This is a genomic window from Burkholderia sp. Bp9142 (assembly GCF_003853415.1).
Classification (GTDB): Bacteria; Pseudomonadota; Gammaproteobacteria; order Burkholderiales; family Burkholderiaceae; genus Burkholderia.
In genome coordinates this window covers 1-43,085 of sequence record NZ_QTPP01000056.1, presented here as the reverse complement: position 1 = coordinate 43,085, position 43,085 = coordinate 1, and the positions used below count along the sequence as shown (strand labels likewise).

The following is a 43,085-nucleotide window of genomic DNA, read 5'->3' as shown; positions in this document are numbered from 1 at the left end:
AGCCCGCGCCGACCACGAGTGCCAGGGCGAACAGCCAGTCGATGACCGACAGGCGTGCGAGGAACGGACGGTCGTCGAACAACGCCACCGGATTCGGGGCCTGGGCCGGCCCCGCACGGGAAGAGGAAACTTGAGTGAGATCCATGATGTTACCGGGTGGAATTCTCGGAGTCGGAACCGCCGCCGGCGGGCGGACGGGCAGTCGCTGCCGCACCAGCAGGCGCGGCAGCGCGCGGAGTGGCGCGCAAGGCGGCGCCGGCCGCGTCGCGCGTCTGCACGAATTCTTTCTCGAAATCGAAGGTCTTGCGGGCCGTGGACATCGCCATCACCACATCGACGCCCGAACCGGCATCCTTGAGCCAGAACCAGAGGCGCCGCTCGCGCACGTAGAACATCGAGAAGATGCCGGCGACCAACAGCAGGCTGCCAAGATACACCAGATTCTTGCCGGGTGCGCGCGTCAACTGAAATACCGAAGCTTGCACCTGCTTGAAGGAGTCAAGCTGCAAATAGACCGGCGATCCATACAAGAAACTGTCGGATAGCGCATTGATCGCGTTCTGCACGAAGCGGATCGTGTCCGTGCCCTGCTGGGCAGCCGGCTCGCCGGCGCGCTCGCGTGCGATCTGCCAGACCTCCCACATCGAACCCTCGAGCATGCGCAGCAGCAGGCTGGCCGCCTTCTCCTGCTCGGCCTTCGGCACCGAACGGTCGATGAAGGTGGCCACCGCCTGGAACCCGCCGATCGGCTGGCCGTCGGCGCCGCGGCCGACGCTGTCGTCGCCCGCCGCAAAGAGGGTCAGCACCTTGAACGCGCTGTCCTGCAGGCGGCCGCGCAGCGACGCTTCGGTCGTCGGCAGGGAACGCTGCGCGAAGCGCGCGGCGGCGTCGGCACGCACGGCGGGATCCTCGAGCGCGGCGCGCAGGCGCATCCATTCGGCGATCGAATCCTGGCTGTCGGCCGGGATCCGCATGTAGCGGAACGGATCGTTCGGGCTCGCGCGCACGCCGGCGAGGAACACGCGCGTGCCGCCCATGTCGACGGGCAGCATGTAGTTGTTGAATTCGCGCGCCTGGCCGTCCTTGCCGCGAATCTTGTACTGCACCGACGGGCCGATGTTGTGGAGCTGCATCGGCTTCGACGTCTTCGCGCCCGAACCGAGGCGCTCGTCGAACACCTCCTTCAGCGACTCCGTCTTCGCGACGCCGCGCACGTCCGGCTTGCCGTTCGCGTCGGCCATGTTCTCGACGTTGATCGCGCGGAAGTCGGAGAACTCGATCGTGTCGCCGTCGCTACCCGGCATCTGCAGCGGCGCCGTACTGCCGATCGTGCCCTTCACCGCGAAGGTCTTCGCGTTGCCGCCCGTCATCGGGTAGGCCGTCATCTGCATCTGCGAGCCGCCGTCCTGGAAGCTCGACTGGTAGATCGACACGCCCTTGTACGTGAACGGCTTGTTCACCTCGACGCGCGCGGGAATCTTCTGGCCCGTCTCGCGATCGATCACGACGATGTCGCTCGCGAACAGCTTCGGCATCCCCGTCGTGTAGTAGTCGACGATGAACTTGTCGAGCTGGATCGAGAACGGCAGGTCCTGGATCAGCGAGCCGCTCGGCTGGTTCAGGATCGCGGTCGACACGAACTGGCCTTCCGGTACCCACGCGTAGCCGCGGAACGTCGGGTTCGACGCGGACAGCCGGTGCTCGGGCGAGATCTCGCTGATCGTCGCGCTGGTGTTGACCGGGCTCTTGCCGAACATCCGCATCTGGAATTTGATCGGCAGGTTGCTGTCGAGCAGGCCGCCGATACAGATCACGACGATCGCAAGGTGGGCGGAGATATAGCCCCACTTCGTCAGCGCGCCGCGCTTCGCGGAGATCAGCGTCGCGCCGTCGGTCTCGCGCACGACGTGCTTGTAGCCAGCCTTGGTGACGAACGTGGCGAGCGTGGCCGCAGCGGTCGCGCGCGTGCCGGACGCCGTGTATTCGGCCTTGTGGTGGAACGCGCGCAGGCTGCCTTCGCGGACCTTGTCCTTCCAGCTCTTCGCATCGGCGAGCATCTTCGGCGCGTTGCGGATCACGCACAGCGAGACCGACACGACGAGGAAGATCAGGATCAGCATGAACCACCACGCGCTGTACACGTTGTACAGGCCCAGCGAGCGGAAGATGTCCGCCCAGAACGGCCCGAACTGGTTCACGTAGTTCGGATACGGGTCGTCCTGGGTCAGGACCGTGCCGATGATGCTCGCGATCGACAGCACCACCAGCAGCGCGATCGCGAAGCGCATCGAGCTCAGCAACTCGATCGCGCGCCTGGACGCACTTTGACCCGACTTCGACTGCAACCCCGACGTGGTAACGCTCATTCAAACTCCGACTAAGGGGATACAGCCCCCACGCTCACTATGTTCGCTGCCCCCGAGGGGGCGGTCAGCACGCTTGGGACGGCCCGGCGAGTGCTGACAAAAAAGGGCGAGGCAACCGCAATCACACGGTGCCCCACCCTTTTCTTGTTCTGACTCCGGCCGCCCTTCGGGCGCCCGGTCATTCCGTTCGCGACCGTCCGTTCAACGCAGGCCCGCGATGTAGTCCGCGACGGCCTTGATCTCGTTGTCCGACAGACGCGATGCGATCTGATGCATCGCCTCGTTGTTGTTGCGCGCGCCGACACCCTGCTGGAACGCGGTCAATTGGGCAACCGTGTAATCGGCCCACTGCCCCGACAGACGCGGGTACTGGACCGGCATCCCCTGCCCCGCCGGCCCGTGACAACTTGCGCAGGCCGGTACACCCTTTTCCGCGATGCCGCCGCGATAGATCTTCTGGCCGACCGGCACGGTCGCCGCATCGCGTGCAGTGCCGAGCTTCGTCGCCTGCGATCCGTAATACGCGGCGACGTTGCGCATGTCGTCCGCACTCAACGCGCTCGCGAACCCGACCATCACCGGATTGGTCCGCGCCGGCCCCTTCGCGCCCGGCTGGGCCTTGAAGTCGTTCAACTGCTTGACCAGATATTCGGGATGCTGGCCGGCGAGCTTCGGGAAACTGCCCGACGCGCTGTTGCCGTCGGCGCCGTGACACGACGCGCAGACCTGCCCGGCAATCGCCTTGCCGCGGTCCAGATCCGGCTTTGCCGCATCCGCCGCGTTTGCCTCCGCTACGAAACCTACGAACCCTGCTGCAACCTGAAGCACCATCAGAGACTTGCACAGTCGATTCATTCGCACACCCTGTTTCGTCTTGTGGGAATTTGAGGTTCTGCAAAAAACGACGTCGACCAGTCTACCGCAGAAGCTGCATAAAAGCGCGAGGCAGGCGCCCGCAGCCCTTCGGCAAAACCGGCATATTGTACAATATCGCGCTGAAAGCTCCCGCGCCTATCGGGGCTACCCCGCCTCCACCAAGCGGCTCGCGCCGCCCCGTCCCACCGGTTTCCCATGGCCTTTTTGCTCCATCAAGCCCGCTTCTACACGACCGTCAACCATCTGCGCGACCTGCCGCCGACGGTGCAGCCGGAGATCGCGTTCGCGGGCCGCTCGAATGCCGGCAAATCGACGGCGATCAACGTGCTGTGCAACCAGAAGCGGCTCGCCTTCGCGTCGAAGACGCCCGGCCGCACGCAGCACATCAACTACTTCTCCGTCGGCCCGGCCGCCGAGCCCGTCGCGAACCTCGTCGACCTGCCCGGCTACGGCTATGCGGAAGTGCCGGGGGCCGCGAAGGCCCACTGGGAAATGCTGCTGTCGTCCTACCTCGCGACGCGCTCGCAGCTGTGCGGCCTGATCCTGATGATGGATTCGCGCCGCCCGCTGACCGACCTCGACCGCCGGATGATCGAGTGGTTCGTGCCGACCGGCAAGCCGATCCACACGCTGCTGACGAAGTGCGACAAATTGACGCGGCAGGAAAGCATCAACGCGCTGCGTAACACGCAAAAGGGACTCGACGCGTACCGCGACCAGGGCGTGAAGGGCAAGCTGACCGTCCAGCTGTTCTCGGCGCTGAAGCGCACGGGGCTCGACGAGGCGCACGAACTGATCGAGAGCTGGGTGCGGCCGTCCGTCGCCGACGAAAAAAGCGAGCCTGTAGCACAATGAGCGGGCAACGCGCGGCCGGGATCGGCTGCGCGCCCCTGACGGCACCTGCGGATTCGGCCGGCTCATAAAAAAACCCGCCGTTGAACGGCGGGTCAAACAGCCTAATCGAATAACGACAGGCACCCGCTCAGGGAGGAGAAGCGGGGAGCAGCACGCGACGCGTGCCGCTCGATCGCTATCATATACCAACGATCTCGAAAATGACCTAAGGGTTCCGTAAGGTCCTTCTTGCCCTGATTTTTTGCCCAATCGCCATGAGCTTCCATCCGCTTCACCGTCCGCGCCGGATGCGCCGCGACGACTTCTCCCGGCGCCTGATGCGCGAAAACCGCCTGACCACCGACGACCTGATCTATCCGGTGTTCGTCGTCGAAGGCGCCAACGAACGCCAGGCCGTGCCGTCGATGCCCGGCGTCGAACGCGTGTCGGTCGATCTGCTGATGCATGTCGCCGAGCAGTGTGTCGAACTCGGCGTGCCCGTGCTGTCGCTGTTCCCGGCCATCGAGCCGTCGCTGAAAACGCCTGACGGCCGCGAAGCGGCCAATCCGGAAGGCCTGATCCCGCGCGCGGTGCGCGAGCTGAAGAAGCGCTTCCCCGAGCTCGGCGTGCTGACCGACGTCGCGCTCGATCCGTACACGAGCCACGGCCAGGACGGCGTGCTCGACGAGAACGGCTACGTGATCAACGACAACACGATCGAGATCCTGGTCGACCAGGCGCGCGCGCAGGCGGAAGCCGGCGTCGACATCGTCGCGCCGTCGGACATGATGGACGGCCGCATCGGCGCGGTCCGCGAAATGCTGGAAAGCGACGGCCATATCCACACGCGCATCATGGCCTATTCGGCCAAGTTCGCATCCGCGTTCTACGGCCCGTTCCGCGATGCGGTCGGTTCGGCCTCCAATCTGGGCAAGGGCAACAAGATGACCTACCAGATGGATCCGGCGAACAGTGACGAAGCGCTGCGCGAAGTGCGCCTCGACATCGACGAAGGCGCCGACATGGTGATGGTCAAGCCCGGCATGCCGTATCTCGACATCGTGCGCCGCGTGAAGGACGAGTTCCGCTTCCCGACCTACGTGTATCAGGTGAGCGGAGAATACGCGATGCTGAAGGCTGCCGCGATGAACGGCTGGCTCGACCACGACAAGGTCGTGCTCGAATCGCTGCTCGCATTCAAGCGGGCGGGCGCCGATGGCGTGCTCACGTACTTCGCGCTCGATGCCGCGCGCCTGCTGAAAGCGCAGCGCTGAGCCGAGCGCCGGCAGACATCAAGAAAAACGGCGCTCGGGCGCCGTTTTTCATTTGCAGTCCAGTCGACGCAGAGGCCGCCCATGCACGCCAACGAGCGTGCGTTACACCGTCGGTACCGCCGCGCGATCGAGGCTGCGCAGGAACGTCTCGGCTGACTGATAGCCGACCACGCGGCCGATTTCATTGCCGCTGCGATCGAAGAAGATGATGCCCGGCGGCCCGAACAGGTTGAAGCGCTTGAGCAACGCCTGATCGTCCGGATTGTTCGCGGTGACGTCCGCACGCACGAGGTGAAGCTGCGCGAGCCGCGCCCGCACGCGTGGATCGGTGAACGTCAGATGCTCCATCTCCTTGCAGCTCACGCACCAGTCGGCGTAGAAGTCGAGCATCACGGGCCGGGCCGACGTCTTCAGCAGCGCGTCGAGTTCGCCGCTGGAGCGCACGGATGCGAATGCAGGCCCCGCCTGTCCCGACGCGGCACCGGCAGCCGACGCATCCCCCGACGCAACCGTGCGCGCCGCGAGTACGGCCAGCGGCTTCACGGGGTCGTTGGATCCTGCTGCGAGACCGACGAGCAGCGTCGCAGCCCAGATCGCAAGCGCTGCGCCGAGGCCTCGGCCAAGGCGGCGCCAGATCGACGCGGCGCCTGCATGCGGCGTGAACAGGCCGAGCGCCGCGGCCGCGACAAGCAACCACAGCGCGGCGAGCACCATCTTCAAGCCGCCCGCCAGCACCGGCCATACAATCCACAGCGCCGCGGCGAGCAGCACGATGCCGAAGAACACCTTCACGGCATCCATCCACGCGCCCGCGCGCGGCAGCACCGTGCCGGCACCGATGCCGACCACGAGGAGCGGCACGCCGAGCCCCAGCCCCATCGCGAACAGCGCGGCGCCGCCGAGCAGCGCATTGCCGGTATGCGCAATGAACGCGAGCACCGCAAACAGTGGCGCGGTCATGCATGCACCGACGACCAGCGCCGACAACGCGCCCATCGCGGCAACCGCGACGAAATGGCCGCCCTGGCGCGCGCTCGATGCCTGGGCGGCGCCGTTCTGCCAGCGCTCGGGCAGCGCGATGTCCTTGCCCGAAATCAGCGATACCGCGAACGCAGTGAGCAGCACACCGAACGCACCGAGCACCCACGGGTTCTGCAGCCACGCGCCAAGGCTCTGTCCGACGAGCGCGGCAGCGATGCCGAGCACCGTATAAACCAGCGCCATGCCGACCACGTAGGTGAGCGACAGCGCAAAGCCGCGCGCATGCGTCGCGCGCGTACCCTGACCGATGATGATCGCGGACACGATCGGGATCATCGGATACGAACAAGGCAGGAGACTCAGCACGACGCCCGCGACGAAATACAGCGCGATGATCGTGAAGAAGCCGTGCCCCTCCAGCAGCGACTGCGCGAAATCCGCGCTCGTGACCTTGTCGAACCAGTTGCCGGCAGCCACCGCGCCATCGGCCGGCGCGGCCGCGCCCAGCGCTGCGCCGTCGACCTTCACGACGTGCTCGGCGGGCGGATAGCAGATCCCTTCGTCGGCGCACCCCTGCGACGTTACCGCGAGCTCGAACGGCCCCGCTGCCTGCTTGACCGGCACGTGAATCACGACCTCGTCGCGATAGGTTTCGACTTCCTTCTGGAACGTCTGGTCGAACTTCACATGGCCGGCCGGCAATTGCGGGGCCCCGAGCGCCGCCTGCCCGCTCTTCACCGAGAACGCGAACCGCTCGCGGTACAGGTAGTAGCCGTTGGCAACCTTGAAGCGGACGTCCACCTGCCCCGGCGATTCGCTCGCGCTGAACTTGAACGCCACCGACGGATCGAGAAAATCGTCGGCCGCGCGCGCGACCGACAGGCCGCCCAGCAGGAACATGAACGACAACAGGACTGCGAGGAACCGCAGCGCGCGCATGCGCACGGAAAGCGCCATACCGTTAAACATGAAATAGACGTTGAGTTTCGCTGGTCACCCACTGGCCGTAGGCGGCCGAGGCCGTCGCCTGCCACGAGACGATTTCCGGCGTCTCGTACGGATGATGCGCGAGAATAAATCGCTCCAGTTCGAGCGAGCGCACGGGGCTCGTCTTGAACAGCAACTGGATCTCGTCGGCCGCTTCGACCTTGCCCTGCCAGTGATAGCGCGACTTGATCGCACCGAGCTCCGACACGCACGCGGCAAGCCGTGCATCGAGCGCACCGTCGGCGAGCGCTGCGGCCGTCGCCGCATCCGGCACCGTCGTCAGCATCAAGACCACCACCATACGCGCCCTCCTGGCTCGCTTACCGGATTTCGCCGCCACGGATCGCCCATCGAGGGCCCGTGTCGACAATCCTGTATCGTAGCGCAGCGCGCGCGACGCTGCCGGCACCGGCCTGCGACAATCGATCGCAGCCCGCAGACCGCCAAAAACAAAAAGGGCCAAGCATTTGCTCGGCCCCTTTCAGATACTGCTGCGTACCGGAAGCTTACTCAGCTTCTTGCACGTTTTCCGTTTCGTCGACTTCCGGACGATCGAGCAGCTCGACCAGTGCCATCGGTGCGTTGTCGCCGACGCGGAAGCCGAACTTCAGCACGCGCAGGTAGCCGCCCGGACGGTTCGCGAAACGCGGACCGAGCACGTCGAACAGCTTCGCCACCGAGTCACGATCGCGCAGGCGGTTGAACGCCAGGCGACGGTTTGCCAGCGACGGCTTCTTGCCGAGCGTGATCAGCGGCTCGACGACTTTACGGAGTTCCTTCGCCTTCGGCAGCGTCGTCTTGATGACTTCGTGCTCGATCAGCGAGTTGGACATGTTACGGAGCATAGCCAGACGGTGGCTGCTCGTGCGGTTCAGTTTCCGCAGACCATGACGATGGCGCATTTCAGTTTCCTTGATTCAAAGTTTTGATCCAGCTCTTCTATCGCACCGCTGGGGTGCACGGGCCGGTAACGAAAAAAGCAAGATGCGGATTTTAAAGGAAAATCCGCATCCTTGCCAACTGCAGCAACAAACGGGCTTACTTGTCGAGACCAGCCGGCGGCCAGTTTTCGAGCTTCATGCCCAGCGTGAGACCGCGCGAAGCGAGCACTTCCTTGATCTCGTTGAGCGACTTGCGACCGAGGTTCGGCGTCTTCAGCAGCTCGTTTTCCGTGCGCTGGATCAGGTCGCCGATGTAGTAGATGTTCTCGGCCTTCAGGCAGTTCGCCGAACGAACCGTCAGCTCGAGATCGTCCACCGGACGCAGCAGGATCGGATCGATCTGCGGTGCACGCGACGGTGCTTCGGCAGCCGTTTCCGTGCCTTCCAGTGCCGCGAACACGGACAGCTGGTCAACCAGGATGCGGGCCGATTGACGGATCGCCTCTTCCGGGGTGATCACGCCGCTCGTCTCGATGTTCATCACGAGCTTGTCGAGGTCGGTACGCTGCTCGACACGTGCGCTTTCAACGGCATAGCTCACGCGGCGAACCGGCGAGAACGATGCGTCGAGGACGATGCGGCCGATGATCTTGGCCGTGTCTTCGCCGTAGCGACGGACGTTGCCGGGCACATAGCCGCGACCCTTCTCGATCTTGATCTGAACGTCGAGCTTGCCGCCCTTCGACAGGTGCGCGATCACGTGATTCGGGTTGATGACTTCGCAATCGTGAGCCAGCTCGATATCGCCGGCCGTGACGACGCCTTCGCCTTCCTTGCGCAGGGTCACCGTCACTTCGTCACGGTTGTGCAGCTTGAACACCACACCCTTCAGGTTCAGCAGCAGGTTGACGACGTCCTCTTGCACGCCATCAAGCGTCGAGTACTCGTGCACCACGCCTGCGATCGTGACTTCGGTCGGCGCGTAGCCAACCATCGACGACAGCAGCACGCGGCGAAGCGCATTGCCCAAGGTGTGGCCGTAACCGCGTTCGAACGGTTCCATGACCACCCTCGCGTGGTTCTCGCCAAGCGATTCCACGGCGATGATCTTGGGTTTCAGCAAACTGGTTTGCATGGGCTTTCCTTTTCAATACCCTCGGCTCGTTACACCGATAAGGCTGACCGGTAACAACCAGAAAATAAACAGCCGAGGCCCCTCCTTGCGAAACGCAATCGGGGTACCTCGGCCGTCAATCGGATTAACGCGAATACAATTCGACGATCAGGCTTTCGTTGATGTCGCCTGCGATGTCAACGCGTTCCGGCATTTGCTTGAACGTGCCTTCGAACTTCTTCGCATCGACTGCAACCCAGCTCGGCATGCCGCCTTGCTCGGCCAGCGACAGCGCTTCGACGATACGCGCCTGCTTCTTCGCCTTTTCGCGGATCGCGACGACGTCACCCGCCTTCACTTGCTGCGACGGCACGTTTGCGACGACGCCGTTCACGGTGATCGACTTGTGGCTCACCAGCTGACGCGCTTCAGCGCGGGTCGAGCCGAAGCCCATGCGATACACGACGTTGTCGAGACGCGACTCGAGCAGTTGCAGCAGGTTTTCACCCGTGTTGCCCTTGCGGCGGTCGGCTTCAGCGAAGTAGCGGCGGAACTGACGTTCCAGGACGCCGTAAATACGCTTGACCTTCTGCTTTTCGCGCAGCTGCGTACCGTAGTCGGACGTACGTGCGCCCGAGGTACGGCCGTGCTGACCCGGCTTGCTGTCGAGCTTGCACTTGTCGGCGAGCGAGCGGCGTGCGCTCTTCAGGAACAGGTCGGTGCCTTCACGGCGGGACAGCTTGGCCTTGGGGCCGATATAACGTGCCACTTTGCATTCCTTTATCAATCAGTCACGCGGATCGGAATCCGCGCTAGTTCGCGCCCTTTGGGGCGAACGGTGGGCTTAGTCAATCAAAAAAGCAACGCCCGTCGACGCTACGCGGCGACAGGCAAATGTGCCAGCACGAACGTGCCAGCAACATTCTTAGATACGACGGCGCTTCGGCGGACGGCAGCCGTTGTGCGGAATCGGGGTGACGTCCGAAATCGCGGTGATCTTGATGCCGAGGCCATGCAGTGCGCGCACTGCCGACTCGCGACCCGGGCCCGGGCCCTTGATCCGCACTTCCAGATTCTTCACGCCGTATTCCATCGCCACGCGACCGGCCGACTCAGCAGCAACCTGAGCAGCGAACGGCGTCGACTTGCGCGAGCCCTTGAAGCCCTGGCCGCCCGACGTCGCCCATGCCAGTGCATTGCCCTGGCGATCGGTGATCGTGATGATCGTGTTGTTGAACGACGCGTGAACGTGAACCACGCCTTCAGCGACGTTCTTCTTAACCTTCTTGCGAACGCGTTGCGCCGCGGTGTTCGAAGCCTTAGCCATTACGTTTTCCTGTAACTGTCAGTTCCGCTTACTTCTTCAGCGCTTGCGCTGCACGACGCGGACCCTTGCGGGTACGTGCGTTCGTACGCGTACGCTGACCGCGCATCGGCAGGCCCTTGCGATGACGAACACCACGGTAGCAACCGAGGTCCATCAGGCGCTTGATGTTCATCGTCACTTCACGGCGCAGATCGCCTTCGACGATGAACTTGCCCACTTCCTCACGCAGCTTTTCGAGGTCTGCGTCGGTCAGGTCCTTGACCTTCTTCGAGAATTCCACGCCAGACGCCACGCAGATGCTGCGCGAGCGCGTGCGGCCGATACCGAAGATTGCCGTCAGGCCGATCTCGGTATGCTGGTGATTCGGGATGTTAACCCCTGCGATACGAGCCATTGTTTTTCCTCAAACAAAAAGCGCAAACAAACGCGCGGTCAGCCTTGGCGCTGCTTGTGGCGCGGATCCGAGCTGCAGATCACGCGAACGACGCCTTTGCGCTTGATGATCTTGCAATTGCGGCAAATGCGCTTAACCGATGCCATCACTTTCATGATAATACCCTTTTTTCAAATCACTTCGCCCGGAACACGATCCGCGCACGAGACAGATCGTAAGGCGTCAATTCAACCGTCACCTTGTCGCCCGGCAGGATGCGGATGTAGTGCATCCGCATTTTCCCGGAGATATGCCCCAACACGACATGGCCGTTTTCCAGCTTCACACGGAAGGTCGCATTCGGGAGGTTTTCGATCACCTCACCCTGCATCTGGATTACATCGTCTTTGGCCATAGTCCTGAATTAACGCATTGGGATGTTGCCGCCCTTGAAGTTTGCCTTCTTGAGCAGCGACTCATACTGTTGCGACATAACGTACGACTGCACCTGCGCCATGAAGTCCATCGTGACGACGACAATGATCAGCAGCGACGTTCCACCAAAATAAAACGGCACGTTCCAGCGCAGCACCAGGAATTCCGGCAGCAGACACACGAAGACGATGTAGATCGCACCGGCCAGCGTCAGACGCGTGAGGATGCGGTCGATATACCGTGCGGTTTGATCGCCCGGACGAATGCCCGGAACAAACGCGCCGCTCTTCTTCAGGTTGTCGGCGGTTTCCCTGCTGTTGAACACCAGTGCGGTGTAGAAGAAGCAGAAAAACACGATTGCCAGCGTGTACAGCAGCACATAGACCGGCTGGCCCGGCTTGAGCGCCTCCGCGACGTTATGCAACGTGTTGGAGATCCAGCTTCCCGACGGCTGACCCGTGCTGAACCAGCCGAGAATCGTGGCCGGGAACAGGATGATCGACGACGCGAAGATCGGCGGAATCACGCCCGACATGTTCAGCTTCAACGGCAAGTGCGACGACTGGCCACCGTAGATCTTGTTGCCGACCTGGCGCTTCGCATAGTTCACGAGGATCTTGCGCTGACCGCGTTCGATGAACACGACCAGGTAAGTCACCGCGGCAATCAGAACGACGATGATGATCGCCGAAATGATGCTCATCGAACCCGTACGCACCAGCTCGAACAGCCCACCGACGGCATTCGGGAACCCTGCTGCGATCCCGCCGAAGATGATGATCGAGATGCCGTTGCCCAGACCACGCTCGGTGATCTGCTCACCCAGCCACATCAGGAACATCGTGCCGGTAACCAGCGTCACGACCGTCGTCAGTCGGAACAGCATGCCGGGGTCGATCACGAGGCCCGGCTGGTTTTCCAGCGCAGCCGCGATACCGAACGCCTGGAAGGTCGCGAGCACCACGGTGAAATACCGCGTGTACTGCGTGATCTTCCGTTGCCCTGCCTGCCCTTCCTTCTTCAGCGCCTCGAGCTGCGGCGAGACGATCGCCAGCAACTGCATGATGATCGACGCCGAGATGTACGGCATGATCCCCAGCGCAAAGATCGTGAAGCGGGAAAGCGCGCCACCCGAGAACATGTTGAACATGCCCAGGATGCCGCCCGCCTGGCTCTGGAACAGCTTTGCCAGTTGATCCGGATCGATGCCCGGCACGGGGATGTGCGCGCCGATGCGATAGACGATCAGCGCCAGGAGCAGGAACATCGCTCGCCGACGCAGATCGCCGAATTTCGCCGTGCTTCGACCGGGTTTTGCAAGACTCGGGCTGTTAGCCAAGTACCTTCTCCGATGAATGCAAGTAACGACGCGCTACGCGTGTCACTCGGCGAACGAACCGCCAGCCGCTTCGATCGCAGCGCGCGCACCCTTGGTGGCACCGAGACCCTTCACGACGATCTTGCGCTTCAGTTCGCCCGTCGCGATGATCTTTGCGCTCTTCGTCAGCTCGCCGACCAGGCCGGCTTGCTTCAGTGCGAGCAGATCGATTTCATCGACCGGCAGCTTCTCGAGGTCGCCCAGACGCACTTCACCGACGAATTCCTTCGTCAGCGACGTGAAACCGCGCTTCGGCAGACGACGTTGCAGCGGCATCTGACCGCCTTCGAAACCGACTTTGTGGAAGCCGCCCGAACGCGATTTCTGACCCTTGTGACCACGGCCAGCCGTCTTGCCGAGGCCCGAACCGATGCCGCGGCCGACGCGACGCTTGGCGTGCTTGGCACCAGCGGCCGGCTTCAGGTTATTCAATTCCATATCAACTCCTTGATCCGTAGGGCCGCTTACGCGATGACCTTAACGAGGTACGAGACCTTGTTGATCATGCCGCGGACCGCCGGCGTGTCCTGCAGCTCGCTAACCGAGTTGAGTCGGCGCAGGCCCAGGCCACGCACGGTCGCGCGGTGCGATTCGCGGGTCCCGATCAGGCTCTTCACGAGCTGAACCTTGACAGTTTTTTCAGACATGGTGACCACCCGGGCTTAGCCCAAAATATCTTCGACGGACTTGCCGCGCTTCGCCGCGATGTCTGCCGGGGTCGACTGCTTGCGCAGACCGTCCAGCGTGGCGCGAACGAGGTTGTACGGGTTCGTCGAACCGTGGCTCTTTGCCACGACGTTCTGAACGCCCATCACGTCGAACACTGCGCGCATCGGGCCGCCGGCGATCACGCCCGTACCTGCCTTCGCCGGAGCGAGGAGGACAGCGGATGCGCCATGCTTGCCGTGCACTTCGTGCTGCAGCGTGCCGTTCTTGAGCGGCACCTTGAACATGTTGCGGCGAGCTTGTTCCATTGCCTTCTGGACAGCGACCGGCACTTCCTTCGCCTTGCCCTTGCCCATACCGATGCGGCCATCACCGTCGCCAACCACGGTCAGTGCGGCGAAGCCGAGAATACGGCCACCCTTCACGACCTTGGTCACGCGATTGACCGAAATCATCTTTTCACGAAGGCCGTCGTCGCGCTCGTCAGCCTGAACTTTCGCTTGCATCTTTGCCATGACGAATTCCTTCCTTAGAACTTGAGCCCAGCTTCGCGAGCTGCCTCAGCCAGCGCCTTGACGCGGCCGTGGTAGCGGAAGCCCGAGCGGTCGAAGGCGACGGATTCGATGCCGGCAGCCTTTGCCTTCTCGGCAATACGCTTGCCGATCAGCGTCGCGGCATTAACGTTGCCGCCCTTGCCCGACTTGTCGGCCAGTTCGGCGCGCACTTCTGCTTCGAGCGTCGACGCGCTGGCGAGCACCTTGGTGCCGCAGGGCGAGAACACTTGAGCGTAGATGTGCGTGTTCGTGCGATGCACGGCGAGACGCGCGACCTGCAGCTCAGCGATCTTGATACGCGTCTGGCGAGCGCGGCGCAGGCGAGATTGAGTCTTATCCATGATTGCGCACCCTTACTTCTTCTTCGTTTCTTTGAGGATCACAACCTCGTCGGAATAGCGCACGCCCTTGCCCTTGTAGGGCTCCGGCGGACGGTAACCGCGGACTTCCGCAGCTACTTGACCGACTTGTTGCTTGTTGATCCCCTTGATCACGATTTCGGTTTGCGTCGGGGTTTCAGCCTTGACGCCTTCCGGCATCTGGTGCACCACCGGGTGCGAGAAACCCAGCGACAGGTTCAGCTTGTCGCCTTGCGCTTGCGCACGATAACCGACGCCAACCAGCGTCAGCTTGCGCTCGAAACCCTTGGTCACGCCGTGCACGGCATTCGCGATGATCGCGCGCATCGTGCCCGACAGTGCGTTTGCTTCGCGGCTTTCGTCGACCGGCGACAGATTCAGCGTGCCGTCGTTGTTCGCCACGTTCACGAGCGGATTGATCGCTTGCGTGATGGTGCCCAGCGGGCCCTTGACGGTGATCGCACCGTCGGCCAGCTTGACTTCCGCGCCTTGCAGCGCGATCGGGCTCTTACCTACTCGAGACATGTTTCTCTCTCCTCGGCTTTAAGCAACGTAGCAGATGACTTCGCCGCCGACGCCGGTAGCGCGCGCCTTGCGGTCGGTCATCACGCCCTTCGGCGTCGACACGATTGCCACACCCAGGCCGTTCATGACCTGCGGAATGTCGTTACGGCCGCGGTACACGCGCAGACCAGGCTTCGACACGCGCTCGAGGCGTTCGATGACCGGGCGGCCTGCGTAGTACTTCAGCGCGATATTCAGTTCGGACTTCGCACCTTCCGCCTTGACGGCGAAATCGTCGATATAACCTTCGTCCTTCAGGACTTGCGCGATTGCAACCTTGACCTTCGACGAGGGCATCGCGACCGATACCTTCTCGACCATCTGCGCGTTGCGGATGCGAGTCAGCATATCGGCGATAGGATCACTCATGCTCATTTACGTTTCTCCTATTACCAGCTCGCCTTGGTCAGGCCAGGAATCTCGCCACGGAATGCGATTTCACGAATCTTGTTACGCGCGAGGCCGAATTTACGGAACGTGCCACGCGGACGGCCCGTGATCGCGCAGCGGTTACGCTGGCGGGTCGGGTTTGCGTTGCGGGGCAGTTGCTGCAGCTCCAGGCGTGCTTCGTAGCGCTCTTCTTCCGACTTGCTTTGGTCTTCGACGATCGCCTTCAGCGCTTCGCGCTTTGCTGCGAACTTCGCGACCAGGCGGGCGCGCTTCTTTTCACGTTCGATCAGTGCCAGTTTAGCCACGGTAACCTCAGTTTCTGAACGGGAACTTGAAGCTGGCGAGCAGAGCCTTTGCTTCGTCGTCGGTCTTCGCAGTCGTCGTGATGCTGATGTTCAGCCCACGCAGTGCGTCGATCTTGTCGTAGTCGATTTCGGGGAAAATGATCTGCTCTTTCACACCGATGTTGTAATTGCCGCGGCCATCGAAGGCACGACCCGACACGCCGCGGAAGTCACGCACGCGGGGCAGGGCAACGGTCACGAAACGGTCGAGGAATTCGTACATCGCTTGACCACGCAGCGTCACCATCGCGCCGATCGGGTAACCCTGGCGGATCTTGAAGCCTGCGATTGCCTTGCGTGCCTTCGTGACGACCGGCTTCTGACCAGCGATCTTCGTGAGGTCGCCAACGGCGTTCTCGATGATCTTCTTGTCAGCGATCGCTTCGCCAAGACCCATGTTCAGCGTGATCTTGGTGATGCGCGGCACTTCCATGACCGACTTGTAACCGAACTTCTCGATCAGGCCGGGCACAACCTTTTCTTTGTAAAACTCTTGAAAACGAGCCATTTTTTACTCCGCTGCGTCAGGCGCTCAGTACGGCACCGGTCGTCTTCAGGAAGCGAACCTTCTTGCCTTCCTCGACCTTGATGCCAACACGCGACGCCTTGCCATTCGCGTCGACCAGTGCGACGTTCGAAATATGCAGGGGCATCGTCTTCGCTTCCACGCCGCCCGTCGTACCCTTCATCGGGTTCGGCTTCACATGCTTCTTGACGAGGTTGATACCCTCAACCGTCACATGTTCTGCACCGACAGCCAGCACGACGCCGCGCTTGCCCTTGTCTTTGCCAGTGACGACGATGACTTCGTCACCTTTGCGAATCTTGTTCATCGCGACTCCTTACAGCACTTCCGGCGCCAGCGAAACGATCTTCATGAATCGTTCGCTACGCAGCTCACGCGTCACCGGCCCGAAGATACGGGTGCCGATCGGCTCAAGCTTGTTATTCAAAAGCACAGCGGCGTTGCCGTCGAACTTGATCAGCGAGCCGTCTTGACGGCGAACACCCTTGGCGGTGCGGACCACCACGGCGTTGTAGATTTCGCCTTTCTTCACGCGCCCGCGCGGCGTTGCTTCTTTGACGGTCACCTTGATGATGTCGCCAATGCCGGCATAACGACGCTTCGAGCCGCCGAGCACCTTGATGCACATGACTTCACGCGCACCCGTGTTGTCGGCTACTTCGAGCCGAGATTCGGTCTGGATCATGGTTTGTCTTTCCCAACTTAATCCGGATGCACCACCATGATGCATTCGGTCAGTCTTGGTCCCGTCAGCCAATCGGCTGCTTGGGTTGGAACAGCAGCGACGGCAAACGAAACCCGCCATCGCAATTCGGTGAATCTTTCAGACAGGCTGGCGCCAGTCCGCTTCCCCCACCAATTTCGCCCGCGACGGGGCTCCCATAAAGAGGGAAGACCAGGATTATAACAAATAACCCTGGTCACGCAAGCAAAAACTTTGCGATTTCAAGCACTTCGTGCCGAAGTGCCTGTTACTGCCTACTGCGCTGCCCGCTTAGATGACGCGAGCTGCTTCGACGAGGCGCGACACCGCCCAGGCCTTCGTCTTCGAAACAGGACGAGTTTCCTGGATTTCGACGAGATCGCCTTCGTTGCAGGTGTTCGCTTCATCATGCGCGTGGTACTTCTTCGAGCGCACGACATACTTGCCGTAGATCGGGTGCTTGACGCGGTGCTCGATCAGCACGGTGACGGTCTTGTCCATCTTGTTGCTGACGACCCGACCGACCAGCGTCCGCTTCAGCGAGGTTTTCACGCTATCGTTCATTTCTGGTTCGCCTTCTGAGTCATGACGGTCCGCACACGTGCGATGTCGCGACGAACCTTCTTCAGCTGGCTCGTGTTCGTGAGCTGCTGGGTCGCGAGTTGCATGCGCAGGCCGAATTGCGCCTTCAGCAGGTCCGCCAGCTCCTTGTTGAGCGCGGCCTGGTCTTTCTGGAGAAGTTCGGAAGCCTTCATGTTTTCTCCTTAGGCGCCGAGCTGGCGCACGATGAATGCCGTCTTCAGCGGCAGCTTGGCTGCAGCCAGACGGAACGCTTCGCGTGCCAGTTCTTCGGTTACGCCGTCCATTTCATAGAGCATCTTGCCCGGCTGGATCTCGGCGACGTAGTACTCCGGGTTACCCTTACCGTTACCCATACGCACTTCTGCCGGCTTTTGCGAAATCGGCTTGTCCGGGAAGATCCGGATCCAGATGCGGCCGCCACGCTTGATGTGACGCGTCATTGCACGACGCGCCGCTTCAATTTGACGTGCGGTCAAACGACCGCGACCGATCGCCTTCAGGCCGAAGTCACCGAACGACACTGCGTTGCCGCGCGTCGCCTTGCCGGTGTTACGCCCCTTCTGCTCTTTACGATACTTCCTGCGTTTCGGTTGCAGCATCGTTATTCTCCAGTCTTGCCGTCTTCGGGCTTGCCGGCGCCACGGCGCGGTGCGCCACGACGAGCACCCGGAGCGCCGCCTTCGCCGTCACGGCGCGGACGACGGTCGCCCGGACGCGCATTGCGACGCGGACGCTTGTCTTCGGCTACTTCTTCGACCACCGGCGCGTCGTTGCGGCCGAGCGTGTCGCCCTTGTACACCCACACCTTGACGCCGATGATCCCGTAGGTCGTCTTCGCTTCCGAAGTCGCGTAGTCGATGTCGGCACGCAGCGTATGAAGGGGCACGCGACCTTCGCGATACCACTCCGTACGAGCGATTTCGATACCGTTCAGACGGCCTGCGCTCATGATCTTGATGCCCTGGGCACCCAGACGCATCGCGTTCTGCATCGCACGCTTCATCGCGCGACGGAACATGATCCGGCGCTCGAGCTGTTGCGTGATCGAGTCAGCGATCAGTTGCGCATCGGTTTCCGGCTTGCGGATCTCTTCGATGTTGACGTGAACCGGCACGCCCATGCGGCGCTGCAGTTCCGTCTTCAGCTGTTCGATATCCTCGCCCTTCTTGCCGATGACGACGCCCGGACGCGAGCTGTAAATCGTGATGCGCGCGTTCTTCGCCGGACGCTCGATGACGACCCGACCGACCGAAGCGTTCTTCAGCTTCTTCTTCAGGTATTCACGAACACCGATGTCTTCCTGCAGCATCGCCGCGAAATTGTTGTTGTTCGCGTACCAACGCGAAGCCCAATTACGGCTGACAGCCAGGCGGAAGCCAGTCGGATGAATTTTCTGTCCCATCGTATGGCTCCTTAATTCCCGACCGTCACAGTGATGTGACAGGATTGCTTCTCGATGCGGTTACCGCGGCCCTTGGCGCGCGCGGTGAAACGCTTGAGCGATGCAGCCTTGTCGACATAGATGCTCTTGATCTTGAGCTCGTCGATATCAGCGCCTTCGTTGTGCTCCGCATTCGCGATTGCCGACAGCACAACCTTCTTCACGATGCCAGCCGCCTTCTTCGGCGAGAACGTCAGAACGTTCAGCGCCTTGTCGACCGGCAAACCGCGGATCTGGTCAGCCACAAGGCGCGTTTTTTGCGCCGAGATGCGGGCACCGCGATGAATTGCTTTCACTTCCATCTTGATTGCCCCTTATTTCTTGGCCTTCTTGTCGGCCGCGTGACCCTTGAACGTACGGGTCAGTGCGAACTCGCCAAGCTTGTGGCCGACCATGTTTTCCGAGATGTACACCGGAACGTGTTGACGGCCGTTGTGAACAGCGATCGTCAGGCCGATGAAATCCGGCAGAATCGTCGAGCGACGCGACCAGGTCTTGATCGGCTTTTTGTCGCGCGAAGCTGCAGCCGCCTCAACTTTCTTCAGCAAATGGGCGTCGCAGAACGGACCTTTTTTTACAGAACGTGCCATTGCCTACTCCTTAACGCTTGTGACGGCGCTGGACGATCATCGTCGTCGTGCGCTTGTTGCTGCGGGTGCGGTAACCCTTAGCCGGCGTACCCCACGGGCTCACCGGGTCGCGACCTGCAGCCGTCTTGCCCTCACCACCACCGTGCGGGTGATCAACCGGGTTCATCGCAACGCCACGCACCGTCGGGCGGATACCGCGCCAGCGGTTCGCGCCAGCCTTGCCGATTTGGCGCAGGCTATGCTCTTCGTTGCCGACTTCACCGATCGTTGCACGGCACTCGATGTGCACGCGACGGATTTCGCCCGAACGCAGACGAACCTGCGCGTAGACGCCTTCACGTGCCAGCAGCATGGCCGACGTGCCAGCCGAACGCGCCATTTGCGCGCCCTTGCCCGGCAGCATCTCGATGCAGTGGATCGTCGTACCGACCGGAATGTTGCGGATCGGCAGCGTGTTGCCTGCGCGGATCGGCGCTTCCGAACCCGACATCAGCTGTTGGCCGACGGTCAGGCCCTTCGGGGCGATGATGTAGCGACGCTCGCCGTCTGCGTAGAGCACCAGCGCGATGTTCGCGCTACGGTTCGGGTCGTACTCGAGACGCTCGACCTTTGCCGGGATGCCATCCTTCGTGCGACGGAAATCGACGATACGGTAGTGCTGCTTGTGACCACCACCCTTGTGACGCGTGGTGATACGACCGTTGTTGTTACGGCCGGCGGTCGAGCTCTGCGAGTCGAGCAGTGCCGCGAACGGCTTGCCCTGGTGCAGGTTCTTGTTGACCACCTTGACCATCGCGCGGCGACCCGGCGATGTCGGTTTAACTTTAACGATTGCCATGATTACTTGGCCTCCGCTTCAAAGTTGATTTCCTGGCCGGGCTTCAGGCAAACGTACGCCTTCTTCACGTCCTTGCGGCGGCCCATCGAACGGCCGAAGCGCTTTTGCTTGCCCTTCTGAACCAGCACGTTGACCGAATCAACTTCAACCTTGAACAGCAGCTCGACGGCCGCCTTCACTTCCTGCTTCGTGGCATCCGGTGCGACTTCGAACACGACTTGCTCGTTCTTGTCGGCAACCAGCGTCGCCTTTTCCGAGATCACCGGTGCGAGCAGGACCTGCATCAAACGATGATCGTTCTTGCGAATCTCGCTCATGACAGCAACTCCTCGATCTGGGCGACCGCAGCCTTCGTGACCAGCACTTTCTTGAAGTAGATCAGCGACAGCGGGTCAGCGTAGCGCGGCTCGACAATCGCCACGTGCGGCAGGTTGCGCGAAGCCAGGTACAGGTTCTCGTCGACCGTATCCGTAATGATCAGCACGGAGTCGAGACCCATGGTCTTGAATTTGTCAGCCAGCAGCTTGGTCTTCGGCGCTTCGAGGATGATGTCCTCGACGACCGACAGACGGCCTTCACGGGCCAGCTGCGAGAAGATCGAGCAGAGACCTGCGCGATGCATCTTCTTGTTGACCTTGTGCGAGAAGTTTTCTTCCGGCGAGTTCGGGAAGATGCGACCACCGCCACGCCACAACGGGCTCGACGACATACCGGCACGAGCGCGGCCCGTACCCTTCTGACGCCACGGCTTCTTGGTGGTGTGCTTGACTTGCTCACGGTCCTTCTGTGCGCGGTTACCCTGGCGAGCATTCGCCTGGTACGCGACGACGACCTGGTGGATCAGCGCTTCGTTGTAGTCACGACCGAACACGACGTCCGACGCGTTGACCACTGCACCTTCCTGACCATTTTCATTCAGGAGCTTGAGTTCCATTATTTCGCCCCCTTGGTCTTGACGGCCGGCGTCACGAAAACCTTGCCGCCCTTCGCGCCCGGAATCGCACCCTTGACGAGCAGCAGCTTGCGCTCTGCGTCGATACGAGCAATTTCGAGGTTCTGCACCGTCACCGTAACGTCACCGAGGTGACCCGTCATGCGCTTACCCGGGAAAACACGACCCGGATCCTGCGCCATACCGATCGAGCCCGGCACATTGTGCGAGCGCGAGTTACCGTGCGTGGCACGGCCGGAGGAGAAGTTGTAACGCTTGATCGTACCGGCGTAGCCCTTACCGATCGACACGCCTTGCACGTCGACCTTCTGGCCTACTTCGAAAAGATCAGCACCGACCACGGCGCCATTCGACAGCTCAGCTGCCTTGGCCGCGTCAATGCGGAATTCCTTGAGGACTTCACCGGCTTCGACACCGGCTTTGGCGAGATGACCTGCCAGCGGCTTCGTCACGCGCGATGCGCGGCGGGAGCCGAATGCAACCTGCACGGCCGTGTAGCCGTCGGTTTCAACAGTCTTGATCTGCGTCACGCGGTTGTCCGACACGTCCAGCACGGTGACGGGAATCGAATCCCCTTCAGCCGTGAAGATACGGGTCATGCCAACCTTGCGACCTACGAGTCCAAGGCTCATCATTTTCTCCATTCCCGACTGCGATTGGTCGGGGCTGATTTACAAAATGCCGGGCACGCAAGGCCCAACTTTTTTACGCGAATACGCGAAAAGCCAAGCAGTATAGCCCGACTTCTCGATTTCCGCAAGCAATACAAAGACTTAGCACCGCCCGGCATGCCGGTTGGCGCCGAAAGCCTTACTGCAGCTTGATTTCCACGTCGACGCCAGCCGGCAGGTCGAGCTTCATCAGCGCGTCAACCGTCTTGTCGGTCGGATCGACGATGTCCATCAGGCGCTGGTGGGTACGGATTTCGAGCTGATCGCGCGACGTCTTGTTGACGTGCGGCGAACGCAGGATGTCAAAACGCTGGATGCGCGTCGGCAGCGGCACCGGGCCACGGACGATTGCGCCAGTCCGCTTCGCGGTATCGACGATCTCGGCAGCCGATTGATCGATCAGACGATAGTCGAAAGCCTTCAGGCGAATGCGGATTTTCTGTTGCTGCATGACGATTCCTTGAAAAGAGCGAGGCGATGTTGCATCGCCGGACACTAAAAGAACGCGAAACCTGTTGCCTGCGGGGAGCGAGGCGACACGTCCCGAACGGTACTTCCACTGCTAAGCCCGCGATTCTACACGAAAATTCGGAGCGGTGGTGTGCGTTTGTCAATGCAGCGATGCGCGCCACAAAGACAAAACCGGGCGCCAGATCAAACTGGACACCCGGTTTCGACGGCACAACTGCCTACCGTGGAATCGCGGACCCCGGAGGGATCCGCGGATCGTCGATATTACTCGATGATCTTGGCGACGACGCCGGCGCCGACGGTACGGCCGCCTTCGCGGATTGCGAAGCGCAGACCTTCTTCCATCGCGATCGGAGCGATCAGCTTCACCGTGATCGACACGTTGTCGCCCGGCATCACCATTTCCTTGTCCTTCGGCAGCTCGATCGAGCCCGTCACGTCCGTCGTACGGAAGTAGAACTGCGGACGGTAGTTGTTGAAGAACGGCGTGTGACGGCCGCCTTCGTCCTTGCTCAGCACGTACACTTCAGCCGTGAAGTGCGTGTGCGGCGTGATCGAACCCGGCTTCGCCAGAACCTGGCCACGCTCCACGTCTTCACGCTTCGTGCCGCGCAGCAGGATACCGACGTTGTCGCCTGCCTGACCTTGGTCCAGCAGCTTGCGGAACATTTCAACGCCCGTGCAGGTCGTCTTCACCGTCGGCTTGATACCGACGATTTCGATTTCTTCGCCGACCTTGACGATGCCGCGCTCGACACGACCCGTCACCACCGTACCACGGCCCGAGATCGAGAACACGTCTTCCACCGGCATCAGGAACGCGCCGTCAACTGCACGCTCCGGCGTCGGGATGTACGTGTCCAGCGCATCTGCCAGGCTCATGATCGCCACTTCGCCCAGCTCGCCCGTGTCGCCTTCCAGCGCCAGCTTCGCCGAACCCTTCACGATCGGCGTGTCGTCGCCCGGGAAGTCGTACTTCGACAGCAGTTCGCGAACTTCCATCTCGACCAGTTCGAGCAGTTCAGCGTCGTCCACCATGTCGCACTTGTTCAGGAACACGATGATGTACGGAACGCCAACCTGACGCGCCAGCAGGATGTGCTCACGCGTTTGCGGCATCGGGCCGTCTGCTGCCGAGCAAACCAGGATCGCGCCGTCCATCTGCGCTGCGCCCGTGATCATGTTCTTCACATAGTCAGCGTGGCCCGGGCAGTCGACGTGTGCGTAGTGGCGGTTTGCCGTTTCGTACTCGACGTGTGCCGTGTTGATCGTGATGCCGCGCGCCTTTTCTTCCGGTGCCGCGTCGATCTGGTCGTAGGCCTTCGCTTCGCCGCCGAACTTCTTCGTCAGCACCGTCGTGATCGCTGCCGTCAGCGTCGTCTTGCCGTGGTCAACGTGACCAATCGTACCAACGTTGACGTGCGGCTTGGTCCGCTCAAATTTACCTTTTGCCATGATTCTCTTCTTTCAAAAATAATCGATTGTGATAGCGAATTACTTCGACTTCGCGCTGATGATCGCTTCTGCAACGTTCTTCGGAGCTTCAGCGTAGTGCTTGAACTCCATCGTGTACGTTGCGCGACCCTGCGTCAGCGAACGCAGCGACGTGGAGTAGCCGAACATTTCCGACAGCGGCACTTCAGCGCGCACGATCTTGCCGCCGCCCACCATGTCGTCCATGCCCTGGATAATGCCGCGACGACCCGACAGGTCGCCCATCACGTTACCCATGAAGTCTTCCGGCGTTTCCACTTCCACGGCCATCATCGGTTCAAGCAGAACCGGATCAGCGCGGCGCATCGCTTCCTTGAACGCCATCGAACCAGCCATGCGGAACGCATTTTCGTTCGAGTCGACGTCGTGGTACGAACCGAACGTCAGCGTGACCTTCACGTCGACGACCGGGAAGCCTGCCAGCACGCCGCTCTTCAGCGTTTCCTGGATACCCTTGTCAACCGACGGAATGTACTCGCGCGGGATCACGCCGCCCTTGATCGCGTCGATGAACTCGTAGCCCTTGCCCAGTTCGCTGCGCTCGAGCGTAATGACCGCATGACCATACTGACCACGGCCGCCCGACTGCTTGACAAACTTGCCTTCGACGTCCGCGGCCGACTTGCGAATGGTTTCGCGGTACGCCACCTGCGGCTTGCCGACGGTCGCTTCCACGCCGAATTCACGCTTCATCCGGTCGACGAGAATTTCGAGGTGGAGTTCGCCCATGCCCGAAATGATCGTTTGACCCGATTCTTCGTCGGTCTGCACGCGGAACGACGGATCTTCCTGAGCGAGACGGTTGAGCGCCAGGCCCATCTTTTCCTGGTCAGCCTTCGTCTTCGGCTCGACTGCCTGCGAAATCACCGGCTCCGGGAAAATCATGCGCTCGAGCACGATCGGATGAGCCGGATCGCACAGCGTGTCGCCCGTGGTCGCTTCCTTCAGGCCGACCGCAGCAGCGATGTCGCCCGCGCGAACTTCCTTGATTTCTTCGCGCTGGTTCGCGTGCATCTGCAGAATACGGCCGAGACGTTCCTTCTTGTCCTTGGTCGCATTGAGCAGCGTGTCGCCCGAATTGACAACGCCCGAGTAGACGCGGAAGAAGATCAGCTGGCCGACGAACGGGTCGGTCATGATCTTGAACGCGAGTGCCGAGAACTTCTCGTCGTCGGCAGCACGGCGCTCCGTCTTCTCGCCATTTTCGAGTTCGCCCGTAACCGGCGGAATGTCGACCGGCGACGGCAGGAAATCGATCACGGCGTCGAGCATACGCTGCACGCCCTTGTTCTTGAACGCGGTACCGCACAGCATCGGCTGGATTTCGCACGCGATCGTACGGTCACGCAGACCCTTCACGATCTCGGCTTCGGTCAACTCGCCCGCTTCCAGATACTTGTTCATCAGGTCTTCGTTCGACTCGGCAGCCGCTTCGACCATCTTTTCGCGCCATTCGTCGCATGTGTCGACGAGTTCAGCCGGGATGTCGACGTAGTCGAACTTGGTACCTTGCGACGCCTCGTCCCAAATGATCGCCTTCATCTTGATCAGGTCGACGACGCCCTTGAAGCCTTCTTCCGCGCCGATCGGCACCACGACCGGAACCGGGTTTGCCTTCAGGCGCAGACGGAGCTGGTCGTAGACCTTGAAGAAGTTCGCGCCGGTACGGTCCATCTTGTTGACGAACGCGAGACGGGGCACCTTGTACTTGTTAGCCTGGCGCCACACCGTTTCCGACTGCGGCTGCACGCCGCCCACTGCGCAGTACACCATGCACGCGCCGTCGAGCACGCGCATCGAACGCTCCACTTCGATCGTGAAGTCGACGTGGCCCGGGGTGTCGATGATGTTGATGCGGTGTTCCGGATAGTTGCCGCCCATGCCCTTCCAGAAGGCCGTGGTAGCAGCGGACGTGATCGTGATGCCACGCTCCTGTTCCTGCTCCATCCAGTCCATCGTGGCTGCGCCGTCGTGAACTTCACCGATCTTGTGGTTCACACCGGTGTAAAACAGAATGCGCTCGGTCGTCGTCGTTTTGCCGGCGTCGATGTGAGCGCTAATACCGATATTGCGGTAGCGCTCGATAGGAGTCTTGCGAGCCACTTTGATCCTCTACTGGGATGACGTGATGCAGCCCTGCTGCATCACGCTTCAACACAAACGGGCGAGGCGCCTGAAAAGCGCACCCGCCCGGAATTTATTTCCGCTAACAGCCCAGCCAGGCGCTTAGAAACGGAAATGCGAGAACGCGCGGTTGGCTTCTGCCATGCGGTGAACTTCGTCGCGCTTCTTCATCGCGCCGCCACGGCCTTCGGCCGCTTCGGAGAGTTCACCTGCCAGGCGCAGAGCCATCGACTTCTCGCTGCGCTTCTTCGCAGCCTCACGCAGCCAGCGCATCGCCAATGCCATACGACGCGACGGGCGCACTTCGACCGGAACCTGATAGTTGGCACCACCAACGCGGCGGCTCTTCACTTCGACCACCGGCTTCACGTTGTTGAGCGCAACCGTGAACACTTCCAGCGGGTCCTTGCCACCCTTGGTCTGGATTTGTTCGAATGCGCCATAAACGATGCGCTCTGCGACCGACTTCTTGCCGGACAGCATCAGCATGTTCATGAACTTGGCTACATCAACGTTGCCGAACTTCGGATCCGGCAACACTTCCCGCTTGGGGACTTCGCGACGACGCGGCATGATTCTTCCTTTACCTGTTCAGTTGGAGCTGGTTCCAGCCCCGCGGCCACCAACAAACCCGATCACATCTTCACGACTAACCAGCTTGGCCGGGTGACCACTTACTCGACAGCACCGGCAATCCGGCACTCCCGCCTTGACCGCCCTGCGGCGATCCCTGATCAAAAACTGCTTACTTGGCAGCCTTTGCACGCTTCGCGCCGTACTTCGAGCGCGCTTGCTTACGGTCCTTGACGCCCTGGGTATCCAGCGAGCCGCGAACCATGTGGTAACGCACACCCGGCAAGTCCTTCACACGGCCGCCGCGGATCAGCACAACCGAGTGTTCCTGCAGGTTGTGGCCTTCACCACCGATGTACGAAATCACTTCGAAGCCGTTCGTCAGACGAACCTTGGCGACCTTACGGAGTGCCGAGTTCGGCTTCTTCGGCGTCGTCGTGTACACACGGGTGCACACGCCGCGACGCTGGGGGCAGTCCTGCAGGGCCGGGCTCTTGCTCTTCGTCGTTTCCGACTGACGGCCTTTGCGAACCAGTTGGTTGATGGTTGGCATTGTTTATTCCTGAAATTGAACAAAATCTGCACATCGATTTCGGGCAAAGCGAGAATCGGCGCACAGTTGACTTCCGAACCGGCGATACGGACACGAACCTTCGAACGCGACTCGGCCCACCGAATACCGGAACCCAACATCATATTCCGGAAATGCCAACTAAGTCAACGGCTTGCGTGATTTGCCGGCCGCGCGATCGGTTTACCGGAAGGGCCCGAACACCTGCGTCAGGCCGATTCGACGACGTCGATGATCTCGTCGCCGAAGCGCTCGAGCTTGCGCACGCCCATGCCGGGGATGTGGCGCAGGTCGTCGATCGTCTCCGGCGCATTGCGCGCGATCTCGGCGAGCGTCGCGTCGTGGAAGATCACGTAGGCCGGCACGCCGTCGGACTTCGCGGTTTCCGCGCGCCATGCGCGCAGCGCGTCCCAGCGGGCGCGCTCGCGCGTGCCCATGCCGGCCGTCGGGTCGACGCGGGTGCCGCTGCGGCTCGACGACTGGCGCGTGCGCTGCGGCTTCACGTAGCGGCGCAGCGTGACCTTCTCCTCGTTCTTCAGGACCGGCTTCGCTGCCTCGGTCAGCATGAGCGCGCCGAAACCGCCGTGATCGACCGCCAGGTAGCCGTACGCGACGAGCTGCCGGAAAATCGCGCGCCACTCGGGTTCGGACAGCGACGCGCCGATCCCGAACGTGCTGAGCTGGTCATGGCCGCGCTGCAGCACCTTCTCGGTGCGGCCGCCGCGCAGGATCTCGATCAAATGGCTCGAGCCGAAGTTGAAGCCGCTCGCGCGCTGCGCGCGGAACACGCACGACAGCGCCATCTGCGCCTCGCGCGTCGCGTCCCACGAATCGGGCGGCTCGAGGCATGTGTCGCAGTTGCCGCACGGCTGACTCGCCTCGCCGAAGTAGTTCAAGAGCCGCACGCGCCGGCACGAGATCGTCTCGCACAGCCCGAGCAGCGCGTCGAGCTTCGACGTCTGCACGCGCTTGTGCGCGTCGTCCGCATCGGACTCGTCGATCATCTTGCGCTGCTGGACGACATCGCCGAGCCCATACGCCATCCACGCGTTCGCCGGCATCCCGTCGCGGCCCGCACGGCCCGTTTCCTGGTAGTAGCCTTCGACGCTCTTCGGCAAGTCGAGGTGCGCGACGAAGCGCACGTCCGGCTTGTCGATGCCCATGCCGAACGCGATCGTCGCACACATGACGATGCCTTCCTCGCGCTGGAACATTTCCTGGTGCCTCTGCCGCACCTCGAACTCCATCCCCGCGTGATACGGCAGCGCGCGCACGCCCTGCGCCTTCAGCCACTCGGCCGTTTCCTCGACCTTGCGGCGCGACAGGCAGTAGACGACGCCGGCGTCGGTCGTGCCGTCCGCGTTCGTGTGCTCGGCGCGGATGAAGTCGAGCAGCTGCGAACGCGCGTTGTCCTTCTCGACGATCCGGTAGCGGATGTTCGGCCGATCGAAGCTCGACACGAACACGCGCGCGTCGTCGAGCGCGAGCCGATGGATGATCTCGTCGCGCGTGATCGCGTCGGCGGTCGCCGTCAACGCGATGCGCGGCACCGACGGGAAGCGCTCGTGCAGCACCGACAGCTGAATGTATTCGGGACGGAAGTCATGTCCCCACTGCGACACGCAGTGCGCCTCGTCGATCGCGAACAGGCCGATCTTCGCGCGCTCGAGCAGGTCGAGGAAGCGCGCGGTCATCAGTCGCTCGGGCGCGACGTACAGCAGGTCGATCTCGCCTTCGCGCAGCGCGCGCTCGGTCGCCGCGGCTTCGGCGCCCGACAGCGTCGAGTTCAGGTAGGCCGCGCGCACGCCGACTTCGCTGAGCGCGGCGACCTGGTCCTGCATCAGCGCGATCAGCGGCGACACGACGATGCCCGCCCCCTGCCCGGCCTCGCGGCGCAGCAGCGCCGGAATCTGGTAGCACAGCGACTTGCCGCCGCCCGTCGGCATCAGCACGAGGCAATCGCCGCCGCCGGCGACGTGTTCGACGATCTCGCCCTGCTGGCCGCGAAATGCGGAATAACCAAAGACTTCGTCGAGGATTTCGAGGGCGCGGGACATGAACGAGAAAGTGGACGGCGGAACGATGACCGCAATTTTAACAACCCGCTCGCGCAACGCGCGGCGAATCGTGCATCGTTGGCCAATCGGACAGGGTTCGTGCGCGCGCATGACGGGCCTGCGCAGTCGCGCGGCAAGCCCGTCATGCACGTGCACGGCGGATAAAAAAAACCGCCCGGCGGACCGGGCGGTTTCGATGACAGCGAATACAGCACCGCGAGGCGGCTCGCGCCGCCCGTGCTTACTCGGCTGCCGGGTGTTGCGGCTCTTCCGCCGGCGTGCTCGGCGTACCGAAGTCGAATGCCTCTTCCGCTGCGATCTGGTCGAAACGCTCGCGGTCGGACATCTCCTTCGCCTTGCGCGCCTTGTGGAACGCGAGACCCGTACCGGCCGGGATCAGACGGCCGACGATCACGTTTTCCTTCAGGCCGCGCAGATCGTCGCGCTTGCCCATGATCGCCGCTTCGGTCAGCACGCGGGTCGTTTCCTGGAACGATGCCGCCGAGATGAACGAGTCGGTCGACAGCGACGCCTTCGTGATACCGAGGAGCACGTTGTCGTACGAAGCTGGGCGCTTGTCCTCGGCGATCATGCGATCGTTCTCGTCCAGCATGTCGGAACGCTCGACCTGTTCTCCCGGGATGAAGCGCGTATCGCCGTTATCGGTGATCTGCACACGACGCAGCATCTGGCGAACGATCACCTCGATGTGCTTGTCGTTGATCTTCACGCCCTGCAGACGATACACGTCCTGCACTTCGTCGACGATGTAGCGCGACAGCGCCTCGATACCCTGCAGACGCAGGATGTCGTGCGGATCGGCCGGGCCGTCCACGATCATTTCGCCCTTGTTGACGACCTGAGCATCGTGGACCAGCACCTGCTTTTCCTTCGCGATCAGGAACTCGTGCTGATTGCCTTCGAGGTCCGTGATGACGAGACGCTGCTTGCCCTTCGTGTCCTTGCCGAACGACGTCGTACCGGTGACTTCCGCGAGAATGCCGGCATCCTTCGGCGAACGCGCTTCGAACAGTTCCGCCACCCGCGGCAGACCGCCGGTAATGTCACGCGTCTTCTGCGCTTCGGTCGGGATACGTGCGAGCACTTCACCCACCTGCACTTGCTGGCCGTCCTTCACGGTGATCAGTGCGCCGACCTGGAAGCCGATCTGCACTGCGTGTTCCGTGCCCGGGATCTTCACTTCGTCGCCGTTCGCGTCGAGCAGTTTCACCTGCGGACGCACGCTCTTCGAAGCTTGCGAACCACGACGCTTCACGTCGATCACGACCAGCGTCGACAGGCCGGTCACGTCGTCGATCTGCTTCGCGACGGTCACGCCTTCCTCGACGTTCTCGAACTTCACCGTACCACCGTACTCGGTGATGATCGGACGCGTCATCGGATCCCACGTCGCCAGCTGCGTGCCGGCCTTGATCGCCGCGCCGTCGAGCTGCAGCAGCGTCGCGCCGTACGGGATCTTGTGACGTTCGCGCTCGCGGCCGATATCGTCGGTGATCAGCGCCTCGCCCGAACGCGAAATGACGATCTGCTCGCCCTTCGCGTTGGTGACGTAACGCATGGTCGCCGTGAAGCGCACGATACCGTTGCTCTTCGCTTCGACCGACGACGCCACTGCCGCACGCGATGCCGCACCACCGATGTGGAACGTACGCATCGTCAGCTGCGTGCCCGGTTCGCCGATCGACTGAGCCGCGATCACGCCGACCGCTTCGCCGACGTTCACGAGCGAGCCGCGGCCGAGGTCACGGCCGTAGCAGGCCGCGCACAGACCGTAACGCGTTTCGCAGGTCAGCGGCGTGCGCACGCGCACTTCGTCGATGCCGAGGCGTTCGATTTCCTCGACCGCCGTTTCGTCGAGCAGCGTACCCGATTCGTACAGCGTTTCCTGCGTTTCCGGGTTCACGACGTCCGCAACCGCGACGCGGCCGAGGATACGGTCGCGCAGCGCTTCGACGACTTCACCGCCTTCGACCAGCGCCTTCATCGCCACGCCGTTCGACGTGCCGCAATCGTCCTCGACCACCACCAGATCCTGCGTGACATCGACGAGACGACGCGTCAGGTAACCCGAGTTCGCGGTCTTCAGTGCCGTATCAGCCAGACCCTTACGTGCACCGTGGGTCGAGATGAAGTACTGCAACACGTTCAGGCCTTCGCGGAAGTTCGCGGTAATCGGCGTCTCGATAATCGAGCCGTCCGGCTTCGCCATCAGGCCTCGCATACCGGCCAGCTGACGAATCTGCACCGCCGAACCCCGGGCGCCCGAGTCGGCCATCATGTAGATCGAGTTGAACGACTCCTGGCGCGTCTCGTTGCCGTCGCGGTCCGTCACCGGCTCCGTCGACAGCTGCTCCATCATCGCCTTGCCGACCGCTTCCGACGTTGCCGACCAGATGTCGACCACGTTGTTGTAGCGTTCCTGCGCGGTGACGAGACCCGACATGTACTGGCGGTCGTACTCCTTCACCTTCTTCGCGGCGTCGCCGACGATCGTTTCCTTCTGCGGCGGCACGAGCATGTCGTCCACGCAGATCGAGATACCGGCACGCGTCGCGAGACGGAAACCCGACTGCATCAGCTGGTCGGCAAACACGACCGTCGCACGCAGACCGCACTTGCGGAATGCGGTGTTGATCAGGCGCGAGATTTCCTTCTTCTTCAGCGGCTTGTTCAGCACCGAGAACGGCAGGCCGTGCGGCAGGATCTCCGACAGGATCGCGCGGCCGACGGTCGTCGCGTACAGCGAGATCTTCGGCACGAATTGCGGCGCGCCTTCCGACGTGTCCTCGTTGTGGACCATTTCGGTGATCCGCACGTTGACGCGCGATGCCAGCTCGACTTCCTTGTTCTCGTACGCGCGGATCACTTCCGACACGCCAGTGAACGACAGGCCTTCGCCCTTGCCGTTGATCGCTTCGCGGGTCGCGTAGTACAGACCCAGCACGATATCCTGCGACGGCACGATCGACGGATCGCCGTTGGCCGGGAACAGCACGTTGTTCGACGCCAGCATCAGCGTGCGCGCTTCCATCTGCGCTTCGAGCGACAGCGGCACGTGAACGGCCATCTGGTCACCGTCGAAGTCGGCGTTGAACGCCGCGCAGACGAGCGGGTGCAGCTGGATCGCCTTGCCTTCGATCAGCACCGGCTCGAACGCCTGGATACCGAGACGGTGCAGCGTCGGCGCACGGTTCAGCATCACCGGGTGCTCGCGGATCACCTCTTCGAGGATGTCCCACACCACCGGCGTCTGGTTCTCGACTTCCTTCTTCGCAGCCTTGATGGTCGTGGCGACGCCCATCACTTCCAGCTTGTTGAAGATGAACGGCTTGAACAGCTCGAGCGCCATCAGCTTCGGCAGACCGCACTGGTGCAGCTTCAGCGTCGGGCCGACCACGATGACCGAACGGCCCGAGTAGTCGACGCGCTTGCCCAGCAGGTTCTGACGGAAACGACCGCCCTTGCCCTTGATCATGTCGGCGAGCGACTTCAGCGGACGCTTGTTCGCGCCCGTCATCGCCTTGCCGCGACGACCGTTGTCGAGCAGCGAGTCGACGGCTTCCTGCAGCATCCGCTTTTCGTTGCGGACGATGATTTCAGGGGCCTTCAGCTCGAGCAGGCGCTTCAACCGGTTGTTACGGTTGATCACGCGGCGATACAGGTCGTTCAGGTCCGACGTCGCGAAACGGCCGCCGTCCAGCGGCACGAGCGGACGCAGTTCCGGCGGCAGCACCGGCAGCACTTCGAGGATCATCCACTCGGGCTTGATGCCCGAGCGCTGGAATGCCTCGAGGACCTTCAGGCGCTTCGCGTACTTCTTGATCTTCGCTTCCGAGCCGGTGTTCTTCAGCTCGGTGCGCAGCGTCTCGACCTGCTCGTCGATGTTGATCGCGCGCAGCAGTTCACGCACGCCTTCCGCGCCCATCTCGGCACGGAATTCGTCGCCGTATTCCTCGACCTTGTTGTAGTAATCCTCTTCGGTCATGATCTGCCGCGCCTTCAGCGGCGTCATGCCCGGTTCGATCACCACGTACGCTTCGAAGTACAGCACGCGTTCGATGTCGCGCAGCGTCATGTCGAGCACCATGCCCAGACGCGACGGCAGCGACTTCAGGAACCAGATGTGCGCGACCGGCGAGGCCAGCTCGATGTGGCCCATGCGCTCGCGGCGCACCTTCGCCAGCGTCACTTCGACGCCGCACTTCTCGCAGATCACGCCGCGGTGCTTCAGACGCTTGTACTTGCCGCACAGGCACTCGTAGTCCTTGATCGGCCCGAAGATCTTCGCGCAGAAGAGACCATCGCGTTCCGGCTTGAACGTACGGTAGTTGATGGTCTCCGGCTTCTTCACTTCGCCGAACGACCACGAACGGATCTTGTCCGGCGAGGCCAGACCGATCTTGATCGCGTCGAAAACTTCTTCCTGTTGGACTTGCTTGAATAGATCGAGCAGAGCTTTCATTGCTTTCTCTCCGTAGTCCGATTAATTGCGGTCGAGATCGATGTCGATACCGAGCGAGCGGATTTCCTTCACGAGCACGTTGAAGGATTCCGGCATGCCTGCATCGATCACGTGATCGCCCTTGACGAGGTTCTCGTAAACCTTCGTCCGGCCGTTCACGTCGTCCGACTTCACCGTCAGCATTTCCTGCAGCACGTAGGACGCGCCGTACGCTTCGAGTGCCCACACTTCCATTTCACCGAAACGCTGGCCACCGAACTGCGCCTTACCACCCAACGGCTGCTGCGTGACGAGCGAGTACGGGCCCGTCGAACGCGCGTGCATCTTGTCATCGACCAGGTGGTGCAGCTTCAGGTAGTGCATGTAGCCGAGCGTCACGCGACGTTCGAACATCTCACCCGTGCGGCCGTCGTACAGGCGGACCTGGTTCTTCGACGGATTCATGCCGAGTTGTTCCGCGATGTCGTCCGGGAACGCGAGGTCGAGCATCTTGCCCATTTCTTCCTCGGTCGCACCGTCGAACACCGGCGTTGCAAACGGCACGCCTTCGCGCAGGTTCTTCGCGAGTTCGAGGATCTCGTCGTCGGTGAAGCTTTCCAGATCTTCCTGGCGGCCCGAGTCGTTGTAGATCTTCGTCAGGAACACGCGCATTTCCTCGATCTTCGCCTGACGCTGCAGCATTTCGCCGATACGCCAGCCGAGGCCCTTCGCGGCCCAACCGAGGTGCACTTCCAGAACCTGACCCACGTTCATCCGCGACGGCACGCCGAGCGGGTTCAGCACGACGTCTGCCGGACGGCCGTCGGCCATGTACGGCATGTCTTCGATCGGGACGATCTTCGACACGACACCCTTGTTACCGTGACGGCCTGCCATCTTGTCGCCGGGCTGCAGACGGCGCTTCACCGCGAGGTACACCTTGACCATCTTCAGCACGCCCGGCGGCAGTTCGTCGCCTTGCGTGAGCTTCTTGCGCTTCTCTTCGAACGCGAGGTCGAACTGGTGACGCTTTTCTTCGATCGAGTTCTTGATCGCTTCGAGCTGCGCCGCTGCTTCGTCGTCCGCGAGGCGGATGTCGAACCAGTGGTAGTGATCGAGATCTTCCAGGTACGCCTGGTCGATCTTCGTGCCCTTCGCGAGCTTCTTCGGACCGCCGTTCGCGACCTTGCCCACGAGCATGCGCGCGAGACGCTGGAACGCGTCGCCTTCCACGATGCGCAGCTGGTCGTTCAGGTCGAGACGATAGCGCTTCAGTTCGTCGTCGATGATCTGTTGCGCACGCTTGTCGCGCTGGATGCCTTCACGCGTGAACACCTGGACGTCGATCACGGTGCCGCTCATGCCCGACGGCACGCGCAGCGACGTGTCCTTCACGTCCGAAGCCTTCTCGCCGAAGATCGCGCGCAGCAGCTTCTCTTCCGGCGTCAGCTGGGTCTCGCCCTTCGGCGTGACCTTGCCGACCATCACGTCGCCCGCTTCGACTTCCGCACCGATGTACACGATGCCCGATTCGTCGAGACGGCCGAGCTGGACTTCCGCCAGGTTCGAGATGTCGCGCGTGATTTCTTCCGGCCCGAGCTTCGTGTCGCGTGCAACGACGTTCAGCTCTTCGATGTGGATCGACGTGTAGCGATCGTCGGCAACCACCTTCTCCGAGATCAGGATCGAGTCCTCGAAGTTGTAGCCGTTCCACGGCATGAACGCGATCAGCATGTTCTGGCCGAGCGCGAGCTCGCCCAGGTCCGTCGAGGCGCCGTCGGCCAGCACGTCGCCGCGCGAGACCTTGTCGCCCATCTTCACGATCGGACGCTGGTTGATGTTCGTGTTCTGGTTCGAACGCGTATACTTGATCAGGTTGTAGATGTCGACACCGACTTCACCTGCGACCGCTTCGTCGTCGTTCACGCGAATCACGATACGGCCTGCGTCGACATAGTCGACGACGCCGCCACGGAACGCCTGAACCGTCGTGCCCGAGTCGACCGCGCAGGTACGCTCGATGCCCGTACCGACGACCGGCTTCTCCGGACGCAGACACGGCACGGCCTGACGCTGCATGTTCGAACCCATCAGTGCACGGTTCGCGTCGTCGTGCTCGAGGAACGGAATCAGCGAAGCTGCAACCGACACGATCTGCGACGGTGCGACGTCCATGTACTGGATCCGGTCCGGCGTGACCATCATCGTTTCGCCGGCTTCACGCGACGACACGAGTTCGTCGATCAGCGTGCCGTTCTCGTCGATCGCGGCGTTCGCCTGCGCGATCATGTAGCGGCCTTCCTCGATCGCCGACAGGTAATCGATCTGGTCGGTCACCTTGCTGTCCACGACCTTGCGATACGGCGTCTCGAGGAAGCCGTACTCGTTCAGGTGCGCATACAGTGCGAGCGAGTTGATCAGGCCGATGTTCGGACCTTCCGGCGTTTCGATCGGGCACACGCGGCCATAGTGGGTCGGGTGCACGTCACGCACTTCGAAGCCTGCGCGTTCGCGCGTCAGACCGCCCGGGCCCAGTGCGGAAACACGGCGCTTGTGCGTGATTTCCGACAGCGGGTTGGTCTGGTCCATGAACTGCGACAGCTGCGACGAACCGAAGAACTCGCGGATCGCCGACGAAATCGGCTTCGAGTTGATCAGGTCGTGCGGCATCAGGTTTTCGCTTTCGGCCTGGCCGAGGCGTTCCTTGACCGCGCGCTCGACACGCACCAGACCCGCGCGGAACTGGTTTTCCGCCAGTTCGCCGACGCAACGCACACGACGGTTGCCGAGGTGGTCGATGTCGTCCACTTCGCCCTTGCCGTTGCGCAGCTCGACGAGGATCTTGATCGTCGCGAGGATGTCGTCGTCCTGCAGCGTCATCGGGCCGGTGATCTCGTCACGGCTGACGCGGCGGTTGAACTTCATGCGGCCGACCTTCGACAGGTCGTACGCTTCTTCGCTGTAGAACAGACGGTTGAACAGCGCCTCGACCGCTTCTTCGGTCGGCGGTTCGCCCGGACGCATCATGCGGTAGATCGCGATGCGCGCGGCCGTCTTGTCGGTCGTTTCGTCGACACGCAGCGTCGACGAGATGTACGGACCCTGGTCCAGATCGTTCGTGTAGAGCGTCTGGATATCCTTGATGCCCGCTTCGCGCAGCTTCTCGAGCACGCTTTCCGTGACTTCGTCGTTCGCGCTCGCGATCACTTCGCCGGTGTCGCCGTCGACGACGTTCTTCGCCAGCACGCGGCCGAGCAGATAGTCTTCCGGCACCGAGATGAACTTGGTCTTCGCGGCTTCGAGGTCGCGAATGTGCTTCGCGTTGATCCGCTTGTCCTTCTGGACGATGACCTTGCCGTCGCGATCCGTGATGTCGAAACGCGCGACTTCACCACGCAGGCGCTCGGGCACGAACTCGAGTTGCGCGCCTTCGTCCATCAGCGTGAAGTTGTCGAACACGAAGAAGTTCGCGAGGATCTGTTCCGGCGTGAGGCCGATGGCCTTCAGCAGGATCGTGACCGGCATCTTGCGGCGACGGTCGACGCGGAAGTACAGGATGTCCTTCGGATCGAATTCGAAGTCGAGCCACGAGCCGCGGTACGGAATGATCCGTGCCGAGAACAGCAGCTTGCCCGAGCTGTGCGTCTTGCCCTTGTCGTGTTCGAAGAACACGCCCGGCGAACGGTGCAGCTGGGAGACGATGACACGCTCGGTGCCGTTGATGACGAACGAGCCCGTCGGCGTCATGAGCGGAATTTCGCCCATGTACACTTCCTGCTCCTTCACTTCCTTGACGACCGGCTTGTTCGGCGATTCCTTGTCGAGGATGACGAGGCGGACCTTCGCGCGCAGCGCGGAGCAGTACGTCAGGCCCCGCTGCTGGCATTCCTTGATGTTGAATGCCGGCGAGGACAGCGCATAGCTCACGAACTCGAGGCGCGCGAAGCCGTTGTGCGAAACAATGGGAAATACCGATGTGAATGCGGCCTGCAAACCTTCAGGCTTGCGTTGCGTGCCCAGCACATCGGCTTGCAGAAACGTGCTGAATGATTCAAGCTGGGTAGCCAGCAAGAACGGAACCTGGTGAACGATGGGGCGCTTCGCGAAACTCTTGCGAATGCGCTTCTTCTCGGTGAAGGAATATTGCATACGATCTCCGAATCACGGCGGGTGCTATCGAGGCGGAATACCTGGACGTTTCAAACCCGAGTGTTCACCGACTGAGACCCGATGGCCGTCCAACGGCTTGAACGAGCCGAGAAGCTTGGTGGTTGGCCGCTACCAACCGCTGGCTGACGGCAGCGGATGCCTGTGTTGCCCGCTACCCGACCAAACTTGCCTTCTGCAGTCGCTTCAGAAGACAAAGAGAAACGCCAGTCGTGACCATTGACAACGATTTGGCGGTTTTCTTTGGCTTCTGGGGCCGATTATTCGGGCTCTCGAATGAGTGCCAGAATAACGTCCCCACAAAGCACAAAAAGGCCGGCGGTGAAAATACCGCCAGCCTTCGCACAGCGCGTCGAAACTTACTTGACTTCGACCTTCGCGCCCGCGTCTTCCAGCTTCTTCTTGGCTTCTTCAGCAGCAGCCTTGTCGACGCCTTCCTTGACAGCCTTCGGTGCGCCGTCAACGACGTCCTTCGCTTCCTTCAGGCCCAGGCCCGTCAGTTCGCGAACTGCCTTGATGACTGCAACCTTGTTGCTGCCTGCTTCAGTCAGAACGACCGTGAATTCGGTCTTCTCTTCTGCAGCAGCAGCAGCGCCGCCGCCTGCCGGGCCAGCGACTGCCACTGCAGCTGCCGACACGCCAAACTTCTCTTCGAACGCCTTGACCAGTTCGTTCAGTTCCAGAACGGTCATCCCTTCGACTGCTGCCAGGATGTCTTCTTTTGCGATTGCCATTTGAAATACTCCTAAATTGAATTCGGATACAGCCAGCGATCAGTAACGCTGATGCACGTTCGCTTACGCAGCTTCCGCTTGCTTCTTCTCGGCGAGCGCGGCCAGAGCACGCGCGAAGCCCGAAACAGGCGATTGCATAACGAACAGCAGCTTCGAGAGCAGTTCTTCGCGGCTCGGGATGCTTGCCAGCGCTTGCACGCCAGCCTTGTCCATCACCTTGCCATCGAACGAACCAGCCTTGATGACCAACTTGTCATTGCTCTTGCTGAAGTCGTTGACGACCTTAGCAGCGGCAATTGCATCTTCCGAGATGCCGTAGATCAGCGGACCAGTCATCTGCTCTGCCAGCGGAGCAAAAGGCGTACCTTCAACAGCGCGACGCGCCAGCGTGTTCTTCAACACGCGCAGGTAAACCTGTTGCTCACGCGCTTTCGCGCGCAGCTTGGTCAGATCGCCAACCGCAATTCCACGATACTCAGCCAGCACAACGGTCTGGGCCTTCGCGACTTGCGCGGCAACCTCAGCGACGACGGCTTGCTTGTCTTCTCTATTAAGCGGCACGGTTAGCCTCCAGAAACGATACGTTCGGCACGAAACCTCACGTACCTCGTTCAACAACGGCGTCCGACCTCGTTAGGAGTATTTCCACCTCACGCCGTGAATCGCTTCACGACCTGCGGCTTCACCACTGCAAAACTTTTTCGGGTTCGCCATCTGCGTTGGCTTGAATTAAGGGATCGCCTGCCTGCTGCGTCCCACCAACGGTCTTTGATAACCGGTTGCCCGTGCTGCTGCACGAACAACCGCCCAAAGCCCATGTAGGCCGCTTCGCGAACGAAGCGGCCCGGATACTTGCTTACTGTGCTGCCAGCGTAGCCTGGTCGACACGCACGCCGACGCCCATCGTGCTCGACAGTGCGATCTTGCGCAGGTAGACGCCCTTGCTCGTTGCCGGCTTGGCCTTCTGCAGCGCTTCGATCAGCGCCGACAGGTTCGAACGCAGTGCGGTCGATTCGAACGATGCACGGCCGATGGTCGCGTGGATGATACCGGCCTTGTCGACACGGAATTGCACCTGACCAGCCTTCGCGTTCTTGACTGCAGTCGCGACGTCCGGCGTGACCGTGCCGACCTTCGGGTTCGGCATCAGGCCGCGCGGGCCAAGGATCTGACCGAGCGTACCGACGATACGCATCGTGTCCGGCGAAGCGATCACGATGTCGAAGTCCATCTGGCCAGCCTTGATCTGCTCAGCCAGGTCTTCCATACCGACGATTTCCGCACCTGCTGCGCGAGCCTGCTCGGCCTTGTCGCCTTGCGCGAACACGGCAACGCGAACCGACTTGCCCGTACCTGCCGGCAGCACGACCGAACCACGAACGACCTGGTCCGACTTCTTCGCATCGATGCCGAGCTGGACTGCGACGTCGATCGATTCGTTGAACTTCGCGCTCGCGCATTCCTTCACGAGTGCCAGTGCGTCTTCGATCGCGTACAGCTTCTGACGGTCGACCTTGGCGGCAAATGCCTGACGGCGCTTGGAGATCTTAGCCATTTACACGCCCTCCACAGTGATGCCCATCGAGCGTGCGCTACCAGCGATGGTGCGAACGGCTGCGTCCAGATCAGCTGCCGTAAGGTCCGGCATCTTGGTCTTCGCGATTTCTTCGGCTTGAGCGCGCGTGATCGAACCGACCTTGTCGGTGTGCGGCTTGCTCGAGCCCTTGTCCACCTTCGCCGCCTTCTTGATCAGGACGGTCGCCGGCGGCGTCTTCATCACGAACGTGAAGCTCTTGTCAGCGTATGCCGTGATGACCACCGGCACCGGCAGACCCGGCTCCATGCCTTGAGTCTGCGCGTTGAACGCCTTGCAGAACTCCATGATGTTCAGGCCGCGCTGGCCCAGTGCCGGACCGACCGGCGGCGACGGGTTGGCTTTACCTGCAGGAATCTGCAGCTTGATAAAGCCGACAATCTTCTTTGCCATTTGTAAACCTCGTTGGAACGCCAGGCGGCGTTCGGTGAGTGATAACGCGCGTTCGCCGCTGGCTACTGACGCTCCTCAACGGCCATGACGCGGACCGTAAGCGCGAAGGTGGGCAGCCGAGGCTGCCCACCAAATCGGGATCAAACTTTTTCGACCTGGCCGAACTCGAGTTCGACCGGGGTGGAGCGGCCAAAGATGGTGACCGACACACGCACGCGCGATTTTTCGTAGTTGACTTCTTCGACCGTGCCGTTGAAGTCCGTGAACGGGCCTTCCTTGACACGCACCATCTCGCCAACTTCGAACAGGGTCTTCGGGCGCGGCTTCTCGACGCCTTCCTGCATCTGCGACATGATCTTTTCGACTTCCTTCGGGGAAATCGGGGTCGGGCGGTTACGCGCACCGCCGACGAAACCCGTGACCTTCGCCGTGTTCTTCACGAGGTGCCACGTTTCGTCCGTCATTTCCATTTCCACCAGCACGTAGCCGGGGAAGAAACGACGCTCGGTTACAGCCTTGTGGCCACCCTTGACTTCGACCACTTCTTCGGTCGGAACCAGGATCTGACCGAATTTGTCCTGCATGCCAGCACGTTCGATGCGCTCCTGAAGCGCACGTTGCACGCTCTTCTCCATGCCGGAGTAGGCGTGCACGACGTACCAACGCTTTCCGCTCGGGGATGCCGGAGTATCGCTCATATCATTTCCAACCCAGAATCGCCGAGAAAATCACCCATTCGATCGATTTGTCACTCAACCAGAGGAAAATCGCCATCACGAGCACGAAACCAAACACGACGAGTGTGGTTTGCGTTGCTTCCTTGCGGGTGGGCCAAACGACCTTGCGGACTTCCTTGTACGAATCCTTGGCAAACGCGATGAGGCTCTTGCCAGGTGCGGACATCAGACCGACGGCCACGCCGGCGATGATACCTACCGCCAATGCGGCACCGCGGACATACCACTGCTGGTTGGCCAGCCAGAAGAAGCCCACGAATCCGGCCAAGACCAGCAATACGCCCAGGGCCAGCATCAGCTTATCGCCGGAGGTATTTACAGTTTCGACGGATGGATTCGCCATAACACCTTAAAACAAATGCCACGTGGGACACGTGGCGATTTTTGGCAGGGGCAGAGGGAATCGAACCCCCAACCTTCGGTTTTGGAGACCGACGCTCTGCCAGTTGAGCTATACCCCTAAACCATGCTGGGGCCGGCTGCTGCCAGCCCCAAAACTGTCGATCAACGAATAACTGGCTTACTCGATGATCTTGGCGACGACGCCGGCGCCGACGGTACGGCCGCCTTCGCGGATTGCGAAGCGCAGACCTTCTTCCATCGCGATCGGAGCGATCAGCTTCACCGTGATCGACACGTTGTCGCCCGGCATCACCATTTCCTTGTCCTTCGGCAGCTCGATCGAGCCCGTCACGTCCGTCGTACGGAAGTAGAACTGCGGACGGTAGTTGTTGAAGAACGGCGTGTGACGGCCGCCTTCGTCCTTGCTCAGCACGTACACTTCAGCCGTGAAGTGCGTGTGCGGCGTGATCGAACCCGGCTTCGCCAGAACCTGGCCACGCTCCACGTCTTCACGCTTCGTGCCGCGCAGCAGGATACCGACGTTGTCGCCTGCCTGACCTTGGTCCAGCAGCTTGCGGAACATTTCAACGCCCGTGCAGGTCGTCTTCACCGTCGGCTTGATACCGACGATTTCGATTTCTTCGCCGACCTTGACGATGCCGCGCTCGACACGACCCGTCACCACCGTACCACGGCCCGAGATCGAGAACACGTCTTCCACCGGCATCAGGAACGCGCCGTCAACTGCACGCTCCGGCGTCGGGATGTACGTGTCCAGCGCATCTGCCAGGCTCATGATCGCCACTTCGCCCAGCTCGCCCGTGTCGCCTTCCAGCGCCAGCTTCGCCGAACCCTTCACGATCGGCGTGTCGTCGCCCGGGAAGTCGTACTTCGACAGCAGTTCGCGAACTTCCATCTCGACCAGTTCGAGCAGTTCAGCGTCGTCCACCATGTCGCACTTGTTCAGGAACACGATGATGTACGGAACGCCAACCTGACGCGCCAGCAGGATGTGCTCACGCGTTTGCGGCATCGGGCCGTCTGCTGCCGAGCAAACCAGGATCGCGCCGTCCATCTGCGCTGCGCCCGTGATCATGTTCTTCACATAGTCAGCGTGGCCCGGGCAGTCGACGTGTGCGTAGTGGCGGTTTGCCGTTTCGTACTCGACGTGTGCCGTGTTGATCGTGATGCCGCGCGCCTTTTCTTCCGGTGCCGCGTCGATCTGGTCGTAGGCCTTCGCTTCGCCGCCGAACTTCTTCGTCAGCACCGTCGTGATCGCTGCCGTCAGCGTCGTCTTGCCGTGGTCAACGTGACCAATCGTACCAACGTTGACGTGCGGCTTGGTCCGCTCAAATTTACC

The 43,085-nt window shown here is 61.7% G+C and carries 49 protein-coding genes, 1 tRNA gene and 1 pseudogene; 2 read left to right on the top strand and 49 right to left on the bottom strand.

Annotation, left to right across the window (positions count from 1 at the left end):
• From DIE22_RS35510 to DIE22_RS35495, 3 genes and pseudogenes are all read right to left on the bottom strand, one after another.
• A pseudogene (locus DIE22_RS35510) lies at window positions 1-145 on the bottom strand (c-type cytochrome biogenesis protein CcsB); the annotation flags it as partial.
• Between the two features lie 4 nt (window positions 146-149).
• A complete protein-coding gene (locus tag DIE22_RS35505; RefSeq protein ID WP_124501699.1) occupies window positions 150-2,366 on the bottom strand; it encodes a cytochrome c biogenesis protein ResB in 2,217 nt (738 codons plus the stop codon).
• A gap of 201 nt (window positions 2,367-2,567) precedes the next feature.
• On the bottom strand, window positions 2,568-3,221 hold the full coding sequence (locus DIE22_RS35495; RefSeq protein ID WP_124501700.1) for a cytochrome c: 654 nt from the start codon (window positions 3,219-3,221) through the stop codon (window positions 2,568-2,570).
• 216 nt (window positions 3,222-3,437) lie between these two features.
• On the opposite strand from DIE22_RS35495, the gene yihA reads away from it, so the two are divergent.
• Complete coding sequence (yihA, locus tag DIE22_RS35490; protein ID WP_006758791.1) at window positions 3,438-4,097, top strand: ribosome biogenesis GTP-binding protein YihA/YsxC; 660 nt, start codon at window positions 3,438-3,440, stop codon at window positions 4,095-4,097.
• 254 nt (window positions 4,098-4,351) lie between these two features.
• Window positions 4,352-5,350: a porphobilinogen synthase gene (gene hemB, locus DIE22_RS35485; RefSeq protein WP_124501698.1), complete on the top strand. Its 999-nt coding sequence runs from the start codon at window positions 4,352-4,354 to the stop codon at window positions 5,348-5,350.
• A 102-nt stretch (window positions 5,351-5,452) separates the two neighbouring features.
• Here the strand turns inward: hemB and dsbD are convergent, their stop codons facing one another.
• The 46 genes from dsbD to tuf (DIE22_RS35250) form a co-directional block, all read right to left on the bottom strand.
• A complete protein-coding gene (gene dsbD / locus DIE22_RS35480; protein ID WP_124607288.1) occupies window positions 5,453-7,300 on the bottom strand; it encodes a protein-disulfide reductase DsbD in 1,848 nt (615 codons plus the stop codon).
• Entirely contained in the window at window positions 7,293-7,619 is a 327-nt protein-coding gene (cutA, locus tag DIE22_RS35475) for a divalent-cation tolerance protein CutA (protein ID WP_124607287.1), read from the bottom strand. The genes dsbD and cutA overlap by 8 nt, the downstream gene beginning before the upstream one ends.
• Before the next feature lie 205 nt (window positions 7,620-7,824).
• Complete coding sequence (rplQ, locus tag DIE22_RS35470; protein WP_006477175.1) at window positions 7,825-8,220, bottom strand: 50S ribosomal protein L17; 396 nt, start codon at window positions 8,218-8,220, stop codon at window positions 7,825-7,827.
• Between the two features lie 136 nt (window positions 8,221-8,356).
• Window positions 8,357-9,334 carry a DNA-directed RNA polymerase subunit alpha gene (locus DIE22_RS35465; protein ID WP_006477176.1) on the bottom strand — a complete coding sequence of 326 codons (978 nt, stop codon included), beginning with the start codon at window positions 9,332-9,334 and terminating at the stop codon, window positions 8,357-8,359.
• Window positions 9,335-9,458: 124 nt separating this feature from the next.
• Window positions 9,459-10,082 (bottom strand): 30S ribosomal protein S4, encoded by a 624-nt coding sequence (gene rpsD, locus DIE22_RS35460; RefSeq protein WP_124501696.1) that lies wholly within the window; start codon window positions 10,080-10,082, stop codon window positions 9,459-9,461.
• Window positions 10,083-10,238: 156 nt separating this feature from the next.
• Window positions 10,239-10,640: a 30S ribosomal protein S11 gene (rpsK, locus tag DIE22_RS35455; RefSeq protein WP_004197937.1), complete on the bottom strand. Its 402-nt coding sequence runs from the start codon at window positions 10,638-10,640 to the stop codon at window positions 10,239-10,241.
• Window positions 10,641-10,668: 28 nt separating this feature from the next.
• Window positions 10,669-11,034 (bottom strand): 30S ribosomal protein S13, encoded by a 366-nt coding sequence (gene rpsM / locus DIE22_RS35450; protein ID WP_014898353.1) that lies wholly within the window; start codon window positions 11,032-11,034, stop codon window positions 10,669-10,671.
• A 38-nt stretch (window positions 11,035-11,072) separates the two neighbouring features.
• On the bottom strand, window positions 11,073-11,189 hold the full coding sequence (gene rpmJ, locus DIE22_RS35445) for a 50S ribosomal protein L36 (protein ID WP_004199844.1): 117 nt from the start codon (window positions 11,187-11,189) through the stop codon (window positions 11,073-11,075).
• Window positions 11,190-11,209: 20 nt separating this feature from the next.
• Complete coding sequence (gene infA / locus DIE22_RS35440; protein WP_004521905.1) at window positions 11,210-11,428, bottom strand: translation initiation factor IF-1; 219 nt, start codon at window positions 11,426-11,428, stop codon at window positions 11,210-11,212.
• Window positions 11,429-11,437: 9 nt separating this feature from the next.
• Window positions 11,438-12,787 carry a preprotein translocase subunit SecY gene (secY, locus tag DIE22_RS35435; RefSeq protein ID WP_006400642.1) on the bottom strand — a complete coding sequence of 450 codons (1,350 nt, stop codon included), beginning with the start codon at window positions 12,785-12,787 and terminating at the stop codon, window positions 11,438-11,440.
• Between the two features lie 42 nt (window positions 12,788-12,829).
• Complete coding sequence (gene rplO / locus DIE22_RS35430) at window positions 12,830-13,264, bottom strand: 50S ribosomal protein L15 (protein WP_006482880.1); 435 nt, start codon at window positions 13,262-13,264, stop codon at window positions 12,830-12,832.
• A 26-nt stretch (window positions 13,265-13,290) separates the two neighbouring features.
• Window positions 13,291-13,473: a 50S ribosomal protein L30 gene (gene rpmD / locus DIE22_RS35425; protein WP_006400644.1), complete on the bottom strand. Its 183-nt coding sequence runs from the start codon at window positions 13,471-13,473 to the stop codon at window positions 13,291-13,293.
• 15 nt (window positions 13,474-13,488) lie between these two features.
• On the bottom strand, window positions 13,489-14,007 hold the full coding sequence (gene rpsE / locus DIE22_RS35420; protein WP_006752931.1) for a 30S ribosomal protein S5: 519 nt from the start codon (window positions 14,005-14,007) through the stop codon (window positions 13,489-13,491).
• Window positions 14,008-14,021: 14 nt separating this feature from the next.
• The gene (gene rplR, locus DIE22_RS35415; protein ID WP_006477183.1) at window positions 14,022-14,387 is read right to left on the bottom strand and encodes a 50S ribosomal protein L18; all 366 of its coding nucleotides are present in this window, start codon (window positions 14,385-14,387) and stop codon (window positions 14,022-14,024) included.
• A 12-nt stretch (window positions 14,388-14,399) separates the two neighbouring features.
• Complete coding sequence (gene rplF, locus DIE22_RS35410) at window positions 14,400-14,930, bottom strand: 50S ribosomal protein L6 (protein ID WP_006758786.1); 531 nt, start codon at window positions 14,928-14,930, stop codon at window positions 14,400-14,402.
• An 18-nt stretch (window positions 14,931-14,948) separates the two neighbouring features.
• Window positions 14,949-15,344 (bottom strand): 30S ribosomal protein S8, encoded by a 396-nt coding sequence (rpsH, locus tag DIE22_RS35405; protein ID WP_006477185.1) that lies wholly within the window; start codon window positions 15,342-15,344, stop codon window positions 14,949-14,951.
• A gap of 14 nt (window positions 15,345-15,358) precedes the next feature.
• Window positions 15,359-15,664, bottom strand: coding sequence for a 30S ribosomal protein S14 (gene rpsN / locus DIE22_RS35400; protein WP_006482884.1), 306 nt, complete (start codon window positions 15,662-15,664; stop codon window positions 15,359-15,361).
• Between the two features lie 7 nt (window positions 15,665-15,671).
• Window positions 15,672-16,211, bottom strand: a complete 540-nt coding sequence (gene rplE, locus DIE22_RS35395) for a 50S ribosomal protein L5 (protein ID WP_006477186.1) — start codon at window positions 16,209-16,211, stop codon at window positions 15,672-15,674.
• Between the two features lie 16 nt (window positions 16,212-16,227).
• Window positions 16,228-16,536 (bottom strand): 50S ribosomal protein L24, encoded by a 309-nt coding sequence (gene rplX / locus DIE22_RS35390; protein ID WP_006477187.1) that lies wholly within the window; start codon window positions 16,534-16,536, stop codon window positions 16,228-16,230.
• A gap of 9 nt (window positions 16,537-16,545) precedes the next feature.
• Window positions 16,546-16,914 carry a 50S ribosomal protein L14 gene (gene rplN, locus DIE22_RS35385; protein WP_006752929.1) on the bottom strand — a complete coding sequence of 123 codons (369 nt, stop codon included), beginning with the start codon at window positions 16,912-16,914 and terminating at the stop codon, window positions 16,546-16,548.
• 309 nt (window positions 16,915-17,223) lie between these two features.
• Entirely contained in the window at window positions 17,224-17,496 is a 273-nt protein-coding gene (gene rpsQ, locus DIE22_RS35380; protein WP_047899582.1) for a 30S ribosomal protein S17, read from the bottom strand.
• The gene (gene rpmC / locus DIE22_RS35375; RefSeq protein WP_006400652.1) at window positions 17,493-17,687 is read right to left on the bottom strand and encodes a 50S ribosomal protein L29; all 195 of its coding nucleotides are present in this window, start codon (window positions 17,685-17,687) and stop codon (window positions 17,493-17,495) included. Before rpmC ends, rpsQ begins: the two co-directional genes overlap by 4 nt.
• A 9-nt stretch (window positions 17,688-17,696) precedes the next feature.
• Window positions 17,697-18,113, bottom strand: a complete 417-nt coding sequence (gene rplP / locus DIE22_RS35370) for a 50S ribosomal protein L16 (protein WP_006752927.1) — start codon at window positions 18,111-18,113, stop codon at window positions 17,697-17,699.
• A gap of 2 nt (window positions 18,114-18,115) precedes the next feature.
• Window positions 18,116-18,916: a 30S ribosomal protein S3 gene (rpsC, locus tag DIE22_RS35365; protein ID WP_006482899.1), complete on the bottom strand. Its 801-nt coding sequence runs from the start codon at window positions 18,914-18,916 to the stop codon at window positions 18,116-18,118.
• Window positions 18,917-18,927: 11 nt separating this feature from the next.
• Entirely contained in the window at window positions 18,928-19,257 is a 330-nt protein-coding gene (gene rplV / locus DIE22_RS35360; protein WP_004199272.1) for a 50S ribosomal protein L22, read from the bottom strand.
• A 12-nt stretch (window positions 19,258-19,269) separates the two neighbouring features.
• Window positions 19,270-19,545, bottom strand: coding sequence for a 30S ribosomal protein S19 (gene rpsS, locus DIE22_RS35355; protein ID WP_004199273.1), 276 nt, complete (start codon window positions 19,543-19,545; stop codon window positions 19,270-19,272).
• A 10-nt stretch (window positions 19,546-19,555) separates the two neighbouring features.
• Window positions 19,556-20,383, bottom strand: coding sequence for a 50S ribosomal protein L2 (gene rplB, locus DIE22_RS35350; protein WP_006482900.1), 828 nt, complete (start codon window positions 20,381-20,383; stop codon window positions 19,556-19,558).
• A 2-nt stretch (window positions 20,384-20,385) separates the two neighbouring features.
• On the bottom strand, window positions 20,386-20,700 hold the full coding sequence (gene rplW / locus DIE22_RS35345) for a 50S ribosomal protein L23 (RefSeq protein ID WP_004199275.1): 315 nt from the start codon (window positions 20,698-20,700) through the stop codon (window positions 20,386-20,388).
• A complete protein-coding gene (rplD, locus tag DIE22_RS35340) occupies window positions 20,697-21,317 on the bottom strand; it encodes a 50S ribosomal protein L4 (protein WP_006477192.1) in 621 nt (206 codons plus the stop codon). The genes rplW and rplD overlap by 4 nt, the downstream gene beginning before the upstream one ends.
• On the bottom strand, window positions 21,317-21,967 hold the full coding sequence (rplC, locus tag DIE22_RS35335; RefSeq protein WP_124501695.1) for a 50S ribosomal protein L3: 651 nt from the start codon (window positions 21,965-21,967) through the stop codon (window positions 21,317-21,319). The genes rplD and rplC overlap by 1 nt, the downstream gene beginning before the upstream one ends.
• Window positions 21,968-22,145: 178 nt before the next feature.
• On the bottom strand, window positions 22,146-22,457 hold the full coding sequence (gene rpsJ / locus DIE22_RS35330) for a 30S ribosomal protein S10 (RefSeq protein WP_004199280.1): 312 nt from the start codon (window positions 22,455-22,457) through the stop codon (window positions 22,146-22,148).
• 284 nt (window positions 22,458-22,741) lie between these two features.
• On the bottom strand, window positions 22,742-23,932 hold the full coding sequence (gene tuf, locus DIE22_RS35325; RefSeq protein ID WP_011350666.1) for an elongation factor Tu: 1,191 nt from the start codon (window positions 23,930-23,932) through the stop codon (window positions 22,742-22,744).
• A gap of 39 nt (window positions 23,933-23,971) precedes the next feature.
• Window positions 23,972-26,074: an elongation factor G gene (fusA, locus tag DIE22_RS35320; protein WP_124501694.1), complete on the bottom strand. Its 2,103-nt coding sequence runs from the start codon at window positions 26,072-26,074 to the stop codon at window positions 23,972-23,974.
• Between the two features lie 123 nt (window positions 26,075-26,197).
• The gene (gene rpsG, locus DIE22_RS35315; RefSeq protein WP_006477195.1) at window positions 26,198-26,668 is read right to left on the bottom strand and encodes a 30S ribosomal protein S7; all 471 of its coding nucleotides are present in this window, start codon (window positions 26,666-26,668) and stop codon (window positions 26,198-26,200) included.
• Window positions 26,669-26,840: 172 nt separating this feature from the next.
• Window positions 26,841-27,221 carry a 30S ribosomal protein S12 gene (gene rpsL / locus DIE22_RS35310; RefSeq protein WP_006400662.1) on the bottom strand — a complete coding sequence of 127 codons (381 nt, stop codon included), beginning with the start codon at window positions 27,219-27,221 and terminating at the stop codon, window positions 26,841-26,843.
• Between the two features lie 227 nt (window positions 27,222-27,448).
• The gene (recQ, locus tag DIE22_RS35300; RefSeq protein WP_124501692.1) at window positions 27,449-29,296 is read right to left on the bottom strand and encodes a DNA helicase RecQ; all 1,848 of its coding nucleotides are present in this window, start codon (window positions 29,294-29,296) and stop codon (window positions 27,449-27,451) included.
• A 241-nt stretch (window positions 29,297-29,537) separates the two neighbouring features.
• Complete coding sequence (rpoC, locus tag DIE22_RS35295) at window positions 29,538-33,779, bottom strand: DNA-directed RNA polymerase subunit beta' (RefSeq protein WP_124501691.1); 4,242 nt, start codon at window positions 33,777-33,779, stop codon at window positions 29,538-29,540.
• A 21-nt stretch (window positions 33,780-33,800) separates the two neighbouring features.
• Window positions 33,801-37,907, bottom strand: a complete 4,107-nt coding sequence (rpoB, locus tag DIE22_RS35290) for a DNA-directed RNA polymerase subunit beta (protein ID WP_124501690.1) — start codon at window positions 37,905-37,907, stop codon at window positions 33,801-33,803.
• A gap of 377 nt (window positions 37,908-38,284) precedes the next feature.
• A complete protein-coding gene (rplL, locus tag DIE22_RS35285; protein ID WP_014898360.1) occupies window positions 38,285-38,659 on the bottom strand; it encodes a 50S ribosomal protein L7/L12 in 375 nt (124 codons plus the stop codon).
• A gap of 63 nt (window positions 38,660-38,722) precedes the next feature.
• A complete protein-coding gene (rplJ, locus tag DIE22_RS35280; RefSeq protein ID WP_038715103.1) occupies window positions 38,723-39,220 on the bottom strand; it encodes a 50S ribosomal protein L10 in 498 nt (165 codons plus the stop codon).
• A 295-nt stretch (window positions 39,221-39,515) separates the two neighbouring features.
• Window positions 39,516-40,214: a 50S ribosomal protein L1 gene (gene rplA, locus DIE22_RS35275; protein ID WP_059535563.1), complete on the bottom strand. Its 699-nt coding sequence runs from the start codon at window positions 40,212-40,214 to the stop codon at window positions 39,516-39,518.
• Window positions 40,215-40,646, bottom strand: coding sequence for a 50S ribosomal protein L11 (gene rplK, locus DIE22_RS35270; RefSeq protein WP_006400671.1), 432 nt, complete (start codon window positions 40,644-40,646; stop codon window positions 40,215-40,217).
• A gap of 140 nt (window positions 40,647-40,786) precedes the next feature.
• The gene (gene nusG, locus DIE22_RS35265; RefSeq protein ID WP_006400672.1) at window positions 40,787-41,344 is read right to left on the bottom strand and encodes a transcription termination/antitermination protein NusG; all 558 of its coding nucleotides are present in this window, start codon (window positions 41,342-41,344) and stop codon (window positions 40,787-40,789) included.
• A gap of 1 nt (window position 41,345) precedes the next feature.
• The gene (secE, locus tag DIE22_RS35260; RefSeq protein ID WP_006482892.1) at window positions 41,346-41,726 is read right to left on the bottom strand and encodes a preprotein translocase subunit SecE; all 381 of its coding nucleotides are present in this window, start codon (window positions 41,724-41,726) and stop codon (window positions 41,346-41,348) included.
• A gap of 42 nt (window positions 41,727-41,768) precedes the next feature.
• Window positions 41,769-41,844, bottom strand: a tRNA-Trp gene (locus DIE22_RS35255).
• 59 nt (window positions 41,845-41,903) lie between these two features.
• The coding region (tuf, locus tag DIE22_RS35250; protein ID WP_027805213.1) for an elongation factor Tu at window positions 41,904-43,085 on the bottom strand (1,182 nt) is incomplete at its 5' end.

Bases quoted from the DNA above. Each gene is read 5' to 3' on its own strand.
- rpsC (WP_006482899.1), bottom strand. From the start codon at position 18,916: ATGGGACAGAAAATTCATCCGACTGGCTTCCGCCTGGCTGTCAGCCGT.
- rplP (WP_006752927.1), bottom strand. From the start codon at position 18,113: ATGCTGCAACCGAAACGCAGGAAGTATCGTAAAGAGCAGAAGGGGCGT.
- rpmC (WP_006400652.1), bottom strand. From the start codon at position 17,687: ATGAAGGCTTCCGAACTTCTCCAGAAAGACCAGGCCGCGCTCAACAAG.
- rpoB (WP_124501690.1), bottom strand. From the start codon at position 37,907: ATGCAATATTCCTTCACCGAGAAGAAGCGCATTCGCAAGAGTTTCGCG.
- rpsJ (WP_004199280.1), bottom strand. From the start codon at position 22,457: ATGCAGCAACAGAAAATCCGCATTCGCCTGAAGGCTTTCGACTATCGT.
- rpsM (WP_014898353.1), bottom strand. From the start codon at position 11,034: ATGGCTCGTATCGCAGGGGTTAACATCCCGAATCACCAGCATACCGAG.
- DIE22_RS35505 (WP_124501699.1), bottom strand. From the start codon at position 2,366: ATGAGCGTTACCACGTCGGGGTTGCAGTCGAAGTCGGGTCAAAGTGCG.
- hemB (WP_124501698.1), top strand. From the start codon at position 4,352: ATGAGCTTCCATCCGCTTCACCGTCCGCGCCGGATGCGCCGCGACGAC.
- rplC (WP_124501695.1), bottom strand. From the start codon at position 21,967: ATGAGCCTTGGACTCGTAGGTCGCAAGGTTGGCATGACCCGTATCTTC.
- nusG (WP_006400672.1), bottom strand. From the start codon at position 41,344: ATGAGCGATACTCCGGCATCCCCGAGCGGAAAGCGTTGGTACGTCGTG.
- recQ (WP_124501692.1), bottom strand. From the start codon at position 29,296: ATGTCCCGCGCCCTCGAAATCCTCGACGAAGTCTTTGGTTATTCCGCA.
- rpmD (WP_006400644.1), bottom strand. From the start codon at position 13,473: ATGTCTGAAAAAACTGTCAAGGTTCAGCTCGTGAAGAGCCTGATCGGG.
- rplR (WP_006477183.1), bottom strand. From the start codon at position 14,387: ATGGATAAGACTCAATCTCGCCTGCGCCGCGCTCGCCAGACGCGTATC.
- rpsS (WP_004199273.1), bottom strand. From the start codon at position 19,545: ATGGCACGTTCTGTAAAAAAAGGTCCGTTCTGCGACGCCCATTTGCTG.
- rpsG (WP_006477195.1), bottom strand. From the start codon at position 26,668: ATGCCGCGTCGTCGCGAAGTCCCCAAGCGGGAAGTGTTGCCGGATCCG.
- infA (WP_004521905.1), bottom strand. From the start codon at position 11,428: ATGGCCAAAGACGATGTAATCCAGATGCAGGGTGAGGTGATCGAAAAC.
- DIE22_RS35465 (WP_006477176.1), bottom strand. From the start codon at position 9,334: ATGCAAACCAGTTTGCTGAAACCCAAGATCATCGCCGTGGAATCGCTT.
- rpoC (WP_124501691.1), bottom strand. From the start codon at position 33,779: ATGAAAGCTCTGCTCGATCTATTCAAGCAAGTCCAACAGGAAGAAGTT.
- rplF (WP_006758786.1), bottom strand. From the start codon at position 14,930: ATGTCTCGAGTAGGTAAGAGCCCGATCGCGCTGCAAGGCGCGGAAGTC.
- rplL (WP_014898360.1), bottom strand. From the start codon at position 38,659: ATGGCAATCGCAAAAGAAGACATCCTGGCAGCAGTCGAAGGGATGACC.
- tuf (WP_011350666.1), bottom strand. From the start codon at position 23,932: ATGGCAAAAGGTAAATTTGAGCGGACCAAGCCGCACGTCAACGTTGGT.
- rplQ (WP_006477175.1), bottom strand. From the start codon at position 8,220: ATGCGCCATCGTCATGGTCTGCGGAAACTGAACCGCACGAGCAGCCAC.
- rpsL (WP_006400662.1), bottom strand. From the start codon at position 27,221: ATGCCAACCATCAACCAACTGGTTCGCAAAGGCCGTCAGTCGGAAACG.
- rplW (WP_004199275.1), bottom strand. From the start codon at position 20,700: ATGAGCGAGATTCGCAAGAACGATCATCGTTTGATGCAGGTCCTGCTC.
- cutA (WP_124607287.1), bottom strand. From the start codon at position 7,619: ATGGTGGTGGTCTTGATGCTGACGACGGTGCCGGATGCGGCGACGGCC.
- rplD (WP_006477192.1), bottom strand. From the start codon at position 21,317: ATGGAACTCAAGCTCCTGAATGAAAATGGTCAGGAAGGTGCAGTGGTC.
- rplV (WP_004199272.1), bottom strand. From the start codon at position 19,257: ATGGAAGTGAAAGCAATTCATCGCGGTGCCCGCATCTCGGCGCAAAAA.
- rpsH (WP_006477185.1), bottom strand. From the start codon at position 15,344: ATGAGCATGAGTGATCCTATCGCCGATATGCTGACTCGCATCCGCAAC.
- rplE (WP_006477186.1), bottom strand. From the start codon at position 16,211: ATGGCTCGTTTTCAAGAGTTTTACAAAGAAAAGGTTGTGCCCGGCCTG.
- DIE22_RS35495 (WP_124501700.1), bottom strand. From the start codon at position 3,221: ATGAATCGACTGTGCAAGTCTCTGATGGTGCTTCAGGTTGCAGCAGGG.
- rpmJ (WP_004199844.1), bottom strand. From the start codon at position 11,189: ATGAAAGTGATGGCATCGGTTAAGCGCATTTGCCGCAATTGCAAGATC.
- dsbD (WP_124607288.1), bottom strand. From the start codon at position 7,300: ATGTTTAACGGTATGGCGCTTTCCGTGCGCATGCGCGCGCTGCGGTTC.
- rplX (WP_006477187.1), bottom strand. From the start codon at position 16,536: ATGAACAAGATTCGCAAAGGTGACGAAGTCATCGTCGTCACTGGCAAA.
- rpsQ (WP_047899582.1), bottom strand. From the start codon at position 17,496: ATGAACGATAGCGTGAAAACCTCGCTGAAGCGGACGCTGGTCGGTCGG.
- rplB (WP_006482900.1), bottom strand. From the start codon at position 20,383: ATGGCAATCGTTAAAGTTAAACCGACATCGCCGGGTCGCCGCGCGATG.
- secE (WP_006482892.1), bottom strand. From the start codon at position 41,726: ATGGCGAATCCATCCGTCGAAACTGTAAATACCTCCGGCGATAAGCTG.
- rplK (WP_006400671.1), bottom strand. From the start codon at position 40,646: ATGGCAAAGAAGATTGTCGGCTTTATCAAGCTGCAGATTCCTGCAGGT.
- rplN (WP_006752929.1), bottom strand. From the start codon at position 16,914: ATGATCCAGACCGAATCTCGGCTCGAAGTAGCCGACAACACGGGTGCG.
- rplA (WP_059535563.1), bottom strand. From the start codon at position 40,214: ATGGCTAAGATCTCCAAGCGCCGTCAGGCATTTGCCGCCAAGGTCGAC.
- rpsK (WP_004197937.1), bottom strand. From the start codon at position 10,640: ATGGCTAAGGCTTCGAACACCGCGGCGCAACGCGTTCGCAAGAAGGTT.
- rplO (WP_006482880.1), bottom strand. From the start codon at position 13,264: ATGGAATTGAATAACCTGAAGCCGGCCGCTGGTGCCAAGCACGCCAAG.
- yihA (WP_006758791.1), top strand. From the start codon at position 3,438: ATGGCCTTTTTGCTCCATCAAGCCCGCTTCTACACGACCGTCAACCAT.
- rpsE (WP_006752931.1), bottom strand. From the start codon at position 14,007: ATGGCAAAGATGCAAGCGAAAGTTCAGGCTGACGAGCGCGACGACGGC.